Here is a 57671-nt window from a genome sequence, read left to right on the forward strand (position 1 = left end):
TCCTGATCCCGGCTGTCCTGCAGGGACCATTCACTGGACTGGCTGACCCGTTGGGCCAGCCGGGCCTCGGCCTGCTCGGCGGCCTTTTTCGACACCGGCCCCGGCCTGCCGAACAGGAAGCCCTGCAGCAGGTCCGCCTCGGTGGCCAGGGCAATCCGGGCCAGGGCTTCATTTTCAATGCCTTCCAGCAGCACCAGGCTGCCGCTTTCTCGGATCATCCGGACCAGACTCTCCAGCAGCATGCGGGCCCGGATGTGGTGTTCGGCGTTCACCAGCAGGCTGCGGTCCAGCTTCACGATCAGAGGGTTGATGCGCCACAGGCGCTCGAAGTTGGAGTCGCCCATGCCGAAGTCGTCGATGGCGATCTGAAAGCCCTGTTCCCGGGCCCTGTGGATAAAATCCAGCAGGGCATCGGTGTTATCGGACGCCGCCTCCACCAGCTCCAGCACGATCCGCTCCGGCGGAATGCCGCAGCGGCGGCAGTGGCTGGCCAGGCGCTCCAGGGAAGCCGTAGGCTGGGTGCAGGTCTGGGGGGTGATGTTGAGGAACAGCCACACCGGCAGGGACTTGCCACCGAAGTGCTCGAGGTGTCGTTGCAGCAGGTGGCTGTCCAGCTCGAACACCTGATCCTGGCTGGCCGCGAGCTCGAACAGACTGACCGGAGAGATTGGCGTACCGTTGCGCTTGACCCGGACCAGGGCTTCGTAGCCAACCAGTTTCTGTTGCGTGGGACAAAAAATCGGCTGGTACACCGACTCGAAATCGTGGCTGAGGATAATGTCCGGGTCAACCGTATCATGCATGCGCCGGCCTTTGCGCCACGAGAGTCTGACTACGCTGCTCATGAGCAGGACCCTTCGTTTGAAGTCTGGTGAACAGCCGTCCTGGCCATGCTAGGTTTAGGGAGCCCTGGATGAACGCCGAATGGTCCCGGCGGCCCGAAGGCTCCGACATGCACGAATTCCGTACGCGAATTCCGTGCCAAGGCGCCAACGCCTTGAAATGGTTAATCTTTGATCAGAGTGTACAACAAACGCCAGGTACCGGTGCACCAAAAGCGGGCGGAAGGCCCGGGCTGATCACCGGAATGCACCAAAACGGAAAGAGTCATGAGCCAACACAGCCAGTTCCGATTGTTCGCCCAACGGCGTTTTCTGCCCTTCTATCTGACCCAGTTTTCCGGTGCCTTCAACGACAACCTGTACAAGAACGCCCTGTTGCTGTTGATCACCTACGGTGCCGGTGACGTGTTGGGCCTGTCGGTGAACCTGATCGTCAACCTGGCGGCGTTCCTGTTCATCCTGCCGTTTTTTCTGTTTTCCGGGGTTGCTGGCCAGGTGGCCGACCGCTACGAGATGTCGACCATTATCCGCCTGGTGAAGCTGGCGGAAATCGTCATCATGGGTCTGGCCGCGGTCGGGCTCTGGTTCGGCTGGTGGGGGTGGCTGCTGGTGCTGCTGTTCCTGATGGGCACTCAGTCCACCTTCTTCGGACCGGTGAAGTACGCCATCCTGCCGAAGGTGCTGGACGACAGCGAACTGGTGGGGGGCAACGGCCTGGTGGGCATGGGCACCTTCGTGGCGATCCTGCTGGGGACCATTGCCGCCGGTCTGATCATGGGGCTGGACCAGGCCGCCCGAGTGACCGCCGTGGCGGTGGTGGCGATGGCGGTGGCGGGCTACCTCGCGGCCCGGCAGGTACCCTGGGCGGGCTCGGACAACCCCGACCTGGTGGTGCGTGTGCGCCCGCTGCGGGACACGTGGCAGCTGATGGGGGTGGCGGCCGAACGGCGGCACGTACTGCAAGCGGTGCTCGCCATCTCCTGGTTCTGGTTCCTGGGGGCCGCCTATCTGACCCAGTTTCCCAACTTCGCCAGGACTTGGCTGGCCGGCGACGAAACCGTGGTCACCCTGCTGCTGGCGCTGTTCACCATCGGCATCGCCGTCGGTTCCATGCTGTGTGAGCGGCTGACCCGCCATCGCATCAGCCTGACACCGGTACCCTGGGGTGCGCTGGGCCTGACCCTGTTCGGAATCGACGTCTATCTGGCGGCACCGGAGGTGCCCCAGGCCTCGGACTGGTGGCGGCTACTGACCGATCCGGCGTACCGGCGCGTGCTGATTGACCTCACCGCCATCGGTGTCTGCGGCGGCCTGTTCATCGTTCCCCTGTACGCCTACATCCAGCACGAAACTCCGGACAACCGGCGGGCGCGGATCATCGCCGCCCTGAACGTGATCAATGCCCTGTTCATGGTGGCCAGCGCGCTGTGCGGCATGCTGCTGCTGGGTGGGCTGGAGATGACCATACCGGCGTTTTTCTTGAGCCTGTCCCTGGTCAACGGCTTGGTGTTGCCGGTGGTGGTCCGCTTGCACCGGCGGAATCACCGACTTACTGTGGACAACTAGTCGGAAAAACTCCGGATAGCCGTTGAAATGTTTTTTTAATATCAATAAAAAACAATGGCTTAACCTGTGTTTTATGGGGTATGGAAAGCCTCCCAATCTGTGGATAACTTTTTGAATTGTTTTCTCAGGAGAGCGTTCCAAGCGCCTGAAAAATAGCCAATTTCGGTTTTTACGTATGCCGGTCGGGGAGGGGGCGGAGTGTTTTCCACAGATGTGCACCGGTTTCCGACTTTCCTGTTCCCGGTCGGCTTGGTTAAAATTTGTGCATTCCGACTGCAATTTACCGGGCAAGGCGCTATACTCGCCGCCCTGTTTTTATCCCCCCGATTTCCGAGGTGAAGAGTGGAGTTTCCGACCCGTTTCGATGTCATTGTCATTGGTGGTGGCCACGCCGGTACCGAGGCCGCGCTGGCGGCCGCGCGCATGGGCTGCCAGACCCTGCTGTTGACCCACAACATTGAGACGCTGGGCCAGATGTCCTGTAATCCGGCCATCGGCGGGATCGGCAAGAGCCACTTGGTCAAGGAAATCGACGCGCTCGGTGGCGCCATGGCGCGGGCCACCGACCGCGCCGGCATCCAGTTCCGGGTGCTGAACAGCCGCAAGGGGCCGGCGGTGCGTGCCACCCGGGCGCAGGCGGATCGGGTCCTGTATAAGGCGGCCATCCGGAACATGCTGGAAAACCAACCGAACCTGCTGCTGTTCCAGCAGGCGGCGGACGACCTGATTGTGGAAAACGACCAGGTGACCGGGGTGGTGACCCAGACCGGCATCCGCTTCAACGCCAAAACCGTGGTGCTGACCACCGGTACCTTCTTAGGGGGCGTGATCCACATCGGCCTGCAGAGCCACGCCGGCGGTCGTGCCGGTGACGCGCCGGCGAATGCACTGGCGCGCCGGCTGCGGGAACTGCCGTTCAACGTCGGCCGGCTCAAGACCGGCACGCCGCCGCGCATCGACGCGCGCTCGGTGGACTTCTCCGTGATGCAGGAACAGTGGGGCGACCAGCCGACGCCGGTGATGTCCTTCATTGGCAGCCGCGACGAGCACCCGCGCCAGGTGTGCTGCTACGTCACCCGCACCACCGAGCAGACCCATGACATCATCCGCAGCGGCTTCGACCGCTCGCCCATGTTCACCGGCAACATCGAAGGCGTGGGCCCGCGTTACTGTCCGTCCATCGAGGACAAGGTCAACCGGTTCGCGGACAAGGATTCACACCAGATTTTCGTGGAGCCGGAAGGGCTGACCACCCACGAGCTGTATCCCAACGGCATTTCCACCAGCCTGCCGTTCGACATCCAGCTGGCGGCGGTACGCTCCATTCCGGGGTTTGAGAACGCCCACATCACCCGGCCGGGCTACGCCATCGAGTACGATTACATCGATCCCCAGGACCTGCGCCACACCCTGGAGACCAAGTACATCCGCGGCCTCTATTTCGCCGGCCAGATCAACGGCACCACCGGTTACGAGGAAGCCGGCGCCCAGGGCCTGCTGGCGGGCATCAACGCCGCCCTGCGGGCCCAAGAGAAGGAGCCGTGGTACCCGCGCCGGGACGAAGCCTACCTCGGGGTGCTGGTGGACGACCTGATCACCCTGGGCACCCGGGAGCCCTACCGTATGTTCACCAGCCGCGCGGAGTACCGGTTGCTTCTGCGCGAGGACAACGCCGACCTGCGCCTGACCGAGATCGGCCGCCGGCTGGGCCTGGTGGACGATGAACGCTGGCGCCGGTTCAACGACAAGCGCGAGGCGATCGTGCGTGAACGCCAGCGCCTGGAAACCACCCGCGTGCATCCGGGCACCGAGGCCGGCGACCGGGCCAACGGTTTTCTCCGCCAGCCGATGACCCGGGACCAGTCGCTGGCCGAGCTGCTGCGCCGTCCGGAAATGACCTACGCACAGATCGCGGAGATCTCCGGCGAGCAGGCCGACGACGCGCAGGTGGCGGAACAGGTGGAAATCGAGATCAAGTACGAGGGCTACATCTCCCGCCAGGCCGACGAAATCGAGCGCCTGCGCCGGCACGAAAACACGCCGCTGCCGGCGGATCTGGACTACGACGTGATCGGCGGCCTATCCAACGAGATTCGCCAGAAGCTCAAGGCCGCCCGTCCCGAGACCGTGGCCCAGGCCTCCCGCATTCAGGGCGTGACCCCGGCGGCGGTGAGCCAGATTCTGGTGTACCTGAAAAAGCGGGACCTGCTGCAGAAGCAAAGTGCCTGAGGCCCGCACCATGAATCATTCGCTATGGTCGGGCCAGCTCCGTGATGGGCTGGCCCGGATGAACCTGTCCCTGAGCGAAGGCCAGCAGCGGCGACTGCTGGCCTTCCTGTCCCTGCTTAACAAGTGGAACCGGGCCTACAACCTGACTGCGGTGCGTGACGAGCGCCAGATGGTCTCGCGCCAATTGCTGGACAGCCTGAGCATCCTGCCCTGGGTGCGCGCCGACCATCTGCTGGACGTGGGAGCCGGTGGCGGTCTGCCGGGCATTCCCCTGGCCATCGCCCTGCCGGAACGGCGCTTCACCTTGCTCGACAGCAACGGCAAGAAGACCCGTTTCCTGAACCAGTGCGTGCTGGAGCTGGGCCTGGACAACGTCGAGGTGATCCATGGCCGGGCCGAAGCCTGCCGGCCGGAGCAACCGTTCCGGCAGATCAGCAGCCGTGCCTTCACCGCCCTGGACAACTTGGTGGACTGGTGCGGCCGGCTGCTGGCCGACGACGGTGAGTTCCTTGCCATGAAAGGCCTGTTTCCGGATGATGAAGTGGCTGCCCTTCCGGCGGGCTGGCAGGTAAAATCCAGCCACGCCCTGACGGTGCCCGGCGCCGACGGTGAGCGGCATTTGCTGATCGTGGCCCGATCGGATCAATCTCGGAACCCCGCAACAGGAGGCGAAACATGGCGCGCGTGATTGCAGTGACCAATCAGAAAGGCGGTGTCGGCAAGACCACCACCTGCGTCAACCTGTCCGCCTCCCTGGCCGCCACCAAGCGCCGTGTGTTACTGGTGGACATGGACCCCCAGGGCAACGCCACCATGGGCAGTGGCGTCGACAAGAACACTCTGGAGCTGTCCGGTTACGACCTGCTGACCAAACGAGCCACCGCCGAGGAGGTGATCGTGACGGTCGAAGCCGCCGGATTCGACCTGATGCCGGCCAACGGCGACCTGACCGCCGCCGAGGTGGAGCTGATGAATGAGATCGGCCGGGAACACCGGCTCCGGCTGGCGCTGAACAAGGTCCGGGAGAACTACGACTACATTCTGATCGACTGCCCGCCGTCGCTGAGCCTGCTGACCGTCAATGCCCTGTCCGCGGCCGATTCGGTGCTGATCCCGATGCAGTGCGAATACTATGCGCTGGAGGGGTTGGCGGCCCTGATGAACACCGTCGAGCAGATCCAGGAGACGGTGAACCCGAATCTGGAGATCGAGGGGCTGCTGCGTACCATGTACGACCCGCGCAACAGCCTCACCCTCGATGTCTCCGCCCAGTTGTCCGAATACTTCGGCGACAAGGTGTACCGGGCGGTGATTCCCCGCAATGTGCGGCTGGCCGAAGCGCCCAGCTATGGTTTGCCGGCGCTGAAATACGACCGTTCCTCCAAGGGTGCGGTGGCCTACTTGGCGCTGGCTGGGGAAATGGTGCGCCGCCATGGTTCAAAAAAGACATCCGCGCCGGTGGCGGTGTAACATAGGGCGCCCTCGGGTCACGAAGCATCATTTTGTTCAACGGGAAGAATGACAGACACCATGGCGGCGAAAAAACGAGGATTGGGTGAGCGTGGACTGGGGGCTCTGCTGCAGGGCTCCAAGGTGTCCCTGAATCCGGAGGACAAGGACCGCGACGGCGAACTGCGCGACATCCCCGTCGACCTGATCCAGCGCGGCCGTTACCAGCCGCGTCGGGACATGGACCCGGCCGCGTTGCAGGAACTGGCCGATTCCATCCGGCAGCAAGGCGTGATGCAGCCGGTGGTGGTGCGCGCCATCGCCGAGGGCCGTTACGAGCTGATCGCCGGCGAGCGCCGCTGGCGTGCCGCGCAAATGGCGGAACTGGACCGGATTCCGGCAATCATCCGTGATGTGCCCGATGACGCCGCCATTGCCATGGCACTGATCGAGAACATCCAGCGCGAGAACCTCAACCCCATCGAGGAAGCCTTCGCCCTGCAGCGCCTGCAGGAGGAGTTCGGACTGACCCAGGCCCAGGTGGCCGAGGCCGTGGGCAAGTCCCGGACCACCATCACCAACCTGCTGCGGCTGATCGGCCTGACCGAGGACGTGCGGGTGATGCTGGAACATGGCGATCTGGAAATGGGCCACGGCCGGGCCATGCTGACCCTGCCGCCGGAGCAGCAGGTGCAGGTGGCCCGCCAGGTGGTGGCCAAGTCCCTGTCGGTCCGACAGACCGAGGCCCTGGTGCGGCGCCTGCAACAGGAACAGGCGCAGGACGCGCCGCGCAAGCCGACGGCGCTGGACCCTAACATCCGGGCTCTGCAGGACGACCTGTCCGAACGACTGGGCGCCCGGGTGTCCATCAACCATGGCCAGCGCGGCCGGGGCAAGGTGGTCATCGAGTACAGCTCCCTGGATGAGCTGGACGGCATTCTCGGCCACATTCGCTAGCGCCGATTTTTCCTCCCTTCGGCTTTGCGACTAAAGTTCGTGGTGGCGTCTTCACACAAGATGTAGTGGTTCAAATTCTCACCAATCCCTATTTGTGTCCCATGGCCCGAAAACCCAGGAATTTCGGGTCATTTCCCGTCCTGAACAGCCCCAGGCTTTGTTGATTCGTGCAAATTGAACACATATAATCTGCCGCGCTCGTATCGGTGTATTTGCTTATTTTTTAGACTGCATCGGACCAAGGCACCGAATTCCCGGGACAGACATGACGAAGGCTATTCCGAGCGGCATGCGCCGCCCGCCCATCGCACGGTGGTTCCTGATCGAGGGCGTGATTCTTGTCTTCGTCAGCCTGGCCTTTTCACTGCGCGGCCAGGTGGCAGGTTACTCGGCGCTCGTGGGCGGCCTCATTTTTCTGCTGCCCCACGGGTACTTTGCGCTCAAGGCATTCCGCTACGCCGGCGCGCGGTCTGCCAAGAAGATCATAAATTCGTTCTATCAGGGTGAGGCCGGCAAGCTCATCCTGTGCGCCATCCTCTTTACGATGGCGTTCAAATGGATTCAGCCGCTTGATATCGCGGCACTTTTTTTAACATTTGCGATCATGCTGGTCACCAACTGGGTGACACCGCTTCTGGCGGGCAGCAATACGCAGCAAAGCTAACTGGACCTGGGAATCCGTTATGGCAGGAAGTGCATCCGAATACATCCAGCATCACCTCCAGAACTTGACCTTCGGCAAGTTGCCGGCCGGCTACGTCCGAGCCGACGGCACCGTACTCGAAGACGCCACCTGGACACTGGCCCACACCGGGAAGGAAGCCTCCGACATGGGCTTTTGGGCTCTGCACATTGACTCCCTGGGCTGGTCCGTCGCCCTGGGCGTGATCTTCCTGATCCTCTTCCGTATGGCCGCCAAGCGCGCCACTTCCGGCCAGCCCGGTGCCCTGCAGAACTTCGTGGAAGTGATGATCGAGTTCGTTGACAACAGCGTCAAGGAAACTTTCCACGGCAAGAACAAGGTCATTGCGCCGCTGGCCCTGACCATCTTCTGCTGGATTTTCCTGATGAACCTCATGGATCTGGTGCCGGTGGACTTCCTGCCGCAACTGTTCCACCTGATGGGGCTGGAGTACATGAAGGTCGTTCCGACCACCGACGTCAACATCACTCTGGGTATGTCCCTGTCGGTGTTCGCGCTGATCATCTACTACAGCCTGAAGGTCAAGGGCTTGGGTGGCTTCCTGGGTGAGCTGACCCTGCATCCCTTCTCCTCCGACAACCTGTTCGTGAAGATTCTGCTGATTCCGGTCAACCTCCTGCTGGAGGGCGTGAGCCTGATCGCCAAGCCCATCTCCCTGGCGCTGCGGTTGTTCGGCAACCTCTACGCCGGCGAGCTGATCTTCATCCTGATCGCATTGCTGCCGCTGTGGGCGCAATGGACGCTGTCCGTACCCTGGGCGATTTTCCACATTCTGGTAATCACCCTGCAGGCGTTCATCTTCATGATGTTGACGATCGTGTACCTGAGCATGGCTCACGAGGACAGTCACTGATCGGACACCATTGAACCGTAGTTTTAAACCCTAAACCCTTAAACTGAAAACCTAACTGAAATTGGGAGTTATCATGGAAACTGTAGTTGGAATGACCGCTATCGCTGTTGCACTGCTGATCGGCCTGGGCGCTCTGGGCACCGCCATCGGCTTTGGTATCCTCGGTGGCAAGTTCCTGGAAGGCGCTGCCCGTCAGCCGGAAATGACTCCGATGCTGCAGGTCAAGATGTTCATCGTTGCCGGTCTGCTGGACGCCGTCACCATGATCGGTGTTGGTATCGCCCTGTTCTTCACCTTCGCCAATCCGTTCGTCGGCCAGATCGCCGGTTAATCGAGTCGCCAGCCGGGGGCCTACCCCGGTCCGATGATTCTTAACGAAACAGGCGAGAGGTGAAGACGTGAACATTAATTTGACGTTGATTGGTCAAGCCATCGCGTTCTTTATCTTTGTCGTCTTCTGCATGAAATACGTGTGGCCGCCGATCATGGCCGCACTGCAGGAGCGTCAAAAGAAGATCGCTGACGGCCTGGCTGCTTCAGACCGTGCGGCGCGCGATCTGGAACTGGCTCAGGAAAAGTCAGCCCAGGAACTGCGCGAAGCCAAGCAGCAAGCCGCGGCCCTGATCGAGCAGGCCAACAAGCGGGCCAACCAGATCGTGGAAGCCTCCAAGGAGGAAGCCCGCAAGGAAGGCCAGAAGCTGATCGAGCAGGCCAAGGCCGAAATCGAGCGGGAGCGCAACCAGGCCCGTGACGCCCTGCGTGCGGAACTCGCCGCGCTTGCCGTCGCCGGTGCCGAGAAGATCCTGGAAACCTCTGTCGATGCCTCCAAGCACAACGAGATGTTGGAAAAACTGGCGGCGGAACTCTAAACGACGAGGTTCATCATGGCAGAACTGAGAACGCTGGCCCGTCCTTACGCAAAAGCCGCCTTCGCGGCCGCCCAGGAGCACGCGCAACTGGCGGAGTGGTCCAAGGTGCTGACGATTGCCGGACAGGTCACCGCGAACGAAGAGATTCGACAGCTTCTCGCGAACCCGACTCTGGAAGAGCAGAAGAAGGCCGAGCTGATCCTGGAGATCGTCGAAGACGGTGTCACCGAGCAGGTCCGCAACTTCTTCGCCGTTCTGGCGGAAAACCGCCGGCTGGCTCTTCTTCCCGAGATTGCAGCGCTCTTCAACATGTACCGGGCTGATCTGGAGCGCACTGTTGACATTGAAGTAACCGCAGCGTTCGAGCTGACGGAAGAACAGCAACAGAAGCTCGCCCAGGCACTTTCGAAGAAACTGGATCGGCAAGTGTCACTCGCGGCGTCGCTGGACAAGTCACTGATCGGTGGCGTGGTTATTCGCACCGGCGACTTGGTCATTGACGCGTCTGTACGCGGAAAGCTGAACAAGCTGGCCGACGCTCTGGGCTCCTGATTTCAGCACAAGGTTTGAGGATATTGGCATGCAGCAACTGAATCCATCCGAGATCAGTGACATCATCAAGAAGAGGATCGAGAAGCTCGATATCTCTTCCGAAGCAAAGAACGAAGGTACGATCCTGTCCGTCTCCGACGGCATCGTGCTGATCCACGGTCTCGCCGACGTCATGTACGGCGAAATGATCGAATTCGCCAACGGCACCTACGGCATGGCTCTGAACCTGGAGCGCGATTCCGTCGGTGCCGTTGTGCTGGGTGACTACGAGGGTCTGGCGGAAGGCCAGAAAGTCCGTTGTACCGGTCGCATCCTGGAGGTGCCGGTGGGCCCGCAGCTGCTCGGCCGCGTGGTGGACGCCCTGGGTAACCCGATCGACGGCAAGGGCGAGCTGGGCACCGAGCTGACCGATCCGGTCGAGAAGGTCGCGCCGGGCGTTATCGCCCGTCAGTCCGTCGACCAGCCGGTGCAGACCGGTCTGAAAGCGATCGACACCATGGTGCCGATCGGCCGCGGTCAGCGGGAGCTGATCATTGGTGACCGTCAGATCGGTAAGACCGCGGTCGCCATCGATGCGATCATCAACCAGAAAGGCACCGGCATCAAGTGTATCTACGTTGCCGTCGGCCAGAAGCAGTCCTCCATCGCCGCCGTGGTGCGCAAGCTGGAAGAGCACGGTGCCATGGAGCACACCATCGTGGTTGCCGCCGGTGCCGCCGACCCGGCCTCCATGCAGTTCCTGGCACCGTATGCCGGCTGTACCATGGGTGAGTATTTCCGTGACCGCGGTGAAGACGCCCTGATCGTATACGACGACCTGACCAAGCAGGCCTGGGCGTATCGTCAGATCTCCTTGCTGCTGCGTCGTCCGCCCGGCCGTGAAGCGTACCCGGGTGACGTGTTCTACCTGCACTCCCGTCTGCTCGAGCGCGCGGCGCGGGTCAACGCCGACTACGTCGAGAAGTTCACCAACGGCGAAGTGAAAGGCAAGACCGGTTCCCTGACCGCCCTGCCGATCATCGAAACCCAGGCCGGTGACGTATCCGCGTTCGTACCGACCAACGTGATCTCCATCACCGACGGTCAGATCTTCCTGGAAACCAACCTGTTCAACTCCGGTATCCGTCCCGCGATGAACGCGGGTATCTCGGTCTCCCGGGTGGGCGGTGCGGCCCAGACCAAGATCATGAAGAAACTCGGTGGCGGTATCCGTCTGGCCCTGGCCCAGTATCGGGAGCTGGCGGCATTCGCCCAGTTCGCTTCCGACCTGGACGAGGCCACCCGTAAGCAGCTGGAGCACGGTCAGCGGGTGACCGAGCTGATGAAGCAGAAGCAGTACAGCCCGATGTCCGTGGCTGAGATGGGCACCGTTCTGTTCGCAGCCAACGAAGGCTTCCTGGACGACGTTGATGTCGACAAAGTGGTCAAGTTCGAAGCGCAACTGCTCGACTGGATGCGCTCCGAGCAGAAAGAACTGCTCGACAAGATCAACGAGAAAGGCGATTACAACGACGAAATCGCTGCCGGCCTCAGAGCTGCACTTGAGAAATTCAAGACCACTCAGAGCTGGTAAGAAACAGGCCTGCGACCTCCGTCGCGGGCCGCTTTCGTAGCAATGAGTGTCTAACTTGAGAAGGCAGTGAGTTATGGCCGTCGGCAAAGAAATACGTAACCAGATTTCGAGCATCAAGAGCACGCAGAAAATCACCAGCGCCATGGAAATGGTGGCGGCGAGCAAGATGCGTAAGGCTCAGGATCGCATGCAGGCCACACGCCCGTATGCCGAGAAGATGCGTCAGGTGATCGGGCACATTGCCAAGGCGAATGCTCAGTACAAGCACCCGTTCATGGTCGAGCGCGAGGTCAAGCGTGTCGGCTTTATCGTGGTGTCGACTGATCGTGGCCTCTGTGGTGGTCTGAACGTAAACCTGTTCAAAGCGCTTGTCCGTGAAATGAAAGCGTGGAAAGAAAAAGGAGTGGAGTCCGAACTGTGCGCCATCGGGCAGAAGGGCGCCTCCTTTTTCCGGAGCTACGGCGGCAATGTCGTTGCGGCGTTGACCCATCTGGGTGACCAGCCAAGCTCCAGCCAACTCATCGGCAACGTCAAGGTGATGCTGGACGCGTTCTCCGAGGGCAGGATCGATCGTCTGTATCTTGTCTCCAACGAGTTCGTGAACACCATGACCCAGCGCCCGAAGGTGGAGCAGCTCCTGCCCCTGCCTCCGAGCGAAGACGAGGAAGAGATCAAGAACCAGTGGGATTATCTCTACGAGCCCGATGCCCGGCAGATCCTCGATGGCCTTCTGCCACGTTTCATCGAGTCCCAGGTGTACCAGGGCGTGGTGGAAAACCTGGCCTGCGAGCAGGCTGCCCGGATGATTGCCATGAAGAGCGCGACCGACAACGCCGGTAACTTCATCGACGAACTGCAGCTCGCGTACAACAAGGCGCGTCAGGCCGCCATTACCCAAGAGATTTCAGAGATCGTGAGCGGCGCGACCGCGGTTTGATCCGGCACGATCCGACTGGTTTTATTGACTATTGAGATAACGAGGAACCGAGCATGAGTAGCGGACACATCGTTCAGATCATTGGCGCGGTTATCGACGTGGAATTTCCACGTGACTCCGTTCCCAACGTATATGACGCACTGCTGCTTGAAGGTGGCGAAACAACCCTGGAAGTCCAGCAGCAGCTGGGTGACGGCATTGTTCGTACCATCGCCATGGGCAGCACCGAAGGCCTCAAGCGTGGCCTGAAAGCAACCAACACCGGCAAACCGATTTCCGTGCCCGTGGGCACCGAGACCCTGGGCCGGATCATGGACGTTCTGGGTCGCCCCATCGACGAGCGTGGCGAGATCGGCGAGAAAGAACGCTGGGCCATCCACCGCAAGGCGCCGGGCTATGCCGACCAGGCGGCCTCCACCGACCTGCTGGAAACCGGCATCAAGGTCATCGACCTGATCTGCCCGTTCGCCAAAGGGGGTAAGGTTGGTCTGTTCGGCGGTGCCGGCGTTGGCAAGACCGTCAACATGATGGAGCTGATCAACAACATCGCGAAGGAGCACTCCGGTCTCTCCGTATTCGCGGGTGTGGGTGAGCGGACCCGGGAAGGTAACGACTTCTACTATGAAATGAAGGAGTCCAACGTTCTCGACAAGGTGGCCATGGTGTATGGCCAGATGAACGAGCCCCCCGGAAACCGTCTGCGTGTGGCCCTGACCGGCCTCACCATGGCCGAGAAGTTCCGTGACGAAGGTCGTGATGTACTGCTGTTCGTCGACAACATCTACCGTTACACCCTGGCCGGAACCGAAGTATCCGCGCTGCTGGGCCGGATGCCGTCCGCGGTTGGTTACCAGCCGACCCTGGCCGAGGAGATGGGTCAGCTGCAGGAGCGGATCACCTCCACCAAGACCGGCTCCATCACCTCCATCCAGGCGGTGTACGTACCGGCGGACGACCTGACCGACCCGTCCCCGGCCACCACCTTCTCGCACCTGGATGCGACCGTGGTACTGAGCCGTGACATCGCCGCCAAGGGTATCTACCCGGCGATCGATCCGCTGGACTCCACCTCCCGTCAGCTGGATCCGCTGGTGATCGGCCAGGAGCACTACGAGGTGGCCCGTGGCGTGCAGTCCGTACTGCAGCGCTACAAGGAACTGAAAGACATCATCGCGATCCTGGGTATGGACGAGCTGTCCGAAGACGACAAGCTGGTGGTCGCCCGTGCCCGTAAGATCGAGCGTTTTCTGTCCCAGCCCTTCCACGTCGCTGAGGTATTCACCGGCGCGCCCGGTAAATACGTCCCGCTGAAGGAAACCATCAGCGGCTTCAAGGGCATCCTCAACGGCGACTATGACGACCTGCCCGAGCAGGCCTTCTACATGGTTGGTACCATTGAGGAAGCGGTCGAGAAAGCGAAGGAAATGAAGAGCAAGGGTGAGTAAACTCACCCTTTGCCCGAGTTTCCGGATCGATCAAAGAGGCAACTGACATGGGTATGACCGTGCATTGTGACGTGGTAAGTGCCGAAACGAAGATCTATTCCGGATTGGTGGAAATGCTGATCGCGGCGGGTTCCGAAGGTGACCTGGGGATTGCCCCGGGCCACACCCCACTGCTGACCGCACTCAAGCCTGGACCCGTTCGGATCATCAAGCAGGGTGGTGAGGAAGAAATTCTTTACGTATCCGGCGGATATCTGGAAGTTCAGCCCAATCTGGTGACTTTGCTCGCAGATACAGCCGTTCGTGCAAAGGATGTGGACGAAGCGGCGGCGATCGAGGCCCAGAAAGAGGCTGAAAAAGCGCTTGCCAACAAGACCGGTGAATTCGAGTACTCCCGTGCCGCCGCGGAACTGGCCGAGGCTGCTGCCCAGCTTCGGACCATCCAGCAGCTGCGCAGGAAAATGCGTTAAGCATTGTCGTTTCGGGTTTGCCGAACACCAAGGCCGCATCCTGAGCGGCTGGACGACCGACGCCCCGCGTCGGCTTTCCGGCCCCGAAGGTTGCGGCTTTTTTTGTGAATGTCCTTTCGTCCCGGGAGCCTGAGTTTTCCATGAGCCCGCTACACGTCGTCATCCTGGCCGCTGGCCAGGGATCCCGCATGAAGTCCTCGCTGCCCAAGGTGCTGCATCCCATTGCCGGCAAGGCCATGCTGCATCACGTCATCGAGACCGCCATGGCACTGGACGCCGAACGCATCCACGTGGTGATCGGCCACGGCGCGGACCGGGTCCGCGAGGCCAGCGCCGCCTACCCGGTGAACTGGGTGACCCAGCCGGAGCAGCTTGGCACCGGGCACGCGGTGGCACAGGTCCTGCCACATCTGCCGGACAACGCCCGGGTCCTGGTGCTGTACGGCGATGTGCCGCTGACCCGGACCCAAACCCTGCACCAGCTCACGGACACCCTGGACGAACGCCAGCTCGGGCTGCTCACAGTCACCCTGGACGACCCCAATGGGTACGGCCGCATCGTCCGCAACCGGGAAGGGCGAGTGGTTGCCATCGTCGAGCACAAGGACGCCACCGAGGCGCAACGGGCGATCCGTGAGGTCAACACCGGCATCCTGGCGGTGCTGGCCCGGCACCTGAAAGCCTGGTTGCCGTCCCTGTCCAACCGCAATGCCCAGGGGGAGTACTACCTGACGGACATCATCGGCCTGGCCTCTGCCCAGGGCATGACCATCCGGGCGGCGCAGCCGGCCACCGTCAGCGAGGTCGAGGGTGTCAACAACCGGATCCAGCTGGCGGCTCTGGAGCGGGCCTACCAGCGCCAGCAGGCGGAACGGCTGATGCTGGCCGGTGCTACCCTGGCGGATCCCGAACGGCTGGATATCCGGGGCGAGGTCACCGTGGGCCAGGACGTGGTGATCGACGCCAACGTGCTGCTGGAAGGTGAGGTGGTGCTGGAGGACGGCGTCCAGGTGGGTTTTGGCTGCGTCATCCGGGACAGCCGGATCGCCCGGGGCACCGTCCTTCACCCCTACAGCGTCATCGAAAGCTCCGAGATTGGCGCGCACGCCCAGCTTGGGCCCTTCGCCCGCCTGCGCCCGGGCAACCGCCTGGCGGACAACACCAAGGTGGGTAACTTCGTTGAAGTCAAAAAATCGGTGGTGGGCGAGGGCAGCAAGATTAACCACCTCAGTTACGTGGGCGATGCTAGACTCGGGGAAAAGGTCAACGTCGGGGCCGGCACCATTACCTGCAACTACGACGGCGCCAACAAGCACGCCACGGTGATCGGCGACGGAGCGTTCATCGGTTCCAACACGTCGCTGGTGGCGCCGGTGACCGTGGGCGAGGGCGCCACCGTCGGGGCCGGCTCGACCATCACCCGCGATGTCTCGGATGGCGAGCTGGCGGTGGCCCGGGGCAAACAACGGAACATCTCGGGCTGGGAACGCCCGAAGAAGCCTGAATGACAGACGATAGGTGAAAACGCGACATGTGTGGCATCGTTGGAGCAATCAGTGAACGGGACGTGCAGGGTATCCTGCTTGAAGGCCTGCGCCGTCTGGAATACCGCGGCTATGACTCCGCCGGTCTGGCGGTCATCGACCGTGCCGGCCAAGTGCGGCGGGCCCGGGAAGTCGGCAAGGTGGCGGTCCTGGCCGAGGTGATCCAGGCCAGCCCCCTGCACGGTGCCACCGGCATTGCCCACACCCGCTGGGCCACCCATGGCGAGCCCTCCCAGAGCAACGCCCATCCCCACATGTCCGGTGATCACCTGGCCATCGTCCATAACGGCATCATCGAGAACTATCAGGAGCTGCGGGACGAGCTGAAGGAGGCCGGGTTCGAGTTCACCTCCCAGACCGACACCGAGGTGGTGGCCCATCTGATCGAGCGTCATTACCGCGAACTCGGCAGCCTGCTGCAGGCGGTCAAGGCCGCCATTGCCCAGTTGCGCGGCGCCTACGCCCTGGCGGTGGTGCATGCCGCGGAACCGGATCACCTGGTGGTGTGCCGCGCCGGCAGCCCGCTGGTGGTGGGGGTCGGCATCGGGGAAAACTTCATCGCCTCCGACCAGCTGGCGCTGCTGTCGGTGACCGATCGCTTCCTGTTTTTGGAAGAGGGGGATATCGCCGATATCCACAAGGACCGCATTCAGGTGTTCGACCGCGCCGGCACTCCGGCCGAGCGCAAGGTGGTTCGCTTCGAGCACGGCGTCGATTCCACCGATAAAGGGCCCTACCGCCACTTCATGCTCAAGGAAATCTACGAGCAGCCCAAGGTCATCAAAGCCACCATGGAAGGCCGGGTGACCGACACCCGGGTGCTGGAGCAGGCCCTGGGCACCGAGGCCGGCCGGCTGCTGGAGAACATCCGCCACGTCCAGATCATTGCTTGTGGTACCAGCTACCACGCCGGCATGGTGGCCCGCTACTGGATCGAGGACCTGGCGGGAATTCCCTGTTCCGTGGAAGTGGCTTCGGAGTTTCGGTATCGCAAGCACGTAGTCCAGCCGGACACCCTGTTCCTGTGCATCTCCCAGTCCGGGGAGACCGCCGACACCCTGGCCGCACTGCGCCAAGCCAAGCAGGCCGGGTTCCGTGCCGCCCTGGCGATCTGCAACGTGCCCGGCAGTTCCCTGGTGCGGGAGTCCGACCTGGTGATCATGACCCAAGCCGGCCCGGAAATCGGCGTCGCGTCCACCAAGGCGTTCACCACCCAGCTGACGGCTCTGCTCATCTTCACACTGGCGCTGGCCCGTCACAACGGCCTGGAGGCCGGGCGGGAAGCGGAGATTGTCGCCGCCATTCATCAGTTGCCGGGCCAGGTGGAACAGGTACTGGCCCTGGATGGCGAAATCGCCGAGCTGTCCCGCGCCTTCATGGACAAACACCACAGCCTGTTCCTGGGCCGTGGCGCCCTGTTCCCGGTGGCGCTGGAAGGCGCTCTCAAACTCAAGGAAATCTCCTACATCCACGCCGAAGCCTACCCGGCCGGCGAGCTCAAGCACGGCCCCCTGGCGCTGGTGGACAGCGAGATGCCGGTGGTCACCGTGGCGCCCAACAACGACCTGCTGGAGAAGCTCAAGTCCAACCTGGAGGAGGTCCGGGCCCGGGGCGGTGAGTTGTTCGTGTTTGCCGACAAAGTGGCGGGGGTGCGCTCGGAGGACGGCATTCACGTGATGCAGATTCCCGAAGTCCACGACATCACCGCGCCCATCGTCTACACCGTGCCCTTGCAGCTGCTGGCGTACCACGTCGCGGTGCTCAAGGGCACGGACGTGGACCAGCCCCGGAACCTGGCGAAGAGTGTGACGGTGGAATAAACGGTCATGAACATCCGGTCCTTGGAAACCTTTTACTGGATTGCCAAACTCGGCAGTTTCCGGGCAGCCGGGCAAAAACTCTACGCGTCGCAGCCCACCATCTCGGCGCGGGTATCCGGGCTTGAGGACGAACTCGGCGTCGCCCTGTTTGACCGCTCCGGCCGCAACGCGGTGCTCACCGCTCAGGGCCGGCAGTTGCTGGTCTACGCGGAGAAAATCCTGCAGCTGCACTCGGAGCTGCTGGAGAAGGTCGCCAACCCGGAGGCGATCCAGGGCACCATCCGCCTGGGCGTGGCGGAGACCGTGGCCTACACCTGGCTGCCCAATCTGATCGAGCGGATCAACGAGACCTATCCGGCCATCAACCTGGAGATGGACATCGACATCTCGGTGAACCTGGCGGACAAGCTCACCCGCCGGGAGCTGGACATCGCTTTCCTGATGGGCGAGGTGCACCATGAGGGATTCGTGACCGAACCCTTCTGGCGCTACTCGCTGATCTGGGTGGCCAGCCCGACCCTGTCGCTGCCGCCGGAACCCCTGAGCCTAGCGGCGCTGGCCAAGTTGCCGATCATCACCTATCCGCGCATGAGCGAACCTCACGCCAACATCCGCTCGCTGATTTACCCCGTTAATCACTCCCTCCAGATGCACGCCAGCTCGTCTCTCTCCACCATCATCCGCATGACCCGCGACGGCATCGGCGTGAGCGCGTTGCCCCGGGAGATCATCACCCACGAGCTGGAAACCGGAAAGCTGAGGGAATTCACCGTGGACGCCACCCTGCCGGATCTGGTGTTCAATGTGGCTTACCTGACCGCGCCAGGGGCCCACGTGGCCCGTGCGGTGGCGGCGCTGACTCTGGATCTGGTTAAATCCTGATCAGCGTAAACCGCTGATTTCAGGTTCATCGCAGATTAGCGGGAAGGTGGGAGTGCGGCAGTAAGAAGGGTTAAAGTTGGGTTCGCCAAAACTCGACCGACAACCCAACTACTGCCGACACCATGGATGCTAATCTGCTGAGCCTCTTCTGGGAAGGCTTCGAGCTAGAAAGCTACGAAGTATCCACCGCCAACACGCTTTTACTTCGATTAAAGTCTCGCCCTTCGCATGTGCCCCGTTGTGGTCGCTGCGGCCAAGCCGTTCAGCGGGTTCATGATGTCAACAGACGCCGGGTGCAGGAGTGCAACCTGTCGACCATAGGGTGTGGCTGGATGTGCCCGTGCGTCGCCTGCACTGCGCTCAGTGCGGTATCCGGCGCGAGCAGATCAGTTGGCTACCCGGACGCCGCGGGCTTACTCAGGCCATGATCCGCCATGTGGAGGCCTTGGTCTTTGTCTGGCTGGGCAAAAAGGTCTGCAGGCAGATCGAAGCGGTCGCCATGGACATGAATACCGCCATGGACCTGGAGGTGCAGCAGCACTGCCCCAACGCACGCGTGGTCTACGACCTGTTCCACGTTGTCGCCAAATTTGGCCGCGAGGTGATTGATCGCGTTCGGGTCGATCAGGCTACCCGGCTGCGTGAAAGCCCGGCTGATCGAAAGGTCATCAAGCGCAGTCGTTGGTTGTTGTTGCGCAACCGAGCCAAGTTATCCGGGGAACAGAGCATCAAGCTGGATGAGCTGCTGGCCGCCAATGCCCCTCTCACCACCACCTATCTGCTAAAGGCGACGCTGAAAGAACTGTGGTATGCCCCCAGTGAAGACATCGCACGTGCGCGTTGGGAGGATTGGTACCACATGGCCATGGAGAGCGGAATCAAGCCCCTCATTCTCTTCGCCAAGCGTCTGAGAGACTATCTCCTTGGCATTCTGGCAAGCGCTGTTTACCGGCTCAACACGAGTGTGCTGGAAGGGGTGAATAATCGCATCAAGGTGATCAAGCGGATGGCCTACGGATATCGGGATAGCGACTACTTCTTCCTGAAGATTAAAGGCGCCTTTCCCGGTAAAGCGCGATGAACCTGATTTCATGTAGAGATCAGTTTTTTTTATCAATTCCTATCCTAAATATCGATTTGAATTAATCAATGGTTCTGCCTTAACTTGACGAAAAGACCCAAAGGCAGAACAGTAATGACGTTTCAATCCGCAGGTTCCTCGACGTTCGCCTCCGATATCGACACGGCGGCCGCCGCCGTCCGTCGTCAGGCGCGTACCGGTGCGCTCACCGGGCCTACGGCCGGCATGGCCAAGGGATACGTGCAAGTGAACCTGGTGATTCTGCCGGCCCGGGACGCGGCCGGCTTCCTGCGGTTCTGCCAGGCGAACCCCAAACCCTGCCCTCTGCTGGCGGTTGGTGAGCCCGGTGAACGCAGCTGTGCTCCGCTGGGAGGCGATCTGGATATTGCCACCGACGTGCCCGAGTACCGGGTTTACCGCAACGGTGCCCTGGATGGCACCCGGCATGATGTGTCTGACCTCTGGCAGGACGATCTGGTGACCTTTGCCCTGGGCTGCTCGTTCAGTTTTGAACACGCCCTCAGCCAGTACGGGCTGCCCGTGCGCCACATCGACCAGGGCCGTAACGTGCCCATGTACCGGACCTCGATTCCGCTGGTGTCCGCTGGTGGCTTCGGCGGCACCATGGTGGTCTCCATGCGGCCGTTCCGGGCGGCGGACGCCATCCGCGCGGTACAGATCACCACCCGGTTCCCCCAGGCCCATGGCGCACCCGTGCATCTGGGCGATCCGTCCCTGATCGGAGTTGAACAGCTGGACGCCCCGGAGTACGGCGATGCCGTCACCGTGGCAGACGATGAACTGCCGGTGTTCTGGGCCTGCGGGGTCACGTCCCAGCAGGTCCTGCTGGACGCCGGTGTGGGGTTTGCCATTACCCACAGCCCGGGCCACATGCTGGTGACCGACATTCTGGAAAGCCAGGTGGCACTGTTGTAAACGCGGTACCGGTCAATAACGACCCGAACACGACCCAGGAACCACCGAGAGGACGCTCACAATGACGACAAAAACCACCCTTGCTTCCGTGCTGGCGGCGAGCCTGATGGCCGCGGTGCTCCCAGCTGCCGCCGAGAACCTGGACGCCATCAGCCTGTCCTACGTGGGCAGCTGGAGCAGTCTGTCCCTGTATAAGAACTTCGAGAAGCCGTTCTGGGAAACCCATATCCCTGAAGCCTCCGACGGCAAGATCTCCACCACCGTGACCACCTTTGACCAGATGGGCCTGGGCGGCGGGGAAGTCTATCGGCTGATGGCCAAGAACGTCATTGAGGTGACCTCCACTGTGGCCGACTACGCGGTTGAGGACGCGCCCGAGCTGGAAGGCCTGGACATGCCCATGATGGCCCCGGACGTGGACACCGCCCGTAAAGTCGCCAACGCCTACAAGCCGGTGCTGGCGGACGTGTTCAAGCAGCGCTTCAACGGTGCCCACCTGCTGGCGGTGGTGCCGTACCCCTCCCAGATGGTGTTCTGCAACAAGCCGATCAGCGGCCTGGCCGACCTGGCCGGGAAGAAAGTCCGCGCCAGCGGCCGTACCACCGCCGAGTTCCTTGAGGCGCTCGGCGCCGAGGGCATCACCCTGAACTTCAGTGAAGTGCCGGGCGCCCTCCAGCGCGGCGTTATCGATTGCGCGGTCACCGGCTCGCTGTCCGGTTACAGCTCTGGCTGGCACGAGGTGTCCACCCATCTGTACCCGCTACCGGTGGGCGGCTGGGACTACGTGATCACCGCCATGAACGACAAGAAGTGGGACAGCCTGTCCGCCGACACCAAGGCGTGGCTGACCCGTCAGATCGAGACCAATTACGAAGATCCCGTCTGGGCCTCCGCCGTGGATGAAACCAAGGAAGGCATCGCCTGCCTGACCGGCAACGGCGAGTGCTCCCGTGGCAAGCCGGGCAACATGACCCTGGTGAAAGCCACCGACGAGGACTTCAAGAACGTCCACAAATACCTGGTGGACGACGTGCTGCCGGCTTGGGCCCAGCGGGTGGACCAGACCTGGGTGGATCGCTGGAACGAGACCATCGGTAAGGTCACCGGCCTGACCGCATCCAAATAACCGGAAGATCCACCGAAGCTGACTGGGCCGCCCTGCGCGGTTCGGCCAGGAGGCGAACATGCTGCAACAAGTGAACCGCGTGCTGGATCGGCTGCTGGTCGGCGTTGACCGGGGCTCGCTCTGGCTCGCCCGCGCCGGCGGTGTGATGATCCTGCTGACCGTGGTGCTGGTTACTCTGGAAGTGCTGTCCCGGCAGTTCCTGGGCCGCTCCGGCCTGCATTCCACCGAGTTGACCGGCTATGTGATGGCGATCAGCTCGAGCTGGGCGTTCGCCTACACCCTGGTGCGCAAGGCGCACATCCGAATTGATGCGCTCTACCTGAATTTACCCGGCGCCACCCGCGTGGTGCTGGACCTGCTGGCGCTGCTGGCGCAGGCCCTGTTCTGCGTGCTGGTGGTGGGTGCCGCCCTGGAGGTGGCCGAGGCCGCCTACAGCGCCGATGCCCACGCCAATACCCCGCTGGCCACGCCCCTATGGATTCCCCAGAGCCTCTGGGTGCTGGGCCTGCTGTGGTTCAGCATTGCCGTGGTGCTGATGACGGTCCGGGTGCTCACCGGCCTGCTGAGCTGGCGCCTGGACGAGGTTCAGGCCGTCGCAGGCAGCCTCACCCTGGACGAGCAGATCCGCGAAGAAAGCAAGGACACCGACTGATGATACTCACCGCGCTTGCCGTACTGCTGGTTCTGCTGCTGCTGAGTGTGCCGGTGGCGGCCACTCTGATGGTGCTGGCCCTGTTCCTGGATCAGTTTTTCTCGCCGTTCCCGCTGATCAACGCCATGGGGGACGTGCTCTGGTCCGCCTCGGACAGCTTCCTTCTGGTCGCGATTCCACTGTTCATCCTGCTGGGGGAAATCCTGGTACGCACCGGCATTGCTCGGGGCACCTACCGGTCCCTGGAGAGCTGGCTGTCCTGGCTGCCCGGCGGTCTGCTGCACGCCAACATCGCCACCGCCACCCTGTTCTCCGCCACCTCCGGCTCCAGCGTGGCCACCGCCGCCACCATCGGCACCGTGGCCATTCCCCAGGGCAAGGACCTGGGTTACAACCCGCGGCTGTTCACCGGCTCCATCGCCGCCGGCGGCACCCTGGGCATCATGATTCCGCCGTCCATCAACCTGATTGTGTACGGCTTTCTGACGGAAACGTCCATTCCCCAGCTGTTCGTCGCCGGCCTGCTGCCGGGGCTGCTGCTGGCGGGCCTGTTCGTACTGGGCAGCGCCCTGCTGTGCCTGTGGAAGCCCTCCCTGGGCGGCCCGAGCACCCATCACAGCTGGCGTGATCGGATTGTCGGGCTGAAAAACCTGGTGCCGGTGCTGACCCTGTTCGGCATTGTGGTCGGCTCCATCTACGCCGGCTGGGCCACGCCCACCGAAGCCGCGTCTCTGGGGGTGATCGGCGCCCTGATCATCGCCCTCGGCATGGGCAAGCTGTCCTGGAGCGTGATCGTCGAGGCCCTCGAGGGCACCATGCGCACCACCGGCATGATCATGCTGATCATCATGGCGTCCTACTTCCTGAACTTCGTGCTGGCGTCCACCGGTATCACCCGGGAGCTCAACCATTTCCTGGCGGAGGCCGGATTTGGACCGTACCTGACGCTGCTACTAATCATCGTCATGTACATCGTACTGGGTTTCTTCATTGAGACCCTGTCGTTGATGGTGATCACCATCCCCATTGTGACGCCCATCATCATCAGCCTGGGCTTCGACCCGGTCTGGTTCGGCATCCTGCTGATCCTGCTGATCGAGATGGCGCTGATCACGCCGCCGGTGGGGCTGAACCTGTACGTGGTGCAGGGCGTCCGCAAGAGCGGACCGTTTAACGACGTGATGATCGGGGCTATGCCCTACGTGGGCATGATGCTGATCATGGCGTTGCTGCTGGTGCTGTTTCCGACCATCGCCCTGTACCTGCCCGGGTTGCTGGGCTAATTAATTGACGCGCCCCGTCGATCGGGCGGGGCGCCCTGTTAACACTGAATAACACTGCCTGGAGACCAACAATGACGCGCTTTACCCTCGATGACACCGGCACCGCCGTAGACGTGACCGTGCGGGAGCTGATTGTGGCCGGCTGGGCCGGCCGGGAGCAGGCCGGCATTGACGAGCACATCGAGGAGCTGCGGGCGCTGGGGGTCAAGCCGCCCTCGTCGACGCCCCTGTTCTACCGCGTCTCGGCGGACCTGCTGACCCAGGCCGGGCGCATCCAGGTGCTGGGCAACGAATCCAGCGGCGAAGTGGAAGTGGTGCTGATTGGTACCGACCAGGGCACGCTGGTGGCCATCGGCTCCGACCACACCGACCGGGAAGCCGAGGCCTGGTCTGTCGCCCACTCCAAGCAGGTCTGCGCCAAGCCGGTGAGCCAGGCGGCTTGGTGGCTGGACGACGTAATCGACCACTGGGACCAGCTCACCTTGGCCTCGGATGCCCTCATCGACGGCCAGGAACAGGCCTACCAGCGGGGTGGCGTGACCGGCCTGCTGCACCCCCGGGATCTGCTGGCCCGGTTTGGCCTGGACGAGCCCCGGCTGGCCCCGGGCGTGGCCATGCTCTGCGGCACCCTGCCGGTGATCAGCGGCCACGTTCGCCCGGCCGAGGCGCTGACCGTGTCCCTGATCGATCCGGTGCGCAACCGGCGCCTCAGTCATCGCTATGAAATTGACACCCTGCCGGTGGTCTCATGAGTGTCCACGATCTGATCCGGGACGTTGCCCGGCGGCCCCTGTCCTCCTTGTTATCGGGTCTGGAATCCGGTCGGTGGCAGGCGGAAGACCTGCTCAGCGCCTGCTATGGTAACGCTGATCGTCACGATGACCGGGGCAACCAGGTCTACACCGCCCGATTCGAGGCCACGGCTCGCGCTGAGGCCGAAGCCGCCGACGGCCTCCGCAAGGCCGGGGTGCCCATGGCGCCGCTGTCCGGCTTGCCGATCAATCTCAAGGCCCTGTTCGATGTGGCCGGGCAGGTGACCCACGCCGGCTCCAAAGGCTGGATGGCGCCCGCGACCTCGGACGCGGTGATCGTCCAGCGCCTGCGCCGGGCGGGCGCGGTGCTCACCGGCCACACCAACATGACCGAGTTCGCCTATTCCGGCCTCGGCCTGAACCCCCATTACGGCACTCCGGACAACCCGCTGGCGCCGGGCCGTATTCCCGGTGGTTCGTCCACCGGCGCGGCGGTGGCGGTGGCCCTGGGCCTATCCGTGGCCGGCATTGGCACCGACACCGGTGGCTCGGTGCGTATTCCGGCGGCCTTAAATGGACTGGTGGGTTTCAAGCCAAGCCAGCGACGGATTCCCCGGGATGGCACCCTGCCGCTGTCCGACAGCCTGGATTCCATTGGGCCCATTGCCCGCACGGTGGATTGTTGCGATCGCCTGGACGCGGTGCTCGCCGGCGAAGAGCGTGCCCTGACGACGGCCCTGCCGCTCCGGGGACGCCGGTTCGCGGTGCCGATCAATCACATGATGAGCGATCTATCGCCGCTGGTGGCCCTGCGCTTCGACGCCAGCCTGCGTCGGCTGCGGGACGCCGGCGCCGTGGTGGAGGAAGTCCGGGTGCCGGTGCTGGATAGCCTTCCGGAACTGCTCGCCGGCGGTGGTTTTACCGCCGCCGAAAGCTACTACGTGCACCGCCAGTGGCTGGCGGACCACGGCGACGATTACGATCCCCGGGTGCGCTCGCGCATCGTCCGGGGCGCGGACATCACCGCCGCCGACTATCTGAATCTGCTGGAGCGTCGCCGGGTGCGGGCGGCAGAGGCCGATCGGTGGCTGGCGTCGTATGATGGTCTGCTGGCGCCGACCGTGGCGGTGGAGCCGCCCACCTTCGCGGAACTGGCCGACGACGACGCCTACACCCGGTTGAATCTGCTGGTGCTGCGCAACCCCACGGTCGCCAACCTGCTGGACCTGTGTGCGATTTCCCTGCCTAACCATGAGCCGGGTGGATTGCCCACGGGGCTGATGCTGGTGGGCCGTAACGGCCACGACCACCGCCTGCTGGCCCTGGCGCGCAGCCTGGAACCGCTGATGGGCGCGGCTGGATCGGCCGCCCCTGGAGACCGCTGATCATGTCTGGCCGTAACCCCGGCACCGCCACCGATTCCCGCTCCGGCGGTGAAGACGGCCGCCGTATCCTGCGGCGGGACCCGAACCTGCACCTGTTGGGCCGGCCCTAGAAAGGCTCCCGTCCGCTGACGCCGGCTGAGGGCGGATGGACCACCGCCGACACCGTGCGCCTAGCCCAGCGTCTGAAGGCGGACGGCCAAGCGGACCTGGTGATCCTGGGCCGCGCCCTGCTGGCGGACCCGGCCTGGCCACTGCAGGCCGCGGCAACGCTGAAGGCCCAGAACATGGCCTGGCCGCCCCAGTATGAGCGGTCCAACATTTTCTGAGGTGCCGGGCCGCACGGGCGGCCGGCGCCGACAACCTATCGGGAGAATCAACATGCCGTCGCTGATGATGAACGCCGACATGGGCGAGAGCTTCGGCCCCTGGGTGATGGGGCTCGACGAGCAGGTGATGCCCTGGATCGACCTGGCCAAAGAGGCCTGTGGCTTCCACGCCTCCGACCCCCACGTGATGCGCCGCACCGTGCGTCTGGCGGTGAAAAAACCAGGTGCGCCTGGGCGCCCATCCCGCCTACCCGGATCTGGTGGGTTTTGGCCGGCGGTCACTGGCCTGCTCGCCTGTGGAGGTGGAAGACCTCATGCTTTACAGATGGGCGCACTGGCGGGCATCTGCGCCGCCGAGGGCACCCGCCTGCACTACGTGAAACCCCGCGGCGCCCTGTACAACGACATGGCCCGGGCCCCGGCGCTGTTCGAGGCGGCGGCCCGGGCGGTGAAAGCGTTTGATCCGTCCCTGCCGTTGATGACCATGGCCGCCCGGGACACCTCCAGGGAGCAGGGCATCGCTGACAAGGTGGGCGTTACTCTCTGGTACGAGGCGTTTGCCGACCGGGCCTACGACAAGGACGGCCGCCTGGTGTCCCGGCGGGAGCTGGGCGCCGTGCACCACGAAGCGAAGATCATCGTCGACCAGGCCGTGCGCATCGCCCGGGGTGACCCCCTCACCGCCAGCGACGGCAGCGATCTGATCCTCAGCGCCCAGGCCCTGTGTGTGCACGGCGACAACGAGGAATTCATTGCCGCCGTGCGGGCCATCCGGGAAGCGCTGCAGGCCCTGGACGCGTCGGCGTGATGCCCTTCAACGGGCCGTCCGACCGGCGTTGAGACCCGCATGCTGAGTGTCCTGGTCACCAAACTGGTGGCCACCGCGCTGGTGGTTATCGGGGTGTCCCTGGCGGTGGGCCGGCTGGGACCGCGCCTCGGGGGAATACTGGCGGGCACGCCCATTATCCTGGGGCCAGGGTATTACTTCATGCTGCAGGAACGGTCCGTGCCGTTTTTGCAGGAGGCGGCGCTGGCCACCCTGCACGCGCTGGTGGCCACGCTGGCGTTCAGCGCCTGCTTTATTGTGGCCACGGGGCGTTTTGGCCTGGCCGCCAGCCTGGTCTTGGCCAGCGCCTGCTGGTTGCCGCTGGCACTGGGCCTGTCCCTGCTGCCGGGCGGCGTGACGGTGGCGCTACTGGTGTATGCCGCCGCGCTGCTGGCGGCCGAAACGATCCGCTGGGCCCTGCGGTTGCGCCAGAGCGTGGTGGTGGCCCGCGCCGGCTGGTTTGATCTGGTTCTGCGGGGCCTGCTGGCGGGCGTGGTGGTGGCGGTGGCCACCACCGTGGCGGCCGGTTCCGGGCCCATGCTGTCCGGTATATTGGTGGGCTTTCCGGTGGGCTTGTTCACCATCGGCTGGACCCTGCACCAGCGCTACGGCGCCGACGTCGCCCGGGCCACGGTGGGCATCGCCCAGAAAGGCATGCTGAGCCTGGTGGCTTTCGCCGGGGTGCTGGCCTGGACGGTGGACTGGCTGCCGCCCATGGCCACGTTTCTGGCGTCCCTGCTGGCGTCGGTTCTGGTCAGCCTGCTGCTGTTCCTAGTGAGCCAGTGGCGCTATCGAAGCGCCGGCGGCCACCTTCCTATTCACCCGCGCGAGCCGGAACCCTGAGTGGCTCGGATCGCCAAGGAGAACGCCATGCCTTCACGGACGCCGTCCCCGAAAACGCCCAGCGCCACCTCCGGCAGCCACTCAGGCATCCCCGCCCATACCCCAGTCCCCCGCATTGAATCCGCCGGCCTGGACGGCTGGATCGTGCGTCTGTTCGACGACATCGACGAAGCCAATCTCGTCTGGCTGTCTGCCCTGAGCGGCCGACAGCGAGATCCACGAGCTGCTCACCTGGTATGACCATAGCGTGGAGCCGGATCTGGCGCGAGTGGCCGCTCACTCCGGACTGTCGGTGCCGGAGGTGATCGAACGCCACAGCGCCGGCTGCTACCGGGTGTTTGCCCTCGGCTTTGCGCCGGGCTTCGCGTCTATGGGCCTGGTGAATCCTGCGCTGGATTACCCCGCCTGGACACGCCCCGTCAGCGGGTACCGGTAGGCAGCGTGGCCCTCGCCGGGCGCCAGACCGCCGCGTACCCGGCCGCCACCCTGGATGGCCAGCCCCTGACGTGTGGCGGCCGGGTCACCTGGAAAGCCGGCCAAGAGAGGCTGTGTAAAAACCGATTTCCTAGCCTCTGAGTGGGAAAGCAAGATGCCTCGGGCAGTGTCCGGGGCATGTTTGCTTTGAGGTGGTTTATAGTTTCAGGCTCCAGAAACCCTGAGAGGAGACTCAGGCCAGTCTCTCCAGCATTCCCTTCACACCCAGCACATTCGTCGCTTTCATCAGGTTATAACTCAGAACACCCAGACTGTACTCGCTACTGGCAGCACTCAGCCTCCAGCAGGTAAACCGCCTTTTGTTTAGCAGTCGTTTGAGCGTGGCGAAGGTCGGCTCAACGGTGGCCATTCGGCGGACCATCCGCTCTGGTGTGGCTGAGTTGTCGGCTCTCTCCAGAGCCTCTTCATCAAAGTGGCGTGTGACACAGCGTCGATCCGCCTTTGTGCACCGGGTTTGTAGCGGACACTGATTGCAGCCCGAACGCGCATACAGAGGCATCCGATCCCTGTTGCTTACGGTCTTGTGGGGCAGTAACTGCCCGGCAGGACAGCGATACGCGTCTTCTTCGGGCAGGTAAGTGAAATCGCGTTTCTGGAAGTATTGGCCGGTTCCCTGATTATTGACGGCCCGATTCGATGGCACGGCCACGTCATACTCACAGGACTGACGGTCGCTGATCTGCCGGCCGTTGGAATAGCCTGCATCGGCAACGATGGTCCCCAAGTCGCCCGCCAACACGTTACGAGCATCTTGTGCGATCGGCTTCAATTGCTGATTATCGCTGCCCGCTTGGGCCAACTCATGGTGGACGATCAGCTGGTGCTTCTCATCAACAGCATGCTGTGGGTTGCCCCTCGAATAAATTGGACACACATTTGGTTGCAGAGAGAGTGACAGGAGGTGTCCATGAGTGAGAAGTCGGTGAAACGTCGGTCGGCAAAGCGTAAGCAGGAAGTGATTTTGAGGCTTCTGCGAGGTGAAGGCCTGGATGCGCTGAGCCGGGAGACAGGACAGCCGGCATCGGTGTTGTCTCGGTGGCGATAGGAGTTCCTTGAAGGCGGTATAGCGGCGTGGATGAAACTCCACACCTCTACTCACCTCACTCACACCCCCCCTGCCATCACCTCCCCGTCATGCAGCCGTGTCAGCGCGGCGCGCATGGCGGGCCAGACCACGGTGCCGTGGTCCTCGCCAGGGAAACAGATGAACTGGACGGATAGCCCGGGTACGTTGCGGCGGAGGTGGTCGGCGGCGGCGCGGGCGTTGTCCACCATGGCGTTGGCTTGGCGGCGCCGGCTTTTTTCCGGGGGTTCGCCGGGCCGGGGGGACTGTTCCTCGCCGCCAACGCCGATCAGCAGCCGTCGCCCTGCGAGGTTCCGGTCCAGCCGGGTAAGACGTTCGAGCAGGTACCCACGGTTCCACCACAGCGACGGGCTGATGGCGATGTAGTCGCGGAAGGCGCTGGGGTGCTCGAGCAGTGTGTACAGGGTGAACAGGCCACCGTAGGAATGGCCGAGCAGGGCGCTGCGCCGGGCGTCGATGGGGAAGCGGTCAGCGATCGCCGGTTTCAGGCGCGCCTCCAGAAACGCCAGGAAACGTTCGGCGCCGCCCTGGGGGCTGTTGTTGGGGTCGCCGGTATCGTCCAAGCGCTGCGCCGGTGGCGTGTAGTCCTCGGCCCGGGCATCGGTGTCGAAGCGGTCGGCTCCGGGGTAGCCGATGGCCACAATCAGCCAGGGGCTGGGCAGGTCCGCCGGGCTGCCGGAAAACAGAGTATCCCGGGCCGCCAGGGTCAGGGCGAAGCGGGCGTTGCCGTCCAGCACATAGAGTACGGGGTAGCCCTCGGCCGGTGGCTGGCGGCGCGGCACCGCCACCTGAATCAGGTAGTCCCGGCCGGTTTCCGGCGAGGCCAGTACGAAGGCCTGGGTACCGGGCAGGGTGGCCGGGGCATCGGTCCGGTTGCCGGTGCCGGCAAGCAGGGCGCCGCTGCCCAGCAGCAGGCACCCGCTCAGGAAGGTCAGACCCAGGGAGCGCAGGTCAGGCACGGGGACCTCCGAAGATATCAGAAGTCATAGCGCAGGCCTGCCACGACACTGGCGGGCGCGCCGTAGAAGTTGAAGGTGGCCGGGGAGCCGATGCGGGCATAGTACTCGCGGTCGAACAGGTTGTTGACGTTGAGGGTGGCGGTCAGGTGTGAGCTGACGTCGTAGCGCACCATGGCGTCTACCACGGCATAGCCCGGGGCCTCGACGCGAATGCCGCTCCGCTCTAGGTAAACGTCGCTCATCGCGGTCACGCCCGCCCCCATGTGCCACTGGTTCCAGGCGCCCGGCAGTTGGTATTGGGTCCACACCATGGCTTGATGCCGGGGCATCATCTGGAACAGGGTTTCCTCGTCGCCGTCCAAGGTCTTGGTGTCCATGTAGGTGTAGCCGGCCAGCAGGTCCCAGCCCGGTTGAAGTTCGCCGCTGACTTCCACTTCGGCACCGTGGATGCGGGTCTTGCCGCTGGCGGCCTTGTATTCGGAAATCGGGTTGCCGTCGTCGTCGAACGGGGTCGCGGCCCGGTTTTCGTCGGTCAGGCGGAACAGGGTCAGGCGGGCGTTGAGGCGCTCACGCAGGTAGCTGCCCTTGACGCCCAGTTCCAGCTGGTTGCCTTGGCGCGGCTTGAGCAGGCCGCCGTCGGCGCCGGTTTCGGTCTGCGGCTTGAACACCTCGGAATAGCTGAGGTACAGGGAGTGGTGCGGATCCAGGTCCTGCACCAGCCCGGCGTAGGGGGTGACGCGACCGGCGATCGACGTGTGGTCGCGGGTGCTGCTGCCGTTGTTCAGGCTGGTCACGTCGCTGTCCAGCTGATACCAGCTCAGTCGGGCTCCGCCGATGAGGGCAAGGCCGCTCCAGGGGCGCAAGGTCAGCTTGGCGTAGGTGCCGAGTTCCCGCTCCCGGGTGTCGCTGTTCTGGCTGGCGGCGATGTCGGGTTCCGGAATGCCGTGGGGGTTGGGGTCGAATACGTTGTTGGTGGCGAACCCCCGGGCGGCGCCAGCGTCGTATTCGGTGTCGTAGCGCTTGGCATCGGCGCCGACCACGAACTCGCTGACTTCGTTCAGGAAGGCGAAGGGGCGACTGTAGCTGGCATCCAGTGCCAGGGCTTCTTCCGAGAAGACGCGGGCGATGGCGGCCATGGAGGTGTCGCCGTTGGCGTCGACGCCGGCGGCGGTGTAGGCGTATTTCAGGTCGGTGTCGCGCCAGGAGCCCCGGGCGGCCAGGCGGCCGTAGCCGCCGTTGTCGAAGCGGTGGGTCAGGTCCAGGAAGACGTCGTCCATGTCGTTCTCGAAACGGTTCCAGTCGGCGCCCATGAAGGTGGACGGACTGACGTCCACCAGCGTGCCGTCCTGATACGCCGGCAGGCCGTTGCCCGGTACCATGTCCTTGGTCTGGTGCAGCCAGCCCAGGCCCAGGGTGGTGGCGTGATCCAGGTCGATGTCCAGGGCCGTGTACAGGGTGCTGTTGCGGTTCTCCTTGACGTCGACGAAGCTGTCCTGCTCGGCGGCGGAGGCCACCACGCGGCCCCGGACGTCGCCGTCGGCGTCCATTGTGCCGCCGAGGTCGGCCTCCAGGTAGCGCAGGTCGTCGCTGCCCAGCCGGCCTTCCAGGTGTCCCTGGAAGGTTTCGGTGGGACGCTTGCGCACCATGTTGATGATGCCGCCCAGTTCGCTGGTGCTGTTGAACAGCCCGGAGGGACCGCGCATGATTTCGATGCGGTCGAAGGCGGCGGTCAGTGGCAGTGTGCCCCAGAGGCTGGAGATCGGTGCCGGCAGGCCGTCGACGTTGTATTCGCTGTATTCATAGCCCCGGGAAAAGATAGAGGAGCGGCCGTCGTCGTTGGCCAGGGTGTGGATGCCCGGGGTGTACTTGGCGGCTTGGTCGAGGGTGACGAACTGGCGGTCCTGCACATAGTCATGGGTCAGTACCGTGATCGACTGCGGAATGTCCCTGAGCGAGGCCGGTGTCTTGGTGCCCACGGTGGCGGCGTCCACGCCGTAGCCGCCGCTCTGTTCCGACGATGGCAGGTCATAGAGGCGGTTGCCTTCCACCGTGATGGCTTCCAGCCGGTGTTCCTCCTGCGCCTGCGCCAGCGATGACGAGGCCACGCCCAGCGCCAGTGCGCAGAGCTTCCATTGAACGCCCTTGCGGTTACGCATCGACAGCTCCTTTTTAGTAATGAGAATCATTGCAATTAAGACGGATGCTGCGCATTATAAGGGGCTGGGCGCGGGCAAGCCTTTGCTCCCTTCGCAAATCCCATTGCAAAAACCGCATCATTCCAGAGTCGGGCAGGGTCCTTCGCGATGTCCTCTCGCCAACCGGCGCAACAGATTGACCAGCAGCAGCTGGTCCACCTCTCCCGGGTATTGACCCGGCACCACGTGTTGCGTGCCCGGGAATGGGACCACCGGTCGCCGCTGTTGCAGGGGCGGATGCGGCTGCATGAGCTGCAGCCGGGCCTGTTCCTGCGCCTGGCCGATGTGCGGGACCTGTATGATCTGACCAGCGAGTCGGAACTCAATCCCGGCCTCAAGATTGCCGTGCTTCTGCGCGGCCGTGCCGAGGTCGCCTTTGGGCACCGGCGGCTGCAGTTGCATGGCGGTGGCAGCCCCTCGGCGGTTATGGTGGCGCTGGACCGGGCGGCGCCGTTCCGGCGTTGGGGCCACCGGTGCGGCTATGAGCGGTCGCTGACGATGACGCTGTCGCCAAGTTGGCTGCAGGACCGGCTGGGGCTGGCCCGGGCCAGCCAAGCCCTGCACAACCGGCATCTGGACCGGGCCTTCTGGCAGCCGTCCCCGTTCATTCTGTCGGCGCTGGAGCAGTTGTTCGACGGCCTTGAGGCGCAACCGACACCGGCTTGGCGGCTGCAGCTGGAGGGACTGGCCTTGGCGCTGCTGGGCGAGGCCCTGGCGTCGATTGGCTCGCCCCTGGCCAGCCGCCATTTGGCGCCGGTGACGCGCCCATCCCGGCTGCAACGGTTGTGGCAACTGGTGGCCAGTGGCGAGGTCGATGCCCTGACCCAGCGGCAGCTGGCGGAACGGCTGGGCATGAGTGTCAGCCAGCTGCAGCGCCGCTTTCACGACGAGGTGGGGGAATCCCTGGGCAGTTACCTGCGACGGCGGCGCCTGGAAAGCGCCCGCCATGCCCTGATGCACGAGGGCATCAGCGTCGAGGAGGCGGCGGCGCGGGCCGGGTACACCAGCGCCGCCAACTTTGCCACTGCCTTCAAGCGGGCGTTCGGCATGACGCCGAGCCACTGTGCCAAGCAGCGGGGCGGGTCGGCCCGCCCCGGCCATTCAGAATGAGTAGGACAGGGACGCCTCCAGAGTCCGCTCCTCGCCGAACCAACAGTTCGCGCTGTCGTAGCAGCTGAAGTAGCGCTCGTCGGTCAGGTTGTTGACCGACAGGCCAAGCTCCGTGCCGTCGAGGGTCGGGGCCAGCCGGCCCAGCGGATAACGCAGGGCGATGTCCAGCAGCGTGACATCCGGCACCGAGCCGTCGTTGGTGCTGGCGTCGTACTCGGATTCGCCGATGTAACGAATCCCGAGGCCCGCGACCAGTCCGTTGAGAGGACCCCCGTAGAACCCGTAATCCGCCCACAGCGACAGCAGCTGTTCGGGCATCCAGACCGGTGTCTTGCCCTTGAGGCCGGCGTTGTCCTTGGTGACTTCCACGTCCTGGAAGGTGTAGCTCAGGGTCATGAGCAGGCTGTCCAGTGGCTGTGCCTGCGCCTCCAGCTCGATCCCCTGAGAGCGGACGGCGCCGGCCTGGATCTGGTCGTACGGGCCGCCGTTGGGGTCGCGGGTCGGCACGTTTTCCTTGGTGATCTGGTAGAAGGCGAGGGTGCCCTGGCTGCGCAGCGGATCGGACTGGAACTTGACCCCCAGTTCCCACTGGTCCCCGGTGGAGGGATCAAACTCCCGGCCGTTGCGGTCGCTGCCGGTCTGCGGCTCGAAGCTTTCGGCGTAGTTGAGGTAGGGTGAGAGGCCGTTGTCGGCCCGGTACATGATGCCCACCCGGGTCGAGACGTTGTCCTGGTCCAGCTTGCTGTCGACCGGGCCGCCGTACTTCTTGCCGGTTTCCTCGCCGGTAAAGTCGTCCCAGCGCACGCCGCCGATGATCACGAACCGGCCCAGTTCGATCTGATCCTGCAGGTACACGCCCAGCTGTTTCTTGCGGATGTTGAAATCGGAGGAGTAGACGGTATCGGTGATGTCGATGGTGTCCCGGCTGATCTGGTGGTAGTCCGGATCAAACAGATCGATGGCCGGGGCGCCGCTGCCGTAGGAGGTGTCCTCGTAGATGACATCCGAATCCAGATCGCTGTAGTCCACGCCCATCAGCAGGTTGTGCCTGGCCCGGCCGATCTGGAAGCGACCGGAGAACTGGTTGTCCACGCTGAAGCCGGTGGTGGCTTCGTCGGTGAGGTACGCCTCCCGGTTCAGGGTTCTGCCGTCGGCCTCCAGGCCGGTGCCGTAGGTGTTGGTCTGGAACAGGCTGGCGTCGGTGTAGCGGACGTTCTGTAGGAAATTCCAGTTGTCGTTGATGTTGTGGTTGATCTTGTAGCCGGCCATCAGGACTTCCTTGTCGAAGTCGTTCCAGCCGGCGTCCCCGGAGAAGGCATCCGGGTCCAGCTTGCCGTTGGGGTTGGGCAGGAACAGGCCGGAGGCGGGCAGGGAGGTGTAGATGCCCCCTTCCGGATCCTTCTGGTAGTACAGGTTGACGTTGATGCGTGTGTCTTCACTCACCTGCCAGTCCACGGACGGCGCGATCATGTGCCGTTCTTCTTCCGAGGTTTCGGCCTGGCCGTCACGGCTTCGGGTCAGCCCCACCAGGCTGTAGGAGAGGTCGGAATCACCCAGCCGGCCCCGGCTTTCGATGTTGGCCTCGGCCAGGTTGCGGGAACCGGTGGCCAGCTCGATCCGATGCTCGCTCTCGGTGGCGGGGCGCTTGCCGATCAGGTTGATCATCCCGCCCGGGGGCATGGAACCGTAGAGCGTTGAGGTCGGCCCGCGGAACACCTCCACCTGCGCCACCGCCAGCAGGTCGATCTGCGGCTGCAGGTTCCAGTCGTTGTACAGCAGGGGCAGGCCGTCGTAGTAGTTCTGGTAGTTGATGAAGCCCCGAATGCTGAACAGATCCAGGCGGCCGACGGCGCCGCCCCGCAGCTCGGTGTTGACGCCGGGGGCATAGCGCAGCGCCGCAGCGACGGAGTCGGCATCCCGCATCTCCAGAGCCTGGCGGTCCAGTACGGTCAGGCTCTGGGGGGTGTCCTCCGGGGCCAGGGCGGTTTTGGTGGCGGTATTGCGGTAGGTGTCGTCGTAGACGGCCAGCTCCTGCAGCTCGATCGGATCGTCGGTGCCGGCCTGGGCGGTTTGACCGAGGGCCGCGCTGATGGCGAGGATCAGCAGCGGTTGCCGGGTGATGTGTCGGTACATGTCGTGGTCCCGTTCTGTGAAGCCAATGGGGGGTATCGCGTGTGCGAGTTAATTGCGAATCATTCCCATTATATTGACCCTGAAAAACGGGACTTAACCGTTTGGTGCATGGCGGGCAATCAATGGCTCGACCAGTTTGACCGGCACCCAGTATTCCATCGACACCTCGGGCGCCGCCGGGTCGAAGCCGGGGGGATAGACTTCCAGATCGTAGCCGTAGACCGCTTGGCAGCCGGCATGGGGCAGCCAGGCCTGGAAAAACCAGGTCAGGATATCGGCGAGGGAGGTGATGGGGCCCCGGAAGGACAGGACCACGTAATTCTGGGCGGGCACCTGCAGGGTGTTCAGTCGCCCGCCCAGGGGCTCCGGCTCCGTGGCCAGGCCGGCCAGGTAGGTGAACGCCGGGCTGGGACCGCTGGACAGGTCGAGCACACCGATCCTGGGCCGGTCGTCGGGCAGCGCCACCTGCCGGGCGAGCCGGTGCCACAGGCTGGGCACCCGGGTCCGGAAGTCGGGGCAGGGTGAGAACAGGCCGTGGACCCGGCCGGCCACGCCGGTGACGGTGAAGCCGGGGCGGGAATCCAGGCGAATGTCGGGTATCCGGGCCTTGACCGAGGCCGGAGGCAGGTGGTCCGGGTCAAGGCACAGGGGTGTTTTCAGCAGGCAGGGCAGGCCCCGTTGCCGGTATTTCGCCGGCGAGCAGCCGAAGTGCTGCTTGAAGCTGCGGCAGAAACTGATGTCCGAGCCGAAGCCGCAGGCCAGACCGATGTCGATGATCCGCTGGTCGGTGAAGAGCAGCATCTCCGCCGCCAGGCTCAGCCGAAGCTCACGCACGTAGCGCCCGACCGAGCAGCCGGTCTGCCCGGAGAACACGCGATTGAACTGCCAGCGCGACCAGCCCCCGATCCGGGCCAGGCTGGACACCGCCAGGGGCTTGTCCAGATTCAGATGGATGTAGTTGAGGACCCGTTCAATCCGGGCCCACTGGGGCTGCCGGCTGGGCTCCATCGCGCGTGCTCCGGGGCAGGCCGCTTACCAGCGGTAGCTGAGCGTGCCCACCACGCTGCGGGCCTCGCCGTAGTAGCACCAGTAGTCACAGCTGGCGACGTACTCGCGGTCGGCCAGGTTGGTGACGTTGATCCGGGCCTGCCAGTGGCGCATGAAGTCGTACTGGGCCATCAGATCCATGACGGTGTACGAGGGAATCTCGATGGTGCCGTCCCGGGTACCGCCGACATAGCGGACGCCGCCGCCGACTTTCAGGCCGGGGACCCTCTCTCCGAAGGCGTAGTCAAGCCAGGCCGAAGCCATGTGCCGGGGAATCAGCGCTGCCGGGGTTTCCGGTTCGTCGTCGGAGCGGTTGTCGGAGATGGCGTCGTTGTAGGTGTAGGCGGCGTTCAGCTGCAGCCGGTCGGTCAGATACGCCACCGTCTCCAGCTCGAAGCCCTGGGTTTCCCGCAGACCTTCCTGAACCTGGTAGCCGCCGGGGGAGGTCACCAGGGAGTTCTCTTCCTTGATGTTGTAGACCGAGGCGGTGACATAGCCGTCCAGATCGTTCGGCGCGTATTTCACACCGAATTCCAGCTGTTGTCCGACCCGCGGCTCGTACAGGTTGCCGTTGCTGTCGGTGCCCGCGATCGGCTGGAACGAGTCGCTCCAGGACACATAGGGGGACAGACCGTTGTCGGCCAGGTACATGACGCCGCCGGAGAAGGACACGTGGTCGTCGTCGGCGCGCTGGCGCTCGCCGGTGCCATGGTCCCGGTTGTCGGTTTTCGCCTGGTCGTACCGGACGCCGGCCAGGAACACCCAGTGATCGTCCAGCCGGAGCTGGTTCTGCAGATACAGGCCGGTCTGTTCCTTGGTGATGGTGCGCCGGAACAGGTCGTCACGGCTCAGCGGGGTGAAGTTGCCGTAGACCGGGTCGAACAGGTCGATGGGATCGCCGAAGGCGTAGTCGTTGCCCTCCAGTCCCTTGTTCTCCAGATCCTGGTAGTCGACGCCGATCAGCAGGGTGTTCTCGGTACGGTCGGTGAACCAAGTGCCGACCATCCGGTTGTCGACGGTCCAGCTGTCGAGCGTGCCGTCACGATAGGTCAGCCCGCGGGCACCCTCCCGGGGGCCGGTTTGGTACAGGATGTAACTGCTTCGCAGCAGCAGGTCGAGCGTGCTGTAGCGTACGTCCTGCTGGAATTTCCAGGTGTCGTCGAGGCGATGGGACAGGCTGTAGCCGATGGACGACTGGGTGCGCTCGTTGGTGTCGTAGCTCGGCTCGCTGTAGTTGGTGGACGGATCGACCTTGCCGTAGGGTGTGTCCTGGACCGTCCCGTAGGGCAGTTTGAAGCCGTTGTAGGGAACCGCGTCGTCCTTCTGGAAGCTGGTCAGAAGGGTGAGCGAGGTGTCCTCGGAGAGGTCCCAGGTCAGACTTGGCGCCACGTAGTAGCGTTCATTCTCGGTGAAGTCGATGTCGCCCTCGGCGAAGCGGTACAGGCCCACCAGCCGGTAGCTGAGGCTGTCGCTGCCGGTGACCGGGCCGGAGGTGTCCAGAGCCACCTGGCGATGATCGTTGGTGCCCAGCTGCACCTGGATTTCACCCTGGGCGGTGTCGGTGGGGCGCTTGCTGATGGCGTTGATGATGCCGCCCGGAGGGGCTTCGCCATAGAGAATGGAGGCCGGCCCCTTCAGCAGTTCCACCCGCTCCAGGCCGTAGGTTTCCGGCAACCACTGGTAGAAACCTTCCCGGTAGATTCTGAGGCCGTCCTGGTAGGTGGCTTGGTCGAAGCCCCGCACTTTGAACCAGTCGGTGTCGTTGTCGGAGCCGTAGTGGCCGCTCAGGACCCCGGCCCGGTACCGGAACGTTTCGTCCAGGGCCTGCACGTTGCGTTCGCGCAGTTCGTCTTCGGTGACCACCGAGGCCGGACGGGGGGTCTCGACCAGGGGCGCCTCAACTTTGAGCGCGGTCGCGGATATCTCGAGCGTTTCCAGGTGCGTGGGCGCTTCGTCCTGCGCCAGGGTGGGCCATGACCCCGCAGCGAGGCCGGCGGCCAGAAGGGTGTGGACAGTCCGTGTCAAAGGCTTGGAAAAACCATGGATGGACATTGGAAAACCCCAGTGTTGATGTTCAGGGTGGTGAACGGAAAGTGACAAGGATGGGAATACTATGCGTTAAAAAGTTTTAATGCAAACCGTTCTCGTTAAGCTTAACTTGTGTTTTACATTGTCGTTGCACGACGTTACCAAACCGGTATGGGCGACCCAGTGACAGGTAACGTAGTATCCGGTACATGTCATGACCCGTGTGTACCCGGAGCCCCGCCCCATGAAACCACGCATTGCCCTGTTTGCCCTTCTGTTCTCCCTGCTGTCGCTGCCGCTGCAGGCCGCGCCCAAACTCACCCTGATCAGCGCGGACCGGCAACAGGTGCTGGACCGTGACCAGCTCGAAGCCCTGCCGCAGACGACCATCGTCACCACCAGCCCCTACTTCGAGGGCACCGCCACCTTCACCGGGCCGACGCTGGCCCGGGTGCTCGATGCCCTCGGGGTGTCCGGCCGTTCCCAGGCCACCTTCCAGGCCCTGAACGACTACCGTGTCAGCGGCAGCCTCGACGAACTGCTGTCGCTCGACGCCATCGTCGCCACCCGCAAGGACGGCCAGGCGATGTCGGTGCGGGACCGGGGGCCGTTCTGGATCATGCTGCCCTTGTCCGAGCGCCCGGAGCTGGACGATCCCCTGTATCACCGCTTCATGGTCTGGCAGTTGAGTGGCATCGAGCTGGAATAACGTGTACGGCAACGGCCAAGTCCAGATCCTGCAGCGACTGTTTTCCCGGGCCACCGTTGTCGCTCTGTTCCTGGTGGTGCTGGCGTTGCTGGCGGTGAACTTCTACACCTACCTGCAGGACCGCAAGCTGCAATCGGTGTCCCTGGGCGCCATCCGGATGGCGTCCTGGAACTTGGCGCAGCTGGGGGCAGAGGCCGCCGCCTTTGACCGGGAAATGGCGCTGATGAGCCACGGGGTCGGCGACGCCGAGGCCTTTTCCCTGCGTTACGACGTGCTCTGGAGCCGTTACGACTATCTGCTCCATAGCCAGGAGTCCCTGCCCACCCGGCGGCATCAGGACAACCGCCGCCGGCTGGAGGACTTGTTCCAGCAGTTGCAGGCGCTGGAACCGGACATCCGCCAGCGATTGGCACAGCCGGAGGCGGACTGGCAACCGGTGGCCGAGGCCTGGGAGCGGCAGAAGGCCGGCGTGGCCCAGCTGGTGATCGACAACTTCGTGGGTGATGAAACCGGCCGCCTGATGGCGGGGGTGGAGGCCTCCCGCGACCGCCTGGCCAAGCTGCGTATGCTGACGCTGGCGGTGCTGCTGGCGGTGTTCGTGTTTCTGGCGCTGGCGATGATGTTCCTGCGCCGCCAGTCCCGGGTCGACCCGGTCACCGGTTTGCCCAACAGCCATTACCTGAGAACCCTGCGCCGGGTGGAGCCGGACCGGGCCGTCATCACCTGCGAGATCCGGGCGTTCCAGCTGGTGCTCAGTGAATACGGCAGCGATGCCGTCAACCAGCTGGTGAGGCTGTTCGTGCGCAAGCTGCGACAGCAGCTGGAAGCGCCGGACCAGCTGATCCAGGTGTCCCAGGGCGAGTTTGTGCTGCTGCTGCGCCCGCGCCCCGGCCAGGCATTGGAGGCCACCGTCAACCAGCTGGTGGCGGCCACCCACTTCGACTGGCGCACCCCCGAGTCGGTGGTGCACATCTCCGCCACCTACGGTGTGGACCCCCACGGCGAGGCCGGCGATACCGACTGGAACGCCCGGTATCAGCAGGCCCACCGGGCGCTGGCCCAGGCCCACCTGGACGGGTTGCCCTACTACATCGCCGGCGCCGACCTGCGCCGGCGTATCCGCGAGGAGCGGACCATCCACAACGGCCTGGTGCGCTTTTTCAACGGTGAGGCGGGCAGTCTGCGGCTGTTCCTGGTGTACCAGCCGATCGTGCTGGCGGAGAACCGCCACCACATCACCGGTGCCGAGGTGCTGTTGCGCTGCCAGGACGACGAGCTGGGGTTCGTACCCCCGAACCGGGTGGTGGACATCTGCGAGCGGGTGGGCCTGGGCAAGGTTCTGGGGCGCTGGCTGTTCCGCCGGGTGGCCTCGGAAACCCGGGCGCTGTATTGCGACCTGGGGTTCCGCGGCCAACTGTCCATCAACCTCAATCCGGCGATGCTGACCGAGCAGCTGGTGGACGATGTCCAGGCCCTGCTGCTGGACCCGGGGTTGCCGCCCTCGGCGCTGTGCATGGAAATCACCGAAGACCACGCGGCGCTGGATTTTGACCGCATCAACGACTTGATCGGGCGCCTTCACCAGCTGGGCGTCAGCGTGGCTCTGGATGATTTCGGCACCGGCCATTCGTCGCTGGAGTATGTGCGGGAACTGCGGGTGGACCGCCTCAAGATTGACCGCTGCTTCGTGGACGGCATCGAGCACAGCGAGGACAAGTCCCGGTTCCTGGGCTCGATCATTGCCATGGCCCAGCAGGCGTACATGAAGAGTGTGATCGAGGGTGTGGAGAATGAAGCGCAGTGGCAACAGGTCCGGCACCTGGGGGGGACCCTGATCCAGGGCTACCATGCCTACCGGCCGATGCCGCTGGCGGACTACCTGGCGCTGCTGGCGGACCGGCAGACGGTGTCGCCGGTGCAGGCGCCGGGGGCCGGTCGCGGGGCGGGCAAGCGGCCGCGCGGCTAGGTCTCAGTCCGTCGGCCGCTCGGCGTCCAGGGACAACTGCAGCAGCCCCTGCTGCAATTTTTTCAGCAGATGCAGCAGGCTGACGCCGTCGTCGAAGCTCAGGTCTTCCAGGGCCTGGCGATAGAAGTCGGTGATCGAGTCCTGCAGCCCGAGCCAGAATGCCCGGCCGGAGTCGGTCAGCCGCACCAGCCGCGCCCGGCCGTCCCGTGGGTGGGGAACCCGCACCACGTGGCCGTCTCGTTCCAGGCGCTTGAGCACGCCGTCCAGGTTCTGGCGGCTGACATGCAGGTACTCCTTGAGCTGGTTGAACGAGGTGCCCTGCTCGAATCCATCCCGGGACAGGGCACCCAGTACCGCCCACTGCACGGCGCTGATGCCCATTTCATTCTGGACCTGCCGCTGCAGGATGTTCCCGGTCTGGAACAGGCGGAAAAACAGCCGGTTGGGAATGCCTCCGGATTCGTTGACGATCATCTGTGCTCCTGTGTGGCTACCCTGGGGGTCTGGCCAGGGCAGGCGGTCACCGGCATCCCCCATCCCGAAGGCCATGGGGCGCCTCACTTGGCCAGGGACTCGCGCACGATGATGTTTTTCATGATCTGCGCGGTGCCGTCGCCAATTTGCAGGCCCAGGACATCCCGCAGCCGCTGGGCAAACGGCAGGTCTTCGCCGTAGCCGGTGTGGCCGTGCGCCAGCAGGCACTGTTTGATCACGTCGAACGCGAGTTTCGGGCCCCACCACTTGTTCATGGCCGCCTCGGCGCTGTGGGGGTGGCCGTTGTCCTTGAGCCAGAGCGCATGGTAGCACTGAAGGCGCGCGGCATGAACGTAGGTCTGGCATTCCGCCAGCGGGTGGGTCAGGCCCTGAAAGGCTGACAGGCTCTGGCCGAAGGCGGTGCGCCCGGTCAGCCATTGCCAGGTTTCGTCCAGGGATTGCTGCGCCACGGCAAGGCACTGCAGGCCGATCAGGGCCCGGCTGTAGTCGAACCCCTGCATTACCTGCCGGAAGCCCTGACCTTCCTCGCCCATGCGGTGGCTCACCGGCACGTCCACGTTGTCGAAGAAGATGGAGCCGCGGCCGATGGCGCGCTGGCCGTTGTCCTCGAACCGGTGACTGGTGACGCCCGGGCTGTCCATGGGAACCAGGAAGGCGCTGATGCCCGCGGCCCGTTGCTCCGGTGTCCCGGTCCGCGCGAACACCACCGCCACGTCGGCCTGGTCGGCCATGGAGATGGAGGTCTTCTCGCCGTTGAGCCGGTAGACGTCGCCGTGCCGTTCCGCCTTCAGGCGCAGGCTGGCGGCATCGGAGCCGCCGTGGGGTTCGGTCAGGGCGATGCAGGCCACCGCCTGGCCGGCGGTGATCCGCCTGAGCCAGGTTCGGGCCAAGTCCGGGTTGGCGTGGTGGGCGATGATCTGGCCGTTCAGGGCTGCCAACAGCGGGATGTAGCCAACGTTGAAATCGCCCCGGGCGATCTCCTCGATGATCAGGCCGCTGGTGACGCAGTCCATGCCGCTGCCGCCGAAGGCCTCCGGCAACTCGCCGCCGAGCAGGCCCAGGTCGCCGAGCTGGCGGATGACCTCCCGTTCGATCACGCCGGTGCGGTCCCGTTCACGGTAACCCGGTGCCAGCACGTCGGTGCGGAAGCGGGCCACCGCCGCGCGGATCGCGTTCTGTTCTTCATTGAAGGCGAAATTCATGGTGAGCTCCGGGCCGTTACTTGTGGTATTTGCGGAATTCCGGCGTGCGCTTCTCCCTGAACGCCCGCACGCCTTCTTTCGATTCCTCGGTGTCGTAGTACAGGCTCAGGGCCTGCATGCCGAGTGCGCCGATACCGGCGATGTTGTCGCTGTCGGCGTTGAACGAGCGCTTGGCGATGGACAACGCGGTCGGGCTTTTCTCCAGGATTTCATCGCACCAGGCGCGCACTTCCTCATCCAGCTGCCCGGGTGGCACCACGGCGTTCACCAGGCCCCACTCCAACGCCTGCCGGGCGGAATACTTGCGGCACAGGTACCAGATCTCCCGGGCCCGTTTCTCGCCCACCACCCGCGCCAGATAGGCGGTGCCGAAACCGGGGTCCACCGAGCCGACTTTGGGACCGACCTGGCCGAACACGGCGGTTTCCGAGGCGATGCTCAGGTCGCAGATCACGTGCAGCACATGGCCGCCGCCGATGGCGAAGCCGTTGACCCGGGCGATCACCGGCTTGGGCACCTCGCGGATCAGGCGTTGCAGCTCCTCCACCGGCAGGCCGATCAGGCCGCGGCCGTCGTACTGGCCGTCGTGGGCGCCCTGGTCACCGCCGGTGCAGAAGGCCTTGTCGCCGGCGCCGGTGAGCACGATCACGCCGATGTCCTTGTTCCAGCCGGCCCGGTGGAAGGCGTCGATCAGTTCCATGCAAGTCTGGCCGCGGAAGGCGTTGTAGCGGTCCGGCCGGTTGATGGTGATGGTGGCGACGCCGTCGGTTTCGTCGTACAGGATGTCTTGGTAAGGCATGTCGGGTTCTCCTGGGGGAAGCGAGTGGTTCAGCCGGCCATGGTCAGGCCGCCGGATACACTGATGACCTGGCCGGTGATGAAGTTGGCGTCGTCGCTGGCGAGCAGGGCGATGATGCCGGGGTAGTCCTCCGGTTGCGCCAGCCGTTTCATGGGCACGGCGTTGCGGAAGGCCTCCAGCAGCTTTTCCGGGTTCGGGGCGGAAGCCGCCACGCCCTGGAGCAGGGCCGTGTCGGTGGGGCCGGGGCAGACCACGTTCAGGCACACGTTTTTGCTGGCCAGCTCCCGCGCCACGGTCTTACTGAAACCCACCAGGCCGGCCTTGCAGGCGGCGTACACCGCCTCGCCGGAGGAGCCGACCCGGGCGGCGTCGGAAGCCACGTTGACGACCTTGCCGCCGCCGGCGGCCACCATCCTTGGCAGCACCACATGGTGCATGTTCAGGGCGCCGGTGAGGTTGACGGCGATCAGCTGGTCCCAGAGCCCGGGGTCGGTTTTCAGGAACGGGGCGAAGCGGTCGAAACCGGCGTTATTCACCAGCACCCCGGGGGTGCCCAGGTCGCTCTCGATGGCCGCTACGGTGTCGGTGATCGCGGCGTAGTCGGTGATGTCCGCTCCGTAGGCCCGGGCGCGACCGCCCCGTGCCTGGATGCCCTCGGCCGTGGCCCGGGCCGCCTGGACGTCGCGGTCCAGCACCGCGACTTGGCAGCCCTCTTCGGCGAAGCGCTGGCACACGGCGCGGCCGATGCCGCCGCCGCCGCCGGTGACGATGACGGTTTTTCCTTCAAGACCTCGCATGGTGGTCCTCCTGTCGCGGGTGGGATCAGCGGGCGCCGTCGCGGGGGCCGGGCGCCAGGCGAACGGATCGGGCCCGCTCGCGTAACTTGAATTTCTGAATCTTGCCGGAGGCGGTGCGGGGCATGGCCTCGATCACTTCCAGATATTCCGGCAGGTAGTTCTTCGCCAGCTGCTGCTCGACCAGGTAGGCCTTGATCTGGTCCAGGGTCAGCTCGGTGGCGCTGTCGTTGAGGGTGACGTAGGCGCACAGGCGCTCGCCCAGGCGTTCGTCCGGGCAGCCCACCAGGGCCACGTCGGCGATGCCGGGGAAGGTGTAGAGCAGGTTCTCCACTTCGACCACAGGAATGTTTTCCCCGCCGCGAATGACCACGTCTTTGGTGCGCCCGGTGATGCGGATGTAGCCGTCGGGATCCATGCGCGCGAGGTCGCCGGTGTTGAACCAGCCGTCCGGGTCGACGCCGTAGAGCTCGGGGCGCTTGAGGTAGCCGACGAACAGGCTGGCGCCGCGGACCAGCAGGCGGCCCTCCTCGCCGGCGGGCCGTGGCTGGCCCTGAAAGTCGGTGACGTTCACCTCCATGTAGGGCAGCGCCTTGCCGTCGGTCTGGCTGGCCCGCTCCGGCGGATCTTCCGGGCAGGTCATGGTGACGGCGCCGTTTTCGGTCATGCCCCAGGCCGAAACGATCGTCGCCTTCAGCACCCGGCCGGCCTGTTCGACGACCGCGCTGGGAATCGGGGCGCCGGCGGAGACGAAGATCCGCAGCGAATCGAGCTCACCACCGTGGTTGGGCGCGGCCTTCACCAGATCCGCCAGGAACGGCGTGGCGGCCATGGTGAAGGCGGGGCTGTCCGCGGCGATCACCTTGCACACGTAATCCGCGTCCCAGATGTCCTGGAGGATGGCGGTGGTGCCTAGGTAAATCGGCATCATGATGCCGTACATGAAGCCGGTCTGGTGGGCGACCGGCGACGCCATCAGCACGGTGTCGTCCGGCGTCAGGTGGAGCCGCTCGGCGTAGGGGCGGACGTTGGCGAACAGGGTGTTGGAGGTGTGCATGACCCCCTTGGGCTCGCCGGTGGTGCCCGAGGTGTAGAGAATCTGGATGACGTCGTCGGCGCCCGGACGGCGTTGGGAAAACAGGGTTTGGGTGTCCGTGGTGTCTTCCCAGGGGGTGTCCAGCAGGCGCTGCTCGAAGCTGCGCTCGCCGTCGCCGCCGATCACCAGCAGCGTCTCCAAACGTGGCAGTTCCGCCCGGATTCCGTCGATCATGGCCTCGTAGTCGAAGCCCCGAAAGAGCTTGGGAATCACCAACAGTCGGGCTTCGCCGTGGGCCAGCATGAAGCGCAGCTCCCGTTCCCGAAAGATGGGCATCAGCGGGTTCAGGATGGCGCCGATGCGCAGGCAGGCCAGGTGCAGGGCGGTGGTCTGCCACCAGTTTGGCAGCTGGCAGGCGACCACGTCGCCGGGCTGGATGCCCAGGGCTGCCAAGCCGGCGGCCATGCGGGTGACGGTTTGGTCCAGGTCGCGGTAGCTGAGTTCGGTTCGGGTATCGTCGCCGACCCGGTAACCGATGATGGCGGGCCGGTCCGGGGTGCGGGCGACCGTGGTGTCCAGGTAGTCCAGCAGCGTCTGGTCTTGCCAGGCGCCGCTGGCCACCATGTCGGCCCGACTCGGCCCGACGTTGCGGGTTGAGGGTGATGCCAGTGTCCATGAGGGGGCTCCCGTGGTGTCCGGTTTGTTGTTGTCTGCGGCCTGACGACACAGGCAGACCGTTCTCTCAACATACGTCGCCCTGGATTTATATGTCAATATATTGATCTTATTGTTGGCGGTTATTCCGGGAGCTTGGGTTGTTTTTCTCAGTATTTCGGATAAAAATCAAGGAAATGGTGCCTTGTATTTATTTTTGATATGGAAATATGTTGACGTTATAGTCGGGAGGTGGATTCATCGTTCATAGCCCCGGCGTGCGTTTTTTGCCCAGGCGCCGGCCGCAATTTGGCCATTTTCGGCTACAATGCCCGGGCGCTTGGGCCCCGACGCCCGCCCATTCACCCAGAAAGACTGCTGCAATGCCTGCTACTGTCCTCTCCGGTTTCTCGCATAATTTCCTGGGCAAGGCGCCCGTTTGGTACAAACAGACGATCCTGCTGTTTCTGGTGATCAATCCGGTCGTGATGGCGCTGCTGGGGCCGGGAGTGGCGGGCTGGCTGCTGATTGCCGAGTTCATTTTCACCCTGGCGATGGCGCTCAAGTGCTACCCGCTGCTACCCGGTGGGCTGCTGGCGGTGGAGGCGCTGCTGATCGGGCTGACCAGCCCCGAGGCGGTGTACCTGGAGGTGCTGACCAATGTCCCGGTGATCCTGCTGCTGATGTTCATGGTGGCGGGCATCTACTTCATGAAGGAGCTGCTGCTGGTCACCTTCACCCAGATTCTGGTGGGGGTGCGCTCGAAATCCGCGCTGTCGCTGCTGTTCTGTTGCGCGGCGGCGGTGCTGTCCGCGTTCCTCGACGCGCTGACGGTCACCGCAGTGATCATTTCCGTCGCCGTTGGCTTCTTCTCGGTGTACCACAAGGTGGCCTCCGGCAAGGGCTATCACCACGCCGACCATAACGCCGGCAGCGACGATGAGGTGATCGAGCTGCACCGGGAGGATCTGGAAAACTTCCGCGCCTTCCTGCGCAGCCTGCTGATGCACGGGGCGGTGGGCACCGCCCTCGGAGGCGTGACCACCATGGTGGGCGAGCCCCAGAACCTGCTGATCGCCAAGGTGGTGGGCTGGGAGTTCAACGCCTTTTTCCTGAGCATGGCGCCGGTCAGCCTGCCGGTGCTGGTGGCCGGTCTGGTCACCTGCTGGGCGTTGGAGAAACTGCGCTGGTTCGGCTACGGCGGGCGGCTGCCCAGGCCGGTGCGCCGGGTGCTGGAGGAGTTCGCCGATAACGAACGGGCCAAACGCACCACGGCCGACCGGGCGGCGCTGTGGGTGCAGGCGGTGGCGGCGGTGGTCCTGGTCATCGGCCTGGCTTTCCATCTGGCGGAGGTGGGGCTGATCGGTCTGCTGGTGATCATCCTGATCACTGCCCTGAACGGCATCACCGACGAGCATCAGATCGGCAAGGCGTTTCAGGAGTCCCTGCCGTTCACCTCGCTGCTGGTGGTGTTCTTCGCGGTGGTGGCGGTGATCCACGAGCAGCACCTGTTCAAGCCGATCATCGACCATGTGCTGGCGCTGCCGGCGGGTGAGCAGCCGGGTATGTTCTTCCTGGCCAACGGCCTGCTGTCGATGATTTCCGACAATGTGTTCGTGGCCACGGTTTACATCAGCGAGGTGAAGCAGGCCCTGGACGCGGGCGCGATCACGGTGGACCACTTCCAGGACCTGGCGGTGGCGATCAACACCGGCACCAACTTGCCCAGCGTCGCCACCCCCAACGGCCAGGCCGCGTTCCTGTTCCTGCTGACCTCCGCGGTGGCGCCGCTGGTGCGCCTGTCCTACGGGCGTATGGTGTGGATGGCGTTGCCCTACACCCTGGTGATGGGCGGCCTGGGATTGTACCTGGTGACCTTCCACGTGTGAGGTCGGGCTTTTGCAGCGGCTGTCAGTGCAGTTTCCGGGAGTTCTGTTAGGCTTAGCGATAGCGTTTCGACAAGAACAGCAAACTCAAGGGAACTCTCGGTATGGTGCTGTCGGACCTTGCCCTGGTTGCGCGGGGCTGGCTTTTGGCATTCTGTGTCGGGTGGCTTCTGGCGGTCGCGCCCAGGCCCGTTCCGGCCGGCTGGCACGAGACGCCGCGCCCGGGCGGGGTGGTCCGGATCGCCTACGCCGAATTTCCGCCGGTCACCTACCGTGACGAGCTGGGCCAGCCCGCCGGCGAGATGATCGACCTGACCCGCCGGGTGGCGGTCGAGGCCGGTTACCAGCCCGAGTTCCTGTTCCTGCCGGTCAGCCGGATCTACCTGTACCTGAAAAACGGCACCGTCGATCTCTGGGTCGGGCTCTCCGACATTCCCAGCCTGCGCAACGATGTTCTGGAGAGCTGGGTCAGCCCCATCTCGGTGCCGCTCAGTGCCTGGTACCTGCACGGCGCGCGGCCGCTCACCCACTTCGACGACTTCAAGGGCAAGACCGTGATTGTGATCGGCGGCTACACCTACGGCGGCCTGATCGACTGGCTGTCCGAGACGACCGGCATCCGGGTCACCGAGGCACCCAACCATCGCGCGGCCATCGAGATGCTCAAGCGGGGCCGGGGTGACTATGTGCTGGATTACCGGCAGCCGGTCCGGCAGATTCTGACTCAACCCGCCGACGGCCGGATCCGGGAATCGGAGGTGCGCACCCGCAACGCCGCCTGGCTGTTTTCGCTGGCCAATCCCCAGGCCGCCGTCCTGCGCGATGCCTTCGACGATGCCTACCTGCGCCTGGCCGCGCGGGGCGAGGCACCACCGCCAAGGCAACCGGGTCCGGGATTCCAGTTGCCCGGGTTGCCCGAACTCGATCACTGATCCGCCGTCAGCACCAGATCACCGTACCAGGCCGTGGCCTGTTCTCCGGTGTTGTCGGCGTCGGACATGATGGCGATGCCGACAATGGCCGGCGGCGTCTCGCCGAACGCTTCGCGGTAATCCCGGGCCAGATTCCGGCGCTCCATCCGCCACTGGCCGGCGGCCTCCGGTCCCGACTCGACCGCGATCATCACCGTCCGGTCGGTGTAGGCGTTGGCAATCCGGGTCCCCCGGGGCAGGCGGTTGGCCCAGATGTAGTTGAGGGCGTTGCCGGGCAGCGTCTCGCCGAACAGGACCTCCACCGCCTTGCGCTTGGCCCGCTCGAAAAACCCCGCCCGCTCCGGCTGGAACTCGAACGCCACGTACACCCGGGCCGGGTAGTCGTCGCCGGCCTTGTGTCGGGCGTCGCCGTGCGGGTAGGTATTGGCGACCTTCCAGCGCCAGCTCAGGGTGAGGTCCCCGGTCACCGGCCGGTGCAGCCGGTGAATCAGCCCCGAGGCGCCGCCCCGGGTGTTGGCCTGGACCACCTGGGTCCCGTCCTCGGTGACCAGACGATACTCGGTGGTCTGGTCGATCTTGGGAAACACCAGCGGTTCCCAGCCGCCCTGGCTCAGGTCGGTGAGGCTGGAGAAGGGCGGAATGCCCGGGGCCTCGGCCCGGGGGCCGCCCAGTGTGAGAAGGGGCAGCAGCAGGATGGCGCCGGTACGCTGGCGAAGGTCCATAGTGGTGGCCTCGTGTCAAGGGGGCTTGCCTGGGTGGACAGCGGGAACCGGTAAAAGTGCCGCCGGTCAGGGTACGGCGAGGACGCGGATGGCGCAGGCGGCCGCGGCGGTGCGGTTTTCCACGCCCAGTTTGCGGAACACCTGCTCCAGGTGTTTGTTGACGGTACGTGGGCTCATGTCGAGGATCTGGCCGATTTCCCGGTTCGTCTTGCCGTTGGCGATCCACAGCAGCACGTCCGACTCCCGTTGGGTCAGCTGGAAACGGTCGCGCAGGGCCGCGGCGGCGCTGTTGGCGTTCTGGGGCGTTTTCAGGCGCAGCAGGTATTCCCGGTTGTCCAGCAGGGCCAGGAATTCCACCGAGCGGGGGGTGTCGAGGATGCGCAGCGGCAGGCTGTGGCCCGGTTCTGGTTGGCGGCCGAGCCAGGCCTCCAACTCGCCCTGGAGCGTCTCGAACGCCGGTTGATCGGCGGCGGGCAGGCACCGGCAGACTTGGGGGGTTCCCCACAGCAGGCGCCCCCGGGCATCCACCGCAAACAGGTTCTGGCCGGCGTGGTCCAGTGCGTTGCGTGCGCTCCGGGCCATCCGGGCGTTGGCCAGGTGCACGGCCATTCGGGCCAGCAGTTCGGCGGTGTTGATGGGTTTGGTGACATAGTCCACGCCGCCGGCATTCAGTCCCATGACCACATGCTCGGTGTCGCTCAAACCGGTCATGAAGAGGATGGGGACATCCGCGAACGCCGGGTTTTCCTTGAGCCGGCGGCAGGTTTCGAAGCCGTCCATGTTGGGCATGAGTGCGTCCATCAGCACGACGTCCGGGGTGATGTTCTGGCTGATGGTCAGGGCCTGGCTGCCTTCCAGGGCCACCAGTACGGTCATCCCTGCCTCTTCCAGCGAGTCGTTGATCATGCGGATGGAGTCCACGGAGTCGTCCACCACCATCACGACCGTCTTCTGATGTTCACGAGAGTTCATGGTTGGCTTCCTCAAGCAGCCCGAGAATGAGTTCGAACTGGAAGTCGTGGGTCAGGCGCTCCAGCTCCGAGATGAACCGGGCGTCGGCCTGGTTGTGTCGTTTCAGGTCGTGCAGGGCTTCCAGCAGTCCCTTGCGGTGGCCGATGCGTGCCAGCGCCGCCAGCTGCTCGCGGTATTCCGGCGCCGGCATCGGCAGGTCGCCGGCCTTGGGCGCCGGGGCGCTGGTCAGGGGCTCCGGGCTCTTCTCGAACCGCCACTGGAGGGCGAGGGCCCGAGCCATGGCCGCCAGCAGGGCGTTGAGCCGGACCGGCTTGATGATGTAGTCGTCGTGCAGCCGGGGGGCGTCCGGGTCGTGTCGGCCTTCCTGGGCGTCGGCGGACACCATGATCACCGGCAGCGCCACCTTGCGCGCCCGTACCTGTTCCAGCACCTGCCAGCCGTTCAGCCCGGGCATGGAGACGTCCAGCAGCAGCAGGTCGGGCCGGAGTTGTTCCAGGGTGCCCAGCACCTCCAGGGAGTTGCCGATGTCCACCACCTCGAAGCCTAGGGGCGCGAGCAGGGCCCGGATCACTTGGCGGTGCGACTGGTCGTCGTCCACCACCAGCACTTTGCGGCGCGGGCCATGGTAGCCGTAGATGCGCCGTTCTGGCGCCGCCAGCAACCGGGGCGCGGTACTGTGCAGGCTGGACAGCATCAGGCTGACCCGGAAGGTGCTGCCCCGGCCCGGCTCGCTGGTCACAGAGATGTCGCCGCCCATGATTTCGGTGAGCAGCCGGGTGATGGTCAGGCCCAGGCCGGTGCCGGCACGGGCCTGGCCAGGCGTGCGGATGCGCTCGAATGGGCGGAAGATGCGCTCGATGTTTTCCGGGGCGATGCCTTCGCCGGTGTCGCGCACGGTGAATTCGGCCACCTGGCTGCGGTAGCGCAGGGTCAGCGATACGCCGCCGGCATCGGTGTATTTGATGGCGTTGGAGAGCAGGTTGATCAGGATCTGGCGCAGCCGCTTCTCGTCGGTGGTGACCAGGTCCGGCAGCGGGTTGGGGCAGTGGTACTCGAAGGCCAAGCCCTTGTCCTCGGCCTGCAGCCGGAACATGGTCACCAGCTGCTCCATCAGCAGGCCGATGCGTACCTGGTCGCGGTGCAGGTCGAGCCGGCCGGCCTCGATCTTGGAGATGTCCAGAAGGCCCTCGATCAGGTCCGACAGATACTCGCCGCTGCGCCGAATGACCCCGAGTGCCTCCTTGCGGTGCGCCGGTACGGTGGCGTCGTTTTCCATCAGCTGGGCGTAGCCGAGGATGGCGTTCAGGGGTGAACGCAGCTCGTGACTGATGCCGGTCAGGTAGCGGCTTTTGGCGCCGTTGGCCGCTTCCGCCTGTTCCTTGGCGTCCTGCAGCGCCTTGTCGGTGCGTTCGTGGGCGGCGATTTCCTCCATCAGCAGGCGGGTCTGGCGCCGGGATTCCTCCTCCGCCACGCGCCGGCTTTCGTGGGCCAGCACGAACAGCCAGCACACCACGCCGGTCACGATCACCAGGATGAAGAACACCTTCCACAGGGTCACCGACAGCAGCAGCGCCTGCTGGGCCGAGGTGACCGGTGTCTGGTGGTAAATCAGCGACAGCAGCAGGCCGGAAACGCCGTTGATGACCACCAGCAGGGTGAGAAAGTGGCCCAGGCGGCTGTGCAGCGAGGCCTGCAGCCGCCGTGGCACCAGATGACCGATCAGGCCCTGCAGCTGTTCACGGTAGCTGGCGCCGGGCTTGCACTGGTCGCCGCAGCGGGCGTCCAGGGAGCAGCATAGGGAACAGATGGCGCCGGCATAGGCCGGGCAGTAGGTGACGTCCTCTGGCTCGAACCGGTGCTCGCAGATGGAGCAGGGCACCAGTGCGTGGTCGGTGGCGATCGGCTGGAACGGTCGCGCGATGTAGAAACGGCCGCCGGTGGCCAGGGCGATCAGCGGCGCCGCCAGCAGGGCGGTGACGAGGGCGATGAAGTGGGACAGGGCCCGGGCCAAGTCGCCGGCCACGCCGGCGTGCAGCGCCAGACCCACCGCCGAGGCAATCAGCATGGCCCCCACACCCACCGGGTTGATGTCGTACAGGTGCGCGCGCTTGAACTCGATGTAGCGGGGGCTCAGCCCCAGCGGTTTGTTGATCACCAGATCCGCCACCAGCGCCCCGACCCAGGCGATGGCGATGATGCCGTAGAAGCCGAGGGTTTCCTCCAGTGCCTGGTACACCCCCAGTTCCATCACCATCAGGGCGATGGCGACGTTGAAGAACAGCCACACCACCCGTCCCGGGTGGCTGTGGGTCAGGCGCGAGAAGAAGTTGGACCAGGCGATGGAGCCGGCGTAGGCGTTGGTGACGTTGATCTTGAGCTGGCACAGGATCACGAAGCTGCCGGCCAGGGCCAGGGACACCTCCGGTGAATGGGTCATGTAGTTGAACGCCACCACGTACATGCGGGTGGGGTCGGCGGCGTCGGCGGCCGGCACGCCCTGATTCAGTGCAAGCACGGCCAGGAAGGAGCCGGCCAGAATCTTCAGCATGCCCACCAGAATCCAGCCGGGGCCGCCGGACATCACCGCCAGCCACCAGCGCCGCCGTTCCCGAGCGGTATGGGGCTTGGGAATGAAGCGCAGAAAGTCCACCTGCTCGCCGATCTGGGCGATCAGCGAGAACACCACGGCGGCGGCGGCACCGAACAGCAGGATGCTGAAGCCCTCGCTGTTGTCTCGGTTCAGGCCCTGGAAGCGGGTCCAGTCGTCGATGGCGGAGGCGTCGGCGTAGAGGATGAACGCGAACGGCGCCAGCTGCAGCACCAGGAACACCGGCTGGGTCCACACCTGGAACCGGCTGATGGTGGTGATGCCGTGGGTAACCAGCGGGATGATGACGACCGCGCAGATCAGGTAGCCCAGCACCAGCGGAATGTCGAACAGCAGGCGCAGGGCCATGGCCATGATGGCCGCTTCCAGAGCGAAGAAGATGAAGGTGAAGGAGGCGTAGATCAGTGAGGTGATGGTGGAACCGATGTAGCCGAAACCGGCGCCCCGGGTCAGCAGGTCGATGTCCACCCCGTAGCGGGCGGCGTAGTAGCTGATGGGAATGGCGGTCAGGAAGATCACCAAGCTCACCGCCAGGATGGCGACGACGGCGTTGTCGAAGCCGTAATGCAGGGTGATGGAGCCGCCGATGGCTTCCATCGCCAGGAACGAGATGGCGCCCAGGGCGGTGTGGCTGACCCGGGCGGCGGACCAGCGGCGGGCGCTCTTGGCGGTGAATCTCAGGGCATAGTCTTCCAGAGTCTGGTTCGCTACCCATTGGTTGTAGCTGCGCCGGACCCGGAAGATGTTCTGCTTGGTTGTCATGGCTGCGTTTCCGGTCGCGGGGGAACGTGCGGCGTCGGCGCAGGTTCCAGGGCCGCGCGCCGGGCGTTCCAAAGCCGGATCAAGTTTCGTGCCAGTCCCTGGCCCAACCCTCGCATCGTCGTCGTCGCGCGGGCGCGCACCCCGGACACCGGGGATTCGGCTCTGTTCCTGGTCGGTTGTACCCCGTGCCGGGGGCCAGCGGTATGCGTCAAATGACGTAGGGCGCTGGGGTGATTGGCGAATGGGCGCCCTGGCGGGGGCTCGACAGAATGGGAGTCCTGGGCGCTGCGCTCTCCGACGGGCGGCGGCACCGGCTTTCAAACTCTGCGAGGACTGACCATGGGAACCACAACCACGGCCGCCGGGCGGCGGCCATCCGGCACACGCAAGGGGCTCCGCGGGAGCCTATGGACTCTGGCGGCATCGGTGATGCTGGCCAGCACGGCCCAGGCCGCGGTACCGCCAACCCCCGAGGTGAACACCACCGGCCTGGCGGTGACCGACGACACCGTCAAGGTGGGCATTCTGCACTCCATCACCGGCACCATGGCGATCAGCGAGATCGGCTCGGTGCAGGCCGAGAAGCTGGCTATCGACCAGATCAATGCCGCCGGTGGTGTGCTGGGCCGGAAGATCGAGTATGTCCAGGAGGACGGTGCCAGCGACTGGCCCACCTTCGCGGAGAAGGCGCGCAAGCTGCTGCGCCAGGACGACGTGGCCGCCATCTTCGGTTGCTGGACCTCGGCCTCGCGCAAGGCGGTGCTGCCGGTGATCGAGCAGTACAACGGCATGCTTTACTACCCCACCTTCTATGAGGGCCTGGAGCAGTCACCGAACGTGATCTACACCGGCCAGGAGGCCACCCAGCAGATCCTCGCTGGCATCGACTGGGCGGTGAAGACGAAGGGGGCGAAGACCTTCTACCTGCTCGGTTCCGATTACATCTGGCCGCGCACCTCCAACAAGATCGCCCGCAAGCACATCGACAAGCTGGGTCTGAAGGTGGTGGGCGAGGAGTACTACCCGCTGGGGCATACCCAGTTCAACTCGGTGATCAATAAGATCAAGCTGAAGAAGCCGGATGTCATCTTCGCCTCCGTGGTGGGCGGTTCCAACGTTGCCTTCTACAAGCAGATGAAGGCCGCCGGGGTCGATTTCACCGATGAAAAACCGCTGCTGCTGACCATCTCCGTCACCGAGGATGAAATTCGCGGCATCGGCGGCGAGAACGTCAACGGCATCTACGCCTCCATGAAGTATTTCCAGAGCCTGGACAACCCGAACAACCAGGACTTCGTCAAGGCGTTCAAGGCCGCCTACGGCGATGACATGGTGATCGGCGACGTTACCCAGGCAGCCTACCTTGGCCCCTGGCTGTGGAAGATGGCGGTGGAGAAGGCTGGGTCCTTCGACATCGACAAAATCCGCGAGGCCTCACCGGGCATTGAGTTCACCAAGGCCCCGGAAGGCTACGTGCGCATCCATGAGAACCATCACCTGTGGTCGAAGACCCGCATTGGCCAGGCCCAGACCGACGGCCAGTACAAGGTGGTCTACGAGACGCCGGAACTGATGGAACCGGATCCGTTCCCCGAGGGCTATCAGTAAGCCCGAAGCGTCGCCGGTGCCTCTTGGTGCCGGTGCCGCCGTCCGGAGCGATCAAGGGGTGTTCACACAAGGGGAGTAAGGGTCATGTTTGATGGCTACACCACCAGTGAGTTGTTGTCGATATTCGCCATGCAGGGGTTCGCCGGCCTGTCCCTGTTCTCGGTCTTCGTACTGATGGCGCTGGGCCTGGCAATCATCTTCGGTCAGATGGGCGTGATCAACATGGCCCACGGGGAGTTCATGATCCTGGGCGCCTACACCACCTACCTGACCTCGAATCTGTTCCAGAGCTACTTGCCGAGCCTGTTCAGCGGCTACTTCTTCGTGGCCATGCTGTTGGCTTTCGTGGTGTGCGCGGCCCTGGGCGCGCTGATCGAGTGGGCGATGATCCGGCACCTGTACCGGCGCCCGCTGGACACCCTGCTGGCCACTTGGGGCCTGAGCCTGATCATGCAACAGGCCTACCGCTCTATTTTCGGCGCCCGGGAAGTGGGTGTGGAGCTGCCGGAGTGGATGATGGGCGCGATCCAGGTCACCGATCTGGTGGAACTGCCGATCAACGGCCTGTTCGTGATGATCATCGCCCTGGCCATTGCCCTGGGCGTGTACCTGCTGATGTACCGCTCCGGCTGGGGCCGGAAGGTGCGCGCGGTGGTGCAGAACCGGCCCATGGCCGAGGCGGTGGGCATCAACAGCGCCGGCGTGGACCGGGCCACCTTCGCCCTCGGCTGCGGCATTGCCGGCATCGCCGGCGCCGCCTTCACCATGATCGGCTCCACTGGCCCGTCGTCGGGCCAGGCGTACATCGTCGATACCTTCCTGGTGGTGGTGTTCGGCGGTGCCCAGAGTCTGATCGGCACCATTGTGTCCGCCTTCTCCATCTCCCAGGCCCAGTCCACCATGGAATTCTTCATGAGCGGTTCCATGGCCAAGGTCCTGACCTTGCTGGTGGTCGTCGGCATCCTGATGCTGCGCCCGGAAGGTCTGATGGCCCTTAAGGTTCGTCGCTAGGAGACCCCCCATGAAAACCTCCGCTTCCCCCCTGAAATGGCTGGCCTCCCGCGAGGGGCTTTACTACCTGGCGCTGGCGCTGCTGCTGGTGGTCATCCTGCCGCTGGCGCTGGATCCGTTCCGGCTGAACATGGTCGGCAAGTACCTGACCTACGCCTTCGTCGCCGTCGGCCTGGTGATGTGCTGGGGCAAGGCCGGCATCCTGAGTCTGGGCCAGGGCGTGTTCTTCGGCCTGGGCGGCTACTGCATGGCGATGTTCCTGAAACTGGAGGCGTCCACCCCGGAGGCCACCGCAATCCAGTCCACCCCGGGCATCCCGGACTTCATGGACTGGAATCAGCTGACCGAGCTGCCCTGGTTCTGGGAGCCGTTCCACAGCTTCGCCTTCACCCTGATCGCCCTCATCGGTGTGCCGGTGCTGCTGGCGCTAATCATCGGCCTGGCCATGTTCACCCGCCGGGTGGGCGGGGTGTACTTCGCCATCATCACCCAGGCCATCGCCGCCATCCTGACCATCCTGATCATTGGCCAGCAGGGGTACACCGGCGGCGTCAACGGCATCA

General features: G+C 64.4%; 50 protein-coding genes and 2 pseudogenes (2 of these 52 running past the window's edge). 37 read left to right on the forward strand and 15 right to left on the reverse strand.

Annotated elements, in window-relative coordinates; all coding sequences use genetic code 11:
• Positions 1-803, reverse strand: partial view of a sensor domain-containing phosphodiesterase gene (locus tag BTO32_RS05905; RefSeq protein WP_245820280.1) — the 5' portion only. The gene continues 430 nt to the left of window position 1, outside the view; 803 of the gene's 1233 nt are visible here — the first part of the coding sequence; its start codon is at positions 801-803; its stop codon lies beyond the left edge, outside the window.
• 306 nt (positions 804-1109) lie between these two features.
• On the opposite strand from BTO32_RS05905, the gene BTO32_RS05910 reads away from it, so the two are divergent.
• From BTO32_RS05910 to BTO32_RS18280, 29 genes and pseudogenes are all read left to right on the forward strand, one after another.
• The gene (locus BTO32_RS05910) at positions 1110-2408 is read left to right on the forward strand and encodes an MFS transporter (protein ID WP_076723635.1); all 1299 of its coding nucleotides are present in this window, start codon (positions 1110-1112) and stop codon (positions 2406-2408) included.
• Between the two features lie 342 nt (positions 2409-2750).
• On the forward strand, positions 2751-4637 hold the full coding sequence (gene mnmG, locus BTO32_RS05915; protein ID WP_076723637.1) for a tRNA uridine-5-carboxymethylaminomethyl(34) synthesis enzyme MnmG: 1887 nt from the start codon (positions 2751-2753) through the stop codon (positions 4635-4637).
• A 10-nt stretch (positions 4638-4647) separates the two neighbouring features.
• On the forward strand, positions 4648-5325 hold the full coding sequence (gene rsmG / locus BTO32_RS05920; RefSeq protein ID WP_076723639.1) for a 16S rRNA (guanine(527)-N(7))-methyltransferase RsmG: 678 nt from the start codon (positions 4648-4650) through the stop codon (positions 5323-5325).
• Positions 5313-6107 carry a ParA family protein gene (locus tag BTO32_RS05925; protein ID WP_076723641.1) on the forward strand — a complete coding sequence of 265 codons (795 nt, stop codon included), beginning with the start codon at positions 5313-5315 and terminating at the stop codon, positions 6105-6107. The genes rsmG and BTO32_RS05925 overlap by 13 nt, the downstream gene beginning before the upstream one ends.
• Before the next feature lie 60 nt (positions 6108-6167).
• Entirely contained in the window at positions 6168-7043 is an 876-nt protein-coding gene (locus BTO32_RS05930; RefSeq protein WP_076723643.1) for a ParB/RepB/Spo0J family partition protein, read from the forward strand.
• 265 nt (positions 7044-7308) lie between these two features.
• Positions 7309-7707 (forward strand): F0F1 ATP synthase subunit I, encoded by a 399-nt coding sequence (locus tag BTO32_RS05935; protein WP_076723645.1) that lies wholly within the window; start codon positions 7309-7311, stop codon positions 7705-7707.
• 19 nt (positions 7708-7726) lie between these two features.
• Positions 7727-8599 carry a F0F1 ATP synthase subunit A gene (gene atpB, locus BTO32_RS05940; RefSeq protein ID WP_076723647.1) on the forward strand — a complete coding sequence of 291 codons (873 nt, stop codon included), beginning with the start codon at positions 7727-7729 and terminating at the stop codon, positions 8597-8599.
• 73 nt (positions 8600-8672) lie between these two features.
• Positions 8673-8930, forward strand: coding sequence for a F0F1 ATP synthase subunit C (gene atpE, locus BTO32_RS05945; protein WP_012138088.1), 258 nt, complete (start codon positions 8673-8675; stop codon positions 8928-8930).
• 67 nt (positions 8931-8997) lie between these two features.
• Positions 8998-9468 (forward strand): F0F1 ATP synthase subunit B, encoded by a 471-nt coding sequence (locus BTO32_RS05950; protein WP_076723650.1) that lies wholly within the window; start codon positions 8998-9000, stop codon positions 9466-9468.
• A gap of 15 nt (positions 9469-9483) precedes the next feature.
• Positions 9484-10020 (forward strand): F0F1 ATP synthase subunit delta, encoded by a 537-nt coding sequence (locus tag BTO32_RS05955; RefSeq protein WP_076723653.1) that lies wholly within the window; start codon positions 9484-9486, stop codon positions 10018-10020.
• 28 nt (positions 10021-10048) lie between these two features.
• Entirely contained in the window at positions 10049-11593 is a 1545-nt protein-coding gene (gene atpA / locus BTO32_RS05960; protein ID WP_076723655.1) for a F0F1 ATP synthase subunit alpha, read from the forward strand.
• Positions 11594-11666: 73 nt separating this feature from the next.
• A complete protein-coding gene (gene atpG, locus BTO32_RS05965; RefSeq protein ID WP_076723657.1) occupies positions 11667-12530 on the forward strand; it encodes a F0F1 ATP synthase subunit gamma in 864 nt (287 codons plus the stop codon).
• A gap of 53 nt (positions 12531-12583) precedes the next feature.
• Complete coding sequence (gene atpD / locus BTO32_RS05970; RefSeq protein ID WP_076723660.1) at positions 12584-13975, forward strand: F0F1 ATP synthase subunit beta; 1392 nt, start codon at positions 12584-12586, stop codon at positions 13973-13975.
• A 47-nt stretch (positions 13976-14022) separates the two neighbouring features.
• Positions 14023-14445: a F0F1 ATP synthase subunit epsilon gene (locus BTO32_RS05975; RefSeq protein ID WP_076723663.1), complete on the forward strand. Its 423-nt coding sequence runs from the start codon at positions 14023-14025 to the stop codon at positions 14443-14445.
• A gap of 140 nt (positions 14446-14585) precedes the next feature.
• Positions 14586-15953, forward strand: a complete 1368-nt coding sequence (glmU, locus tag BTO32_RS05980; RefSeq protein WP_076723666.1) for a bifunctional UDP-N-acetylglucosamine diphosphorylase/glucosamine-1-phosphate N-acetyltransferase GlmU — start codon at positions 14586-14588, stop codon at positions 15951-15953.
• Between the two features lie 23 nt (positions 15954-15976).
• Entirely contained in the window at positions 15977-17809 is a 1833-nt protein-coding gene (gene glmS / locus BTO32_RS05985) for a glutamine--fructose-6-phosphate transaminase (isomerizing) (protein ID WP_076723668.1), read from the forward strand.
• A gap of 6 nt (positions 17810-17815) precedes the next feature.
• A complete protein-coding gene (locus BTO32_RS05990) occupies positions 17816-18691 on the forward strand; it encodes a LysR family transcriptional regulator (RefSeq protein WP_076723670.1) in 876 nt (291 codons plus the stop codon).
• A gap of 122 nt (positions 18692-18813) precedes the next feature.
• Positions 18814-19772: pseudogene (locus BTO32_RS05995) on the forward strand (transposase).
• Positions 19773-19886: 114 nt separating this feature from the next.
• Complete coding sequence (locus BTO32_RS06000) at positions 19887-20708, forward strand: putative hydro-lyase (protein ID WP_076723673.1); 822 nt, start codon at positions 19887-19889, stop codon at positions 20706-20708.
• A gap of 61 nt (positions 20709-20769) precedes the next feature.
• Entirely contained in the window at positions 20770-21834 is a 1065-nt protein-coding gene (locus BTO32_RS06005) for a TRAP transporter substrate-binding protein (RefSeq protein ID WP_076723675.1), read from the forward strand.
• A gap of 58 nt (positions 21835-21892) precedes the next feature.
• The gene (locus BTO32_RS06010) at positions 21893-22486 is read left to right on the forward strand and encodes a TRAP transporter small permease subunit (protein ID WP_076723678.1); all 594 of its coding nucleotides are present in this window, start codon (positions 21893-21895) and stop codon (positions 22484-22486) included.
• Positions 22486-23769 (forward strand): TRAP transporter large permease, encoded by a 1284-nt coding sequence (locus BTO32_RS06015; protein WP_076723680.1) that lies wholly within the window; start codon positions 22486-22488, stop codon positions 23767-23769. The genes BTO32_RS06010 and BTO32_RS06015 overlap by 1 nt, the downstream gene beginning before the upstream one ends.
• A gap of 71 nt (positions 23770-23840) precedes the next feature.
• Positions 23841-24521, forward strand: coding sequence for a DUF2848 domain-containing protein (locus BTO32_RS06020; protein WP_076723683.1), 681 nt, complete (start codon positions 23841-23843; stop codon positions 24519-24521).
• Positions 24518-25906: an amidase gene (locus tag BTO32_RS06025; RefSeq protein ID WP_076723686.1), complete on the forward strand. Its 1389-nt coding sequence runs from the start codon at positions 24518-24520 to the stop codon at positions 25904-25906. Before BTO32_RS06020 ends, BTO32_RS06025 begins: the two co-directional genes overlap by 4 nt.
• Positions 25907-26070: 164 nt before the next feature.
• Complete coding sequence (locus BTO32_RS17690) at positions 26071-26232, forward strand: hypothetical protein (protein WP_175618640.1); 162 nt, start codon at positions 26071-26073, stop codon at positions 26230-26232.
• Positions 26233-26284: 52 nt separating this feature from the next.
• On the forward strand, positions 26285-27040 hold the full coding sequence (locus tag BTO32_RS06030; protein WP_245820281.1) for a 5-oxoprolinase subunit PxpA: 756 nt from the start codon (positions 26285-26287) through the stop codon (positions 27038-27040).
• A gap of 39 nt (positions 27041-27079) precedes the next feature.
• Positions 27080-27901 carry a hypothetical protein gene (locus BTO32_RS06035; protein ID WP_076723688.1) on the forward strand — a complete coding sequence of 274 codons (822 nt, stop codon included), beginning with the start codon at positions 27080-27082 and terminating at the stop codon, positions 27899-27901.
• A 27-nt stretch (positions 27902-27928) separates the two neighbouring features.
• A complete protein-coding gene (locus tag BTO32_RS18275) occupies positions 27929-28141 on the forward strand; it encodes a hypothetical protein (RefSeq protein WP_139339027.1) in 213 nt (70 codons plus the stop codon).
• A gap of 7 nt (positions 28142-28148) precedes the next feature.
• Positions 28149-28477: pseudogene (locus BTO32_RS18280) on the forward strand (carboxyltransferase domain-containing protein).
• 91 nt (positions 28478-28568) lie between these two features.
• Here the strand turns inward: BTO32_RS18280 and BTO32_RS17695 are convergent.
• Genes BTO32_RS17695 through BTO32_RS06070 form a run of 3 tightly spaced genes read right to left on the reverse strand, consistent with a single transcriptional unit; the run spans position 28569 to position 32595 of the window.
• Positions 28569-29483 carry a transposase gene (locus BTO32_RS17695; RefSeq protein WP_139339028.1) on the reverse strand — a complete coding sequence of 305 codons (915 nt, stop codon included), beginning with the start codon at positions 29481-29483 and terminating at the stop codon, positions 28569-28571.
• Positions 29484-29500: 17 nt separating this feature from the next.
• Positions 29501-30439, reverse strand: coding sequence for an alpha/beta hydrolase (locus BTO32_RS06065; RefSeq protein ID WP_175618641.1), 939 nt, complete (start codon positions 30437-30439; stop codon positions 29501-29503).
• A gap of 17 nt (positions 30440-30456) precedes the next feature.
• Positions 30457-32595 carry a TonB-dependent siderophore receptor gene (locus BTO32_RS06070; protein WP_217697002.1) on the reverse strand — a complete coding sequence of 713 codons (2139 nt, stop codon included), beginning with the start codon at positions 32593-32595 and terminating at the stop codon, positions 30457-30459.
• A 147-nt stretch (positions 32596-32742) separates the two neighbouring features.
• Between BTO32_RS06070 and BTO32_RS06075 the strand changes: the two genes are divergently transcribed.
• Entirely contained in the window at positions 32743-33744 is a 1002-nt protein-coding gene (locus BTO32_RS06075; RefSeq protein WP_076723702.1) for a helix-turn-helix transcriptional regulator, read from the forward strand.
• On the opposite strand, the gene BTO32_RS06080 is transcribed toward BTO32_RS06075, so the two are convergent.
• The 3 genes from BTO32_RS06080 to BTO32_RS06090 form a co-directional block, all read right to left on the reverse strand.
• Positions 33736-35877: a TonB-dependent siderophore receptor gene (locus BTO32_RS06080; RefSeq protein ID WP_076723705.1), complete on the reverse strand. Its 2142-nt coding sequence runs from the start codon at positions 35875-35877 to the stop codon at positions 33736-33738. The two genes, BTO32_RS06075 and BTO32_RS06080, sit on opposite strands and share 9 nt — an antisense overlap.
• Before the next feature lie 93 nt (positions 35878-35970).
• Entirely contained in the window at positions 35971-36885 is a 915-nt protein-coding gene (locus tag BTO32_RS06085) for a helix-turn-helix domain-containing protein (protein WP_076723707.1), read from the reverse strand.
• Positions 36886-36909: 24 nt separating this feature from the next.
• The gene (locus tag BTO32_RS06090) at positions 36910-38949 is read right to left on the reverse strand and encodes a TonB-dependent siderophore receptor (RefSeq protein WP_245820282.1); all 2040 of its coding nucleotides are present in this window, start codon (positions 38947-38949) and stop codon (positions 36910-36912) included.
• Between the two features lie 247 nt (positions 38950-39196).
• On the opposite strand from BTO32_RS06090, the gene BTO32_RS06095 reads away from it, so the two are divergent.
• Complete coding sequence (locus BTO32_RS06095) at positions 39197-39661, forward strand: putative pterin-binding protein (RefSeq protein WP_245820283.1); 465 nt, start codon at positions 39197-39199, stop codon at positions 39659-39661.
• On the forward strand, positions 39642-41627 hold the full coding sequence (locus BTO32_RS06100; RefSeq protein WP_245820284.1) for an EAL domain-containing protein: 1986 nt from the start codon (positions 39642-39644) through the stop codon (positions 41625-41627). Before BTO32_RS06095 ends, BTO32_RS06100 begins: the two co-directional genes overlap by 20 nt.
• 3 nt (positions 41628-41630) lie before the next feature.
• Here BTO32_RS06100 and BTO32_RS06105 read toward each other — a convergent pair whose 3' ends face one another.
• The 5 genes from BTO32_RS06105 to BTO32_RS06125 are packed head-to-tail and all read right to left on the reverse strand — an operon-like array spanning position 41631 to position 46577.
• Complete coding sequence (locus BTO32_RS06105) at positions 41631-42176, reverse strand: MarR family winged helix-turn-helix transcriptional regulator (RefSeq protein WP_245820285.1); 546 nt, start codon at positions 42174-42176, stop codon at positions 41631-41633.
• An 8-nt stretch (positions 42177-42184) separates the two neighbouring features.
• Positions 42185-43324, reverse strand: a complete 1140-nt coding sequence (gene aliB, locus BTO32_RS06110; RefSeq protein ID WP_076723722.1) for a cyclohexanecarboxyl-CoA dehydrogenase — start codon at positions 43322-43324, stop codon at positions 42185-42187.
• A 16-nt stretch (positions 43325-43340) separates the two neighbouring features.
• Positions 43341-44123 carry an enoyl-CoA hydratase-related protein gene (locus tag BTO32_RS06115; protein ID WP_076723724.1) on the reverse strand — a complete coding sequence of 261 codons (783 nt, stop codon included), beginning with the start codon at positions 44121-44123 and terminating at the stop codon, positions 43341-43343.
• Between the two features lie 29 nt (positions 44124-44152).
• Positions 44153-44920: an SDR family NAD(P)-dependent oxidoreductase gene (locus BTO32_RS06120; RefSeq protein ID WP_076723727.1), complete on the reverse strand. Its 768-nt coding sequence runs from the start codon at positions 44918-44920 to the stop codon at positions 44153-44155.
• Between the two features lie 25 nt (positions 44921-44945).
• Complete coding sequence (locus tag BTO32_RS06125) at positions 44946-46577, reverse strand: AMP-binding protein (protein WP_076723730.1); 1632 nt, start codon at positions 46575-46577, stop codon at positions 44946-44948.
• Positions 46578-46990: 413 nt separating this feature from the next.
• Here BTO32_RS06125 and nhaB point away from each other — a divergent pair, with 413 nt between their 5' ends.
• Both nhaB and BTO32_RS06135 read left to right on the forward strand, forming a co-directional pair.
• On the forward strand, positions 46991-48496 hold the full coding sequence (nhaB, locus tag BTO32_RS06130; protein WP_076723732.1) for a sodium/proton antiporter NhaB: 1506 nt from the start codon (positions 46991-46993) through the stop codon (positions 48494-48496).
• A gap of 101 nt (positions 48497-48597) precedes the next feature.
• The gene (locus BTO32_RS06135) at positions 48598-49425 is read left to right on the forward strand and encodes a substrate-binding periplasmic protein (protein ID WP_076723734.1); all 828 of its coding nucleotides are present in this window, start codon (positions 48598-48600) and stop codon (positions 49423-49425) included.
• Here the strand turns inward: BTO32_RS06135 and BTO32_RS06140 are convergent.
• The 3 genes from BTO32_RS06140 to BTO32_RS06150 all read right to left on the reverse strand — a co-directional run bounded on the left by BTO32_RS06140 (position 49419) and on the right by BTO32_RS06150 (position 54489).
• A complete protein-coding gene (locus BTO32_RS06140; protein ID WP_076723737.1) occupies positions 49419-50147 on the reverse strand; it encodes a DUF3047 domain-containing protein in 729 nt (242 codons plus the stop codon). The two genes, BTO32_RS06135 and BTO32_RS06140, sit on opposite strands and share 7 nt — an antisense overlap.
• Positions 50148-50213: 66 nt before the next feature.
• Positions 50214-51119 (reverse strand): response regulator transcription factor, encoded by a 906-nt coding sequence (locus BTO32_RS06145; RefSeq protein ID WP_076723739.1) that lies wholly within the window; start codon positions 51117-51119, stop codon positions 50214-50216.
• Positions 51106-54489 carry a hybrid sensor histidine kinase/response regulator gene (locus BTO32_RS06150; RefSeq protein ID WP_076723741.1) on the reverse strand — a complete coding sequence of 1128 codons (3384 nt, stop codon included), beginning with the start codon at positions 54487-54489 and terminating at the stop codon, positions 51106-51108. The genes BTO32_RS06145 and BTO32_RS06150 overlap by 14 nt, the downstream gene beginning before the upstream one ends.
• A 429-nt stretch (positions 54490-54918) precedes the next feature.
• Between BTO32_RS06150 and urtA the strand changes: the two genes are divergently transcribed.
• The 3 genes from urtA to urtC all read left to right on the forward strand — a co-directional run.
• The gene (gene urtA / locus BTO32_RS06155; protein ID WP_217697007.1) at positions 54919-56097 is read left to right on the forward strand and encodes an urea ABC transporter substrate-binding protein; all 1179 of its coding nucleotides are present in this window, start codon (positions 54919-54921) and stop codon (positions 56095-56097) included.
• Positions 56098-56181: 84 nt separating this feature from the next.
• Complete coding sequence (urtB, locus tag BTO32_RS06160; protein WP_076723744.1) at positions 56182-57108, forward strand: urea ABC transporter permease subunit UrtB; 927 nt, start codon at positions 56182-56184, stop codon at positions 57106-57108.
• Between the two features lie 10 nt (positions 57109-57118).
• On the forward strand, positions 57119-57671 hold the 5' portion of the coding sequence (urtC, locus tag BTO32_RS06165) for an urea ABC transporter permease subunit UrtC (RefSeq protein ID WP_076723745.1). Its footprint extends 638 nt past the window's final position; the window shows 553 of its 1191 coding nt (coding positions 1-553); it begins with the start codon at positions 57119-57121; its stop codon lies off the right edge, out of view.

Source organism: Marinobacter lutaoensis, assembly GCF_001981305.1.
GTDB lineage: Bacteria > Pseudomonadota > Gammaproteobacteria > Pseudomonadales > Oleiphilaceae > Marinobacter > Marinobacter lutaoensis.

What these genes read in the sequence shown, in the direction of transcription:
- BTO32_RS05910 (WP_076723635.1), top strand. Translation starts at nt 1,110, where the DNA reads ATGAGCCAACACAGCCAGTTCCGATTGTTCGCCCAACGGCGTTTTCTG.
- rsmG (WP_076723639.1), top strand. Translation starts at nt 4,648, where the DNA reads ATGAATCATTCGCTATGGTCGGGCCAGCTCCGTGATGGGCTGGCCCGG.
- BTO32_RS05925 (WP_076723641.1), top strand. Translation starts at nt 5,313, where the DNA reads ATGGCGCGCGTGATTGCAGTGACCAATCAGAAAGGCGGTGTCGGCAAG.
- BTO32_RS05930 (WP_076723643.1), top strand. Translation starts at nt 6,168, where the DNA reads ATGGCGGCGAAAAAACGAGGATTGGGTGAGCGTGGACTGGGGGCTCTG.
- BTO32_RS05935 (WP_076723645.1), top strand. Translation starts at nt 7,309, where the DNA reads ATGACGAAGGCTATTCCGAGCGGCATGCGCCGCCCGCCCATCGCACGG.
- atpB (WP_076723647.1), top strand. Translation starts at nt 7,727, where the DNA reads ATGGCAGGAAGTGCATCCGAATACATCCAGCATCACCTCCAGAACTTG.
- atpE (WP_012138088.1), top strand. Translation starts at nt 8,673, where the DNA reads ATGGAAACTGTAGTTGGAATGACCGCTATCGCTGTTGCACTGCTGATC.
- BTO32_RS05955 (WP_076723653.1), top strand. Translation starts at nt 9,484, where the DNA reads ATGGCAGAACTGAGAACGCTGGCCCGTCCTTACGCAAAAGCCGCCTTC.
- atpA (WP_076723655.1), top strand. Translation starts at nt 10,049, where the DNA reads ATGCAGCAACTGAATCCATCCGAGATCAGTGACATCATCAAGAAGAGG.
- atpG (WP_076723657.1), top strand. Translation starts at nt 11,667, where the DNA reads ATGGCCGTCGGCAAAGAAATACGTAACCAGATTTCGAGCATCAAGAGC.
- atpD (WP_076723660.1), top strand. Translation starts at nt 12,584, where the DNA reads ATGAGTAGCGGACACATCGTTCAGATCATTGGCGCGGTTATCGACGTG.
- BTO32_RS05975 (WP_076723663.1), top strand. Translation starts at nt 14,023, where the DNA reads ATGGGTATGACCGTGCATTGTGACGTGGTAAGTGCCGAAACGAAGATC.
- glmU (WP_076723666.1), top strand. Translation starts at nt 14,586, where the DNA reads ATGAGCCCGCTACACGTCGTCATCCTGGCCGCTGGCCAGGGATCCCGC.
- glmS (WP_076723668.1), top strand. Translation starts at nt 15,977, where the DNA reads ATGTGTGGCATCGTTGGAGCAATCAGTGAACGGGACGTGCAGGGTATC.
- BTO32_RS05990 (WP_076723670.1), top strand. Translation starts at nt 17,816, where the DNA reads ATGAACATCCGGTCCTTGGAAACCTTTTACTGGATTGCCAAACTCGGC.
- BTO32_RS06000 (WP_076723673.1), top strand. Translation starts at nt 19,887, where the DNA reads ATGACGTTTCAATCCGCAGGTTCCTCGACGTTCGCCTCCGATATCGAC.
- BTO32_RS06005 (WP_076723675.1), top strand. Translation starts at nt 20,770, where the DNA reads ATGACGACAAAAACCACCCTTGCTTCCGTGCTGGCGGCGAGCCTGATG.
- BTO32_RS06010 (WP_076723678.1), top strand. Translation starts at nt 21,893, where the DNA reads ATGCTGCAACAAGTGAACCGCGTGCTGGATCGGCTGCTGGTCGGCGTT.
- BTO32_RS06015 (WP_076723680.1), top strand. Translation starts at nt 22,486, where the DNA reads ATGATACTCACCGCGCTTGCCGTACTGCTGGTTCTGCTGCTGCTGAGT.
- BTO32_RS06020 (WP_076723683.1), top strand. Translation starts at nt 23,841, where the DNA reads ATGACGCGCTTTACCCTCGATGACACCGGCACCGCCGTAGACGTGACC.
- BTO32_RS06025 (WP_076723686.1), top strand. Translation starts at nt 24,518, where the DNA reads ATGAGTGTCCACGATCTGATCCGGGACGTTGCCCGGCGGCCCCTGTCC.
- BTO32_RS06030 (WP_245820281.1), top strand. Translation starts at nt 26,285, where the DNA reads ATGCCGTCGCTGATGATGAACGCCGACATGGGCGAGAGCTTCGGCCCC.
- BTO32_RS06035 (WP_076723688.1), top strand. Translation starts at nt 27,080, where the DNA reads ATGCTGAGTGTCCTGGTCACCAAACTGGTGGCCACCGCGCTGGTGGTT.
- BTO32_RS18275 (WP_139339027.1), top strand. Translation starts at nt 27,929, where the DNA reads ATGCCTTCACGGACGCCGTCCCCGAAAACGCCCAGCGCCACCTCCGGC.
- BTO32_RS06070 (WP_217697002.1), bottom strand. Translation starts at nt 32,595, where the DNA reads ATGCGTAACCGCAAGGGCGTTCAATGGAAGCTCTGCGCACTGGCGCTG.
- BTO32_RS06075 (WP_076723702.1), top strand. Translation starts at nt 32,743, where the DNA reads ATGTCCTCTCGCCAACCGGCGCAACAGATTGACCAGCAGCAGCTGGTC.
- BTO32_RS06080 (WP_076723705.1), bottom strand. Translation starts at nt 35,877, where the DNA reads ATGTACCGACACATCACCCGGCAACCGCTGCTGATCCTCGCCATCAGC.
- BTO32_RS06085 (WP_076723707.1), bottom strand. Translation starts at nt 36,885, where the DNA reads ATGGAGCCCAGCCGGCAGCCCCAGTGGGCCCGGATTGAACGGGTCCTC.
- BTO32_RS06095 (WP_245820283.1), top strand. Translation starts at nt 39,197, where the DNA reads ATGAAACCACGCATTGCCCTGTTTGCCCTTCTGTTCTCCCTGCTGTCG.
- BTO32_RS06105 (WP_245820285.1), bottom strand. Translation starts at nt 42,176, where the DNA reads ATGGCCTTCGGGATGGGGGATGCCGGTGACCGCCTGCCCTGGCCAGAC.
- aliB (WP_076723722.1), bottom strand. Translation starts at nt 43,324, where the DNA reads ATGAATTTCGCCTTCAATGAAGAACAGAACGCGATCCGCGCGGCGGTG.
- BTO32_RS06115 (WP_076723724.1), bottom strand. Translation starts at nt 44,123, where the DNA reads ATGCCTTACCAAGACATCCTGTACGACGAAACCGACGGCGTCGCCACC.
- BTO32_RS06120 (WP_076723727.1), bottom strand. Translation starts at nt 44,920, where the DNA reads ATGCGAGGTCTTGAAGGAAAAACCGTCATCGTCACCGGCGGCGGCGGC.
- BTO32_RS06125 (WP_076723730.1), bottom strand. Translation starts at nt 46,577, where the DNA reads ATGGTGGCCAGCGGCGCCTGGCAAGACCAGACGCTGCTGGACTACCTG.
- nhaB (WP_076723732.1), top strand. Translation starts at nt 46,991, where the DNA reads ATGCCTGCTACTGTCCTCTCCGGTTTCTCGCATAATTTCCTGGGCAAG.
- BTO32_RS06135 (WP_076723734.1), top strand. Translation starts at nt 48,598, where the DNA reads ATGGTGCTGTCGGACCTTGCCCTGGTTGCGCGGGGCTGGCTTTTGGCA.
- BTO32_RS06140 (WP_076723737.1), bottom strand. Translation starts at nt 50,147, where the DNA reads ATGGACCTTCGCCAGCGTACCGGCGCCATCCTGCTGCTGCCCCTTCTC.
- BTO32_RS06145 (WP_076723739.1), bottom strand. Translation starts at nt 51,119, where the DNA reads ATGAACTCTCGTGAACATCAGAAGACGGTCGTGATGGTGGTGGACGAC.
- BTO32_RS06150 (WP_076723741.1), bottom strand. Translation starts at nt 54,489, where the DNA reads ATGACAACCAAGCAGAACATCTTCCGGGTCCGGCGCAGCTACAACCAA.
- urtA (WP_217697007.1), top strand. Translation starts at nt 54,919, where the DNA reads ATGCTGGCCAGCACGGCCCAGGCCGCGGTACCGCCAACCCCCGAGGTG.
- urtB (WP_076723744.1), top strand. Translation starts at nt 56,182, where the DNA reads ATGTTTGATGGCTACACCACCAGTGAGTTGTTGTCGATATTCGCCATG.